The 48,405-nt window shown below is 70.2% G+C and carries 45 protein-coding genes and 1 tRNA gene; 32 read left to right on the forward strand and 14 right to left on the reverse strand.

What is annotated here, in order from left to right; all coding sequences use genetic code 11:
- Positions 1–160 precede the first annotated feature (160 nt).
- The 3 genes from ACFQ7Q_RS07145 to ACFQ7Q_RS07155 all read left to right on the forward strand — a co-directional run bounded on the left by ACFQ7Q_RS07145 (position 161) and on the right by ACFQ7Q_RS07155 (position 3,172).
- A complete protein-coding gene (locus tag ACFQ7Q_RS07145; protein WP_383550829.1) occupies positions 161–589 on the forward strand; it encodes a helix-turn-helix transcriptional regulator in 429 nt (142 codons plus the stop codon).
- 469 nt (positions 590–1,058) lie between these two features.
- On the forward strand, positions 1,059–2,366 hold the full coding sequence (locus tag ACFQ7Q_RS07150) for a M48 family metallopeptidase (protein WP_383550831.1): 1,308 nt from the start codon (positions 1,059–1,061) through the stop codon (positions 2,364–2,366).
- 212 nt (positions 2,367–2,578) lie between these two features.
- A complete protein-coding gene (locus tag ACFQ7Q_RS07155; protein WP_383550833.1) occupies positions 2,579–3,172 on the forward strand; it encodes an NAD(P)H-dependent oxidoreductase in 594 nt (197 codons plus the stop codon).
- A 296-nt stretch (positions 3,173–3,468) separates the two neighbouring features.
- On the opposite strand, the gene ACFQ7Q_RS07160 is transcribed toward ACFQ7Q_RS07155, so the two are convergent.
- Positions 3,469–4,335 carry a PhzF family phenazine biosynthesis protein gene (locus tag ACFQ7Q_RS07160; RefSeq protein WP_383550835.1) on the reverse strand — a complete coding sequence of 289 codons (867 nt, stop codon included), beginning with the start codon at positions 4,333–4,335 and terminating at the stop codon, positions 3,469–3,471.
- A 169-nt stretch (positions 4,336–4,504) separates the two neighbouring features.
- On the opposite strand from ACFQ7Q_RS07160, the gene ACFQ7Q_RS07165 reads away from it, so the two are divergent.
- From ACFQ7Q_RS07165 to ACFQ7Q_RS07190, 6 genes are all read left to right on the forward strand, one after another.
- The gene (locus ACFQ7Q_RS07165) at positions 4,505–5,338 is read left to right on the forward strand and encodes a class I SAM-dependent methyltransferase (protein WP_383550837.1); all 834 of its coding nucleotides are present in this window, start codon (positions 4,505–4,507) and stop codon (positions 5,336–5,338) included.
- A gap of 140 nt (positions 5,339–5,478) precedes the next feature.
- Positions 5,479–6,081, forward strand: coding sequence for a hypothetical protein (locus tag ACFQ7Q_RS07170; RefSeq protein WP_383550839.1), 603 nt, complete (start codon positions 5,479–5,481; stop codon positions 6,079–6,081).
- A gap of 182 nt (positions 6,082–6,263) precedes the next feature.
- Complete coding sequence (locus ACFQ7Q_RS07175; RefSeq protein WP_383550841.1) at positions 6,264–6,914, forward strand: hypothetical protein; 651 nt, start codon at positions 6,264–6,266, stop codon at positions 6,912–6,914.
- Complete coding sequence (locus ACFQ7Q_RS07180) at positions 6,907–8,412, forward strand: hypothetical protein (protein ID WP_383550843.1); 1,506 nt, start codon at positions 6,907–6,909, stop codon at positions 8,410–8,412. The genes ACFQ7Q_RS07175 and ACFQ7Q_RS07180 overlap by 8 nt, the downstream gene beginning before the upstream one ends.
- Before the next feature lie 78 nt (positions 8,413–8,490).
- A complete protein-coding gene (locus ACFQ7Q_RS07185) occupies positions 8,491–9,000 on the forward strand; it encodes a carboxymuconolactone decarboxylase family protein (RefSeq protein ID WP_383550845.1) in 510 nt (169 codons plus the stop codon).
- Positions 9,001–9,104: 104 nt separating this feature from the next.
- On the forward strand, positions 9,105–9,401 hold the full coding sequence (locus ACFQ7Q_RS07190) for an antibiotic biosynthesis monooxygenase family protein (RefSeq protein WP_383550847.1): 297 nt from the start codon (positions 9,105–9,107) through the stop codon (positions 9,399–9,401).
- Between the two features lie 76 nt (positions 9,402–9,477).
- Here ACFQ7Q_RS07190 and ACFQ7Q_RS07195 read toward each other — a convergent pair whose 3' ends face one another.
- The 7 genes from ACFQ7Q_RS07195 to ACFQ7Q_RS07225 form a co-directional block, all read right to left on the reverse strand.
- The gene (locus ACFQ7Q_RS07195; RefSeq protein WP_383550849.1) at positions 9,478–10,149 is read right to left on the reverse strand and encodes a DNA alkylation repair protein; all 672 of its coding nucleotides are present in this window, start codon (positions 10,147–10,149) and stop codon (positions 9,478–9,480) included.
- Between the two features lie 211 nt (positions 10,150–10,360).
- Complete coding sequence (locus tag ACFQ7Q_RS07200) at positions 10,361–10,843, reverse strand: DUF4231 domain-containing protein (protein WP_383550851.1); 483 nt, start codon at positions 10,841–10,843, stop codon at positions 10,361–10,363.
- 263 nt (positions 10,844–11,106) lie between these two features.
- Positions 11,107–11,700: a hypothetical protein gene (locus ACFQ7Q_RS07205; RefSeq protein WP_383550853.1), complete on the reverse strand. Its 594-nt coding sequence runs from the start codon at positions 11,698–11,700 to the stop codon at positions 11,107–11,109.
- 174 nt (positions 11,701–11,874) lie between these two features.
- Complete coding sequence (locus ACFQ7Q_RS07210) at positions 11,875–12,642, reverse strand: YqjF family protein (protein WP_383550855.1); 768 nt, start codon at positions 12,640–12,642, stop codon at positions 11,875–11,877.
- A 150-nt stretch (positions 12,643–12,792) separates the two neighbouring features.
- Entirely contained in the window at positions 12,793–13,023 is a 231-nt protein-coding gene (locus ACFQ7Q_RS07215; RefSeq protein ID WP_383550857.1) for a hypothetical protein, read from the reverse strand.
- Between the two features lie 115 nt (positions 13,024–13,138).
- Positions 13,139–14,563, reverse strand: a complete 1,425-nt coding sequence (locus tag ACFQ7Q_RS07220) for a S8 family serine peptidase (RefSeq protein ID WP_383550859.1) — start codon at positions 14,561–14,563, stop codon at positions 13,139–13,141.
- Positions 14,564–15,006: 443 nt separating this feature from the next.
- The gene (locus tag ACFQ7Q_RS07225) at positions 15,007–15,765 is read right to left on the reverse strand and encodes a DeoR/GlpR family DNA-binding transcription regulator (RefSeq protein WP_383550861.1); all 759 of its coding nucleotides are present in this window, start codon (positions 15,763–15,765) and stop codon (positions 15,007–15,009) included.
- A 150-nt stretch (positions 15,766–15,915) separates the two neighbouring features.
- Between ACFQ7Q_RS07225 and ACFQ7Q_RS07230 the strand changes: the two genes are divergently transcribed.
- The gene (locus tag ACFQ7Q_RS07230) at positions 15,916–16,602 is read left to right on the forward strand and encodes an NUDIX domain-containing protein (RefSeq protein ID WP_383550863.1); all 687 of its coding nucleotides are present in this window, start codon (positions 15,916–15,918) and stop codon (positions 16,600–16,602) included.
- On the opposite strand, the gene ACFQ7Q_RS07235 is transcribed toward ACFQ7Q_RS07230, so the two are convergent.
- Together ACFQ7Q_RS07235 and ACFQ7Q_RS07240 are read right to left on the reverse strand one after the other, a co-directional pair.
- The gene (locus tag ACFQ7Q_RS07235; RefSeq protein WP_383550865.1) at positions 16,583–20,359 is read right to left on the reverse strand and encodes a hypothetical protein; all 3,777 of its coding nucleotides are present in this window, start codon (positions 20,357–20,359) and stop codon (positions 16,583–16,585) included. The genes ACFQ7Q_RS07230 and ACFQ7Q_RS07235 overlap by 20 nt on opposite strands.
- Before the next feature lie 3 nt (positions 20,360–20,362).
- Entirely contained in the window at positions 20,363–21,691 is a 1,329-nt protein-coding gene (locus ACFQ7Q_RS07240) for a helix-turn-helix domain-containing protein (RefSeq protein ID WP_383550867.1), read from the reverse strand.
- Positions 21,692–21,797: 106 nt separating this feature from the next.
- Here ACFQ7Q_RS07240 and ACFQ7Q_RS07245 point away from each other — a divergent pair, with 106 nt between their 5' ends.
- From ACFQ7Q_RS07245 to ACFQ7Q_RS07280, 8 genes are all read left to right on the forward strand, one after another.
- Positions 21,798–22,022, forward strand: a complete 225-nt coding sequence (locus ACFQ7Q_RS07245; RefSeq protein WP_383550869.1) for a hypothetical protein — start codon at positions 21,798–21,800, stop codon at positions 22,020–22,022.
- Positions 22,023–22,177: 155 nt separating this feature from the next.
- Entirely contained in the window at positions 22,178–22,804 is a 627-nt protein-coding gene (locus ACFQ7Q_RS07250) for a hypothetical protein (RefSeq protein ID WP_383550871.1), read from the forward strand.
- 78 nt (positions 22,805–22,882) lie between these two features.
- Positions 22,883–22,958 (forward strand) — tRNA-Trp (locus tag ACFQ7Q_RS07255).
- Positions 22,959–23,025: 67 nt separating this feature from the next.
- The gene (locus tag ACFQ7Q_RS07260) at positions 23,026–23,835 is read left to right on the forward strand and encodes a DUF6461 domain-containing protein (protein ID WP_383550873.1); all 810 of its coding nucleotides are present in this window, start codon (positions 23,026–23,028) and stop codon (positions 23,833–23,835) included.
- Between the two features lie 75 nt (positions 23,836–23,910).
- Positions 23,911–25,086 carry an alpha/beta hydrolase family protein gene (locus ACFQ7Q_RS07265; RefSeq protein WP_383550875.1) on the forward strand — a complete coding sequence of 392 codons (1,176 nt, stop codon included), beginning with the start codon at positions 23,911–23,913 and terminating at the stop codon, positions 25,084–25,086.
- 381 nt (positions 25,087–25,467) lie between these two features.
- Positions 25,468–26,721 carry a PucR family transcriptional regulator gene (locus tag ACFQ7Q_RS07270; RefSeq protein WP_383550877.1) on the forward strand — a complete coding sequence of 418 codons (1,254 nt, stop codon included), beginning with the start codon at positions 25,468–25,470 and terminating at the stop codon, positions 26,719–26,721.
- A gap of 168 nt (positions 26,722–26,889) precedes the next feature.
- Complete coding sequence (locus tag ACFQ7Q_RS07275) at positions 26,890–27,198, forward strand: hypothetical protein (RefSeq protein WP_383550879.1); 309 nt, start codon at positions 26,890–26,892, stop codon at positions 27,196–27,198.
- Positions 27,198–28,838, forward strand: a complete 1,641-nt coding sequence (locus tag ACFQ7Q_RS07280) for a cation acetate symporter (protein WP_383550881.1) — start codon at positions 27,198–27,200, stop codon at positions 28,836–28,838. The genes ACFQ7Q_RS07275 and ACFQ7Q_RS07280 overlap by 1 nt, the downstream gene beginning before the upstream one ends.
- Positions 28,839–28,896: 58 nt before the next feature.
- Here ACFQ7Q_RS07280 and ACFQ7Q_RS07285 read toward each other — a convergent pair whose 3' ends face one another.
- A complete protein-coding gene (locus tag ACFQ7Q_RS07285; RefSeq protein WP_383550883.1) occupies positions 28,897–29,538 on the reverse strand; it encodes a lysophospholipid acyltransferase family protein in 642 nt (213 codons plus the stop codon).
- A 332-nt stretch (positions 29,539–29,870) separates the two neighbouring features.
- On the opposite strand from ACFQ7Q_RS07285, the gene ACFQ7Q_RS07290 reads away from it, so the two are divergent.
- On the forward strand, positions 29,871–30,506 hold the full coding sequence (locus ACFQ7Q_RS07290) for a GNAT family N-acetyltransferase (protein WP_383550885.1): 636 nt from the start codon (positions 29,871–29,873) through the stop codon (positions 30,504–30,506).
- 40 nt (positions 30,507–30,546) lie between these two features.
- Here the strand turns inward: ACFQ7Q_RS07290 and ACFQ7Q_RS07295 are convergent, their stop codons facing one another.
- The gene (locus ACFQ7Q_RS07295; protein ID WP_383550887.1) at positions 30,547–30,888 is read right to left on the reverse strand and encodes a hypothetical protein; all 342 of its coding nucleotides are present in this window, start codon (positions 30,886–30,888) and stop codon (positions 30,547–30,549) included.
- Between the two features lie 218 nt (positions 30,889–31,106).
- Positions 31,107–31,853 (reverse strand): hypothetical protein, encoded by a 747-nt coding sequence (locus ACFQ7Q_RS07300; protein ID WP_383550889.1) that lies wholly within the window; start codon positions 31,851–31,853, stop codon positions 31,107–31,109.
- A gap of 261 nt (positions 31,854–32,114) precedes the next feature.
- On the opposite strand from ACFQ7Q_RS07300, the gene ACFQ7Q_RS07305 reads away from it, so the two are divergent.
- Together ACFQ7Q_RS07305 and ACFQ7Q_RS07310 are read left to right on the forward strand one after the other, a co-directional pair.
- Complete coding sequence (locus ACFQ7Q_RS07305) at positions 32,115–33,302, forward strand: FAD-dependent monooxygenase (protein ID WP_383550891.1); 1,188 nt, start codon at positions 32,115–32,117, stop codon at positions 33,300–33,302.
- A complete protein-coding gene (locus ACFQ7Q_RS07310) occupies positions 33,302–34,822 on the forward strand; it encodes a hypothetical protein (RefSeq protein ID WP_383550893.1) in 1,521 nt (506 codons plus the stop codon). Before ACFQ7Q_RS07305 ends, ACFQ7Q_RS07310 begins: the two co-directional genes overlap by 1 nt.
- Positions 34,823–34,889: 67 nt before the next feature.
- Here ACFQ7Q_RS07310 and ACFQ7Q_RS07315 read toward each other — a convergent pair whose 3' ends face one another.
- Positions 34,890–36,356: a membrane-associated oxidoreductase gene (locus ACFQ7Q_RS07315; RefSeq protein ID WP_383550895.1), complete on the reverse strand. Its 1,467-nt coding sequence runs from the start codon at positions 36,354–36,356 to the stop codon at positions 34,890–34,892.
- 189 nt (positions 36,357–36,545) lie between these two features.
- Between ACFQ7Q_RS07315 and ACFQ7Q_RS07320 the strand changes: the two genes are divergently transcribed.
- From ACFQ7Q_RS07320 to ACFQ7Q_RS07370, 11 genes are all read left to right on the forward strand, one after another.
- Positions 36,546–37,658, forward strand: a complete 1,113-nt coding sequence (locus ACFQ7Q_RS07320; RefSeq protein WP_383550897.1) for an ABC transporter substrate-binding protein — start codon at positions 36,546–36,548, stop codon at positions 37,656–37,658.
- A 164-nt stretch (positions 37,659–37,822) separates the two neighbouring features.
- Positions 37,823–38,401: a GNAT family N-acetyltransferase gene (locus ACFQ7Q_RS07325; RefSeq protein ID WP_383550899.1), complete on the forward strand. Its 579-nt coding sequence runs from the start codon at positions 37,823–37,825 to the stop codon at positions 38,399–38,401.
- A gap of 187 nt (positions 38,402–38,588) precedes the next feature.
- A complete protein-coding gene (locus ACFQ7Q_RS07330) occupies positions 38,589–39,566 on the forward strand; it encodes a teichoic acid biosynthesis protein C (RefSeq protein ID WP_383550901.1) in 978 nt (325 codons plus the stop codon).
- A 221-nt stretch (positions 39,567–39,787) separates the two neighbouring features.
- Positions 39,788–40,330, forward strand: coding sequence for a sugar O-acetyltransferase (locus tag ACFQ7Q_RS07335; RefSeq protein ID WP_383550925.1), 543 nt, complete (start codon positions 39,788–39,790; stop codon positions 40,328–40,330).
- 842 nt (positions 40,331–41,172) lie between these two features.
- A complete protein-coding gene (locus ACFQ7Q_RS07340; protein ID WP_383550903.1) occupies positions 41,173–42,240 on the forward strand; it encodes an ABC transporter substrate-binding protein in 1,068 nt (355 codons plus the stop codon).
- Positions 42,241–42,244: 4 nt separating this feature from the next.
- Complete coding sequence (locus ACFQ7Q_RS07345; protein WP_383550905.1) at positions 42,245–43,096, forward strand: ABC transporter ATP-binding protein; 852 nt, start codon at positions 42,245–42,247, stop codon at positions 43,094–43,096.
- Positions 43,093–44,034 carry an ABC transporter permease gene (locus tag ACFQ7Q_RS07350; protein ID WP_383550907.1) on the forward strand — a complete coding sequence of 314 codons (942 nt, stop codon included), beginning with the start codon at positions 43,093–43,095 and terminating at the stop codon, positions 44,032–44,034. The genes ACFQ7Q_RS07345 and ACFQ7Q_RS07350 overlap by 4 nt, the downstream gene beginning before the upstream one ends.
- Before the next feature lie 92 nt (positions 44,035–44,126).
- Positions 44,127–45,482, forward strand: coding sequence for an LLM class flavin-dependent oxidoreductase (locus ACFQ7Q_RS07355; protein WP_383550909.1), 1,356 nt, complete (start codon positions 44,127–44,129; stop codon positions 45,480–45,482).
- Entirely contained in the window at positions 45,479–47,083 is a 1,605-nt protein-coding gene (locus tag ACFQ7Q_RS07360; RefSeq protein ID WP_383550911.1) for an FAD-binding protein, read from the forward strand. Before ACFQ7Q_RS07355 ends, ACFQ7Q_RS07360 begins: the two co-directional genes overlap by 4 nt.
- Positions 47,080–47,448, forward strand: a complete 369-nt coding sequence (locus ACFQ7Q_RS07365) for a 4Fe-4S dicluster domain-containing protein (RefSeq protein ID WP_383550913.1) — start codon at positions 47,080–47,082, stop codon at positions 47,446–47,448. Before ACFQ7Q_RS07360 ends, ACFQ7Q_RS07365 begins: the two co-directional genes overlap by 4 nt.
- A gap of 23 nt (positions 47,449–47,471) precedes the next feature.
- Positions 47,472–48,371 carry a TauD/TfdA dioxygenase family protein gene (locus tag ACFQ7Q_RS07370; protein ID WP_383550915.1) on the forward strand — a complete coding sequence of 300 codons (900 nt, stop codon included), beginning with the start codon at positions 47,472–47,474 and terminating at the stop codon, positions 48,369–48,371.
- The last annotated feature ends 34 nt before the right edge of the window (positions 48,372–48,405 follow it).

The following is a 48,405-nucleotide window of genomic DNA, read 5'->3' on the forward strand; positions in this document are numbered from 1 at the left end:
CCTCAGGATGGCGAGGCGGCGGGCGCCGCGGGGCCGGGTCGGATTCCGTCAGAGCGCCCCTACCCGACATGGTGCACGTACCGCTGACATACGTCAAGGAATACGTGAAAATCAGGACGTATTCTGAATGATCCACGGCAAGGTGGGGCACACGTATGACATGGCAGATGGTGCTCGCCACCACCCGAGCTGGACCTTTCTCACGAACCACGCCCGGGTCCTCCTCATGCTCGCCCGTGATCCCGGTGTCCGGCTGAGGGACGTCGCGGCCGACTGCGGGGTGACCGAGAGGACCGTTCAAGCGATCGTGGCCGATCTGGAGGCGGGCGGATACGTCACCCGCAGGCGCGGCTCGGACGGTCGGCGAAACCGCTACGAGATCAACGCCAAGGCCCAGTTCCGCCACCCTGCCGAGGCAGGACACGAGATCGCCGGCCTGCTGGAGCTGCTGTCCGCCCCCGCCCGGACGGGCGACGCCTCGCCGGGGCCACCGCCGGGTCCCGAGCGGCGTACTCCTGCATCGGCCGGGACGGCACCTGGCGGGCCGGACGCGAGGCGAGCGGCGAGACGGCCCGGCACCGAGGAGTGAACCGTCCCTGTTGCTGTTGAGCGCACGGTCCCGGTACCCGATGGACAACGCCGCCACGGCGACGGTCGCCACTCGCAACCGCCCTGCCGGCGCTGAGCACGCGCTCTCCGCCCGCGCAGGCGACGTGCTCGCTGCGGCGTGGCGCGAGTCGAAGGACACCTTTCACGTCGATGACGAAGGTGAAGGGCTCAGCAAGTTCGTCGAGCGTTCGCGCCGTCGCCCACCTCGCGAAGTCGGTTGCTGTGCGGATGACGGTCCCGCTGGCCGCCGAGTGGACGGCGGCCCGCACGTGCTCGGGCCCGACATACCGGTAACTCCGCCTTGGGGCGCTCATGCCGATCAACGTAGATCACGATGGTCCACTCCTCCGCATGAGATTCCGCCGGCTCGCGGTCCCGGACCGTGTCACCTGGCCGGATATCCTCCGAGCCGCAGGTCCTGGGGAGGGGCCCATGTGTGGGGAGGAAACATGCATACCAGCAGTGACGTGCAGACGAGGACGGCGACGACCGCAAGGGAATGCCCCGAGTGCTCGGCCCCCTTGCCCGCGGACGGACAGTACGTGCAGTGGTGTGCCTCCTGCGACTGGAACGTGGATCCAGGGGCTCCGGATCCGGAGCCAGGACGGATCGCCGCCGCGCGGCGCAGACTTGCGCACCGGTACGGGCAGGAGCTGGCCGGCGAGATGGAGGGAGCCGGGCTCGCACGGCCCGGGCGTGACGCTGCCTCGGTGCTCGCGCTGACCCTGTCGATGTTCGTCCACGGGCTCACCGTGTTCCTCGCGGTCGCCGGAATCCTGTTGGTCGTGCTCGGCTGGAACTCCGGTGCCCAGCCCATCATCGGGGCGCTGCTCCTCGCGATCGCCGCGGTGTTGCGACCACGATTCGGGCGACTTCCCAAGGACGCCCTGGTTCTGCACCGCGCCGACGCGCCGAAGCTCTTCGAGCTGATCGACGAGGTCGGCGTCGTGGCAGGAACGACCGGAGTGGACACGGTGGTCGTCGATGCCAAGGCCAACGCGGCTGTCACGACGTACGGCCTGCGCAGGAGGCGGGTGCTGTTCCTGGGGCTTGCCCTGTGGGAGATGCTCACCCCGCAGGAACGCATGGCTCTGCTCGGGCACGAGCTCGGGCACTTCGCCCATGGCGACCTCCGCCATGGAATGGTCACCAGCAGTGCGTTGCGCTCGCTGCACCTGTGGCTCTACTTCCTGGCACCGTCCGAAGCGGAGGGGATGATGGACCGATTCGTGAACGCCATCGTGTTCCTGCCCCGGTGCCTGGTTCTGGGGACGCTGACCGTACTGGACCACCTGACGCTGCGCGCGTCCCAGCGGGCCGAATACCTCGCCGATGCCAGTGCGGCCCGGGCGGGTTCCACCGAGGCCGCCGTCGCCCTGATGGACCGGCTGCTGGTGTGCGACTCGGCCGAATCGGCGCTGCAACGGGAGTCGGTGGCCGCCGGGATGAGAGGCGGAGCGGCCGGCCGGGAGGCCAAGGAGCTCGCCGAGCAGCACCTGTGGGAAAGGCTGGCCGAACGGATGCGAGCCGTACCGGCGCACGAGTACGAGCGTTTGCGGAGGGTTTCCGCCCGGCGGGGACACAGCGTGGACGACACTCATCCGCCGACGCACCTGCGGCGACGGTGCGCGGCCGCCGGCGGGCCTCACCCGGCCGGGGTCGTGTGGGACGACGAGCGCCTGGCGGCGGTGGCGGACGAACTGGCCCCCGCCCGGACCCAGCTGGCACGGATGGTCATCCGCGACTACGCCGGCTGAGGCGCCGACCCAAGGACGCCCCGCGGCGACCCGCGCCCCGATCACCCGTACGCCACGCCGGCAGGCCAACGGACTCGGCAACGCAACGCCGTTCAGGGCTGGTTGTGGTTGTCGGCCATGGCGATCGATCGAGTGGCGGTCGGCCGACCCGGATGCATAAGCTGCTCGCGAATCGCTGGCCAACGGCTACTGATGTCTCCGGGGGATGAGCAATGCGCGCAGGGGTCTATCTCGCACACCCACGGCCGGGCAGCTTCAACCACGCTGTGTTCGACGCTGTCGTGGAAGAGCTGCGCGGCCGCGGGTGCGAGGTGCTCGCGCACGACCTCTGTGCCGAAGGCTTCGCACCCGCCCTGGCCGCCGACGAGACGCGGACCGTTCAGGCGGCCTCGCACGCAACGGACCCACAGCTGGCGCTGCATCGCGCGGAAGTGGCAACACTCGACGCCATGGTGTTCGTGCACCCGAACTGGTGGGGAATGCCGCCCGCCGTACTGACGGGCTGGGTGCAGCGCGTGCTGGCACCCGGTGTCGCGTACAAACTGAGCACTGCGGACGGCGAGCCCGCCGGGCTGCTGAAGGCGGGCCGGGCCCTGGTCCTCAATACCTCGGACACTCCGGCGGACCGCGAAGAGAGCGAGTTCGGCGATCCGTTGGACAGGATCTGGTCGGCTTGTGTGCTGCCGTACGTGGGAGTCACCGACGTCCGCCGGGTCGTCTTCCGCACGGTCACCGATTCCACCGATGAGGCGCGCGCGTCCTGGCTCCGCCAGGCGCGCGAACAAGCCGCCGCGCTGCTGGTCTGACATCGTCGGAGGACGGCCTGCCGGCCGACTCGGTCGTCCGCGGCGACGAGCAGCATGATGTGCCCCGCCAACCGGTCGAAGACCTCGCGCTGGAGATCCGCTTCCAGCGCGGCGGGCACGCCCCCGAACCGGTTCAGCCACTCGTGCAGGATGAGCTCGCTCTTCCCCTGACCAACCTCTTCGGTCCCTTCGGGTAGGACTCCACCGCCTGCGTAGTCGTCGCGAAACTGTTCGCCGGTGCGGTGGGCTTCACCCGCACCGGCGCTCTCACCATGGCTGTACGAGGACGGGCACGCTCAGGCGATACGGGTCCCGGTTCCGCTGACCCGCACCCGGGCGTCGCCTTCGCGTAGCTCCACCGTCAGGACGCCGGGACGGCCCATGTCGACGCCCTGGTGGAGGGTGAGGACCGACGAGCCCGGGACCAGGCCGAGTTCGCGGGCGTAGGCCCCGAAGGCGCCGGCTGCCGCGCCGGTCGCCGGGTCCTCCACGACGCCGCCGACGGGGAAGGGGTCGCGCACGTGGAAGACGGGCGCGGACTCGCGCCACACCAGTTGGACGGTGGTCAGGTCGAGTCGGCGCATCAGCGCTTCGAGTCGCGAGAAGTCGTACGAGAGATCAGCGAGGCGCTCCCGGGTCGCGGCGCCGATGACGAGGTGGCGGGCGCCCGCGAAGGCGATGCGCGGCGGCAGGGCGGAGTCGAGGTCGTCGGCGGGCCAGTCGAGGGCGGCGAGCGCCTCCGCGAGGTCCGTGTCGCCGACCGCCTCGACGTGCGGCTCGACGGTGGTGAGCGTGGCCCGCAGGGCGCCTGACTCCTCGGTCACGCTCACCGGCACGGTCCCCGCGCGCGTGGCGAACACCAGGTCGCCGGGACCGATGCGCTCGCCGAGCGCGACCGCCGTCGCCACGGTGGCGTGGCCGCAGAACGGGACCTCCGCCTTGGGGCTGAAGTACCGAATGGTGAAGGCCCGCCCGCTCGCTTCGCCGAGTTCCTCGGGCGGGGCGGTCAGGAACGCCGACTCGCTGTAACCGAGCTCTGCGGCGATGGCGAGCATCGCGTCGTCGTCGAGTCCGGCCGCGTCCAGGACGACCCCGGCGGGGTTGCCGCCCTGAGGGTCGTCGGAGAACGCGGTGTAGTGCAGGACTGCGGGCTGTGTCGTCATGATCGGCGCAACTCCCGGGCCCCACGGATTGTTCCCGTCGGCGTCCTGAGGGCGTGGCAAGCCTTCCCGAGGGCGAGCCCCAACCGCACGGACAGGACCTCCCCGCCCGGCACCGTGCTGCTTCGCCAAGGTCCGCACGGCGGATCATGGGCACTACTAGGCTGCCACGATGGAACGCATCACCGACGTGCCGGAGAGCATCGACCAGCGTACGGATCCGGCCCGGGCGAATGACTACGACAGCTTCGCCGAGGCCTACGCGGCGGAGAACGAGAACAACCTCGTGAACGCGTACTACGAGCGGCCCGCGATGCTGGCGCTCGCCGGAGACGTGGCCGGCCGTCGGATCCTGGACGCGGGTTGCGGCTCGGGCCCCCTGTCCGCCGCACTGGTCGAACGCGGTGCGGTCGTCACCGGCATCGACGTCAGCGCCGGGATGCTGGCGTTGGCCAGGCGGCGGCTCGGTGACGACGTGGCCCTGCACGTGGTCGATCTGAACGACCGGCTGCCGTTCGACGACGGTGCGTTCGACGACGTGGTCGCGTCTCTGGTGCTGCACTACCCGGAGGACTGGGGGCCGACACTGGCCGAGTTGAGGCGAGTGCTCAGGCCCGGCGGCCGGCTGATCGCGTCGGTGGACCACCCGTTCGTGGCCTACACGATCCAGGATCCCCGGCCCGACTACTTCGCGACCACCAGCTATGCCTTCGACTGGACGTTCAACGGACAGTCCGCCCCGATGAAGTTCTGGCGCAAGCCGTTGCACGCGATGACCGACGCCTTCACCACCGCGGGATTCCGCCTTGCCGTCATCAGCGAGCCGCAGCCCGACCCGGCCGCTCGTGAGCTGTTCCCGGACGACTTCCAGGACCTCTCGACCAAGACCACCTTCCTGTTCTTCGTCGTCGAGGTGCCGCCCTCGGCCACCGGCTCGGACGGCCGGCCACTCGCGGATCACGAGCGGAGCCGGAGCCGGATCGAGCGGCGACGCATCTCCCACTGACCCTGGGCGACCAGCAATGCCCGGCAGGAGGCGGCCGCGAGATCGTGCCCCATGTGACACCCCCGAGGGTCGCGTGAATCGTGCCGCACCCGCCCTAACTCGGTCGCCCAGGGCCTGTCGTGCCTGGCAGGGTGGCTGTCATGAACCCCGAGCCCGCACACACCGAACCGGTCCGTCACCACGACGACGGCAGGTGGCTCGTCCAGTTCACCAACCGGATGCTCGTCGTCTGCCCCAGGTGCGGTGGCCGCGCGCTCGTCGTGCCGCTCCCGGGGCTCGCGGCGCCGAAGTACTTCAGCGAGCTGTTCTTCCAGCCCCGCCGCCTCAGTTGCGCCGGCTGCGGCGCGGTCGCCGAATGGAAGGCCGAGCAGCGGGGTACCGGCCTCGTCGGCGCGGTGCCGGGCGGCACCGAGGACCCCTTCTTCGGGCGGCCGCTGTGGCTGCAGACCCGCTGCGCGGGACACATCCTGTGGGCCTACGACGAGGAGCACGTCGACGCGCTCGCCGCCTACGCGGCCGCCCGGCTGCGCGAGCGTCACGCATCCCCGCCGAGGGGGATGCTCGCCCGGCTGCCGGTGTGGATGAAGTCGGCGGGACGCCGTGACGAGGTGCTGGCCGGTCTGGAGACCCTGCGGGCCCTCGCACGGCGCTCGGCCCCCGCCGACCGCTCCGACGCGGCCCACGAGCGTGGCGACCGCCCACGTCACCACGGCACCGTGTACTTCCGCGGCGGCCCGTACTAGGACCGCCTCTCGCCGAGCTCACCGCGGGGCCACATGACTGTGCTGCCCGGCGCGAGAGAGTGCGGCGAGGCCGGGCGATCCGCATGTACGCGACCCGCCCCGACAATGCCGATCGGCCCACCCGGCGCGCTGCGACACGAGCACAGGGCGATCGGACGGACCGTTTTGACCAGGGGGAGTTCATGGCACTGCATCCGGAAGGCATGTTCGCCGACGGACCGATCGCGCACCTCGTCGGGCTCGCCGCAGGTGGGCCCGACGCGCTGGAGTGGGAGGTGCTGCGCTTCGAGAGGGTCTCGCGGACCAACCATTGGGACGTGGCCTGGCGGCATGATCTGCAGGTGCTGGCCTCCCAGCTGGACTACCTGGCCACCGCGTTCACGGAGGAGTTCTTCGCGACCTGCCCGGCGGACACCCGACGGGCGTGGACGGCGGCCGCCGCACACAAGAGCGTGCCCGATTTCATGACCGAGTTGGCGATGCTGCTGCGGCTCGCGGACCGCGAGCGGAAGCCCTCGTACGAGGAGGTGCCGCTCGCCGCGTGGGAAGTGCGCGCGCAGTTCCCGCTGCTGCTCGCGCTGGACAACTGGGCGTACGACGGCGAGCACGCGACCTACGAGGAGAGCCTGAAGGCGTTCATCGAGGCCGAGCACCCCTTCTGCTTCTACGAGTTGATACCGCGCCTCACCCAGGCCCTGGAGGTGCAGGCCCTCCGCACACAGTCGTCCGCCTTCGCCGCGTCCTTCCGGACCCTCGTACCCGCGGCGACGCCGGAGGTGCTGAACACCCTGGCCCGCACCACGTTCGCCCATATGACGGAGCATCATGGCTGAGTCGACGACCTCGTACGTCCCCTTCCACGACGACGCCTTTCCCGAACTGCACGGGAACGCGACCCACGTGGTCGTCAGCGTCGACGAGCAGTGGATCGCGGTCAGTTCGGTGCTGCACCGCAGCAGCCGGGTCGCCCTCTTCCGTACCACCGACCTGTCCTGTGCCCACCTGCTGACCTTCACGATGGACGCCGAGTCGATCGCCTTCCACCCCACGCTCCCGCTCCTCGCCATCGGCCTGGACAACGGCGACGAGTGCGACCGCGAAGGCGGCCTCACCCTCCTCGAACCCGACACCGGCCACCGTGTCGACTTCGCCGACCCCGACTGGGGCATCGAGTCGGCCCGCTGGGCTGACGACAGGACCCTCGAACTCATCTCCTTCGCCGTGCACCCGGAGGACGAGTACGAGCACCTGACGTCCCGGACCACCGTCGTACGCGACAACTGGCTCGGCCTCGCTCCCGACGCCCTCGATCTGACCGCTCTCGACCGGACCTCGCTCGCCCCGGACACGCTGTCCCCGTACGACCTACCGCTCCCGCAGCCGCTGCTACGCGCGCTCGCCGAGCGGGCGGGACGGACCTACGACGCACGAGGCGGGGTCCGGTCCGTGGCGGGGCTCCGTGACGGCCGTGTGCTCGCCACCCGCGCGTACACGGCGGTGGAGTGCTGGGCCCCGGACGGATCGTTGCTGTGGAGTGTGCCCGCGTCCACGGCGAGGGGCGGCGCGCGCATCGAGGTCGCCGACGACGAGCGTACGGTGCGGGTCGCCGTCTCCGGCCCGGACGCCCGCACGTGGACCGACTTCCTGCTCGTCGCCACCTTCGACGGCACGGTCCTCGACCGCTGCTCCGTCCCCTTCTCGGCCGCGCTCTGTGCCCGTACGGACGGGGTCTGGGCCATCCGGGACACCTACGACCGCAGCTTCGGGACCGAGCCGCCCACCCCGCCGAACACGCGGATCTTCGCCGCCGACGGCACCCCGCTCGGCGCGGCCCACGAGCCGGACCGGTACGACCTCGTCCCGCTCGACGTCCGCCGCTGCCCCGAGCTGCTGTACGGGCGGCGGCGCCGGGATGTGATCGCCCTCGATCCGACCGGCACCGTCGAGACCGTGCTCTTCACCGTCGACGCGCCGCTCGGCAGGGCGGTGTACGCCGACGACACCGCAGGCCAAGCGCTGTTGCACGGACGGACGGAGCTGGTTCGCCGGGCGTTCCCGTCCGGCGAAGTCATCTGGAGCCGACCGCTGGACTCCGATGTCATCGACCTCGACACTCACGACGGCGTCCTGTACGCCCTGTGCGCCGACGACACCCTCGTCTCCTGCGACACGGCCGACGGTGCGGTCATCGGCCGGCGCGCGCTGCCCCGGTACGGCCCGCTCTCGCTGCATGCCGGCCCGGACGGCACGATCCTCGTCGGCACCGCCGCCGGCCAGATCATGCGCTTCCCGGCGGACACCCGCGCGTCGACCGGGAGGGCCGGCCGGTAGCAGAGAAATCTCCTCCCGGATTCCGGTCACATCCGCGTGAGCCGGTCCGTCAGTGGTGTGAAGACGCCGACCAGGCCGATGCGAAGGAGCACAGTCGTGACGAACAAGACCTCGATCTCCCGGATGCCCAACCCCGGCGAGTTCGTCCCCGAGCTGAGCGACATCAGCGCCGCGCTGTTCCGGGCGACGGGCAACCGCTCGGTGCCGCGCACCACCATGAACCTGATCCACCTGCGCGCCGGGCAGATCGTCCACAACACGTACCTGACGATCCTGAACACCGGTTTCCTGCGCAAGGCCGGGGAGTCCGAGGAGCGCATCACCGCCGTCTCCTCCTGGCAGGACGCCCCGTACTTCACCGACGCCGAGCGCGCCGCGCTCGCCCTGGTGGAGGCCACCCTCCAGCCCGCCCCGCACGGACGGGAGCGCGTCTCGGACGAGCTGTACGCAGAGGTGGCGAAGCACTACGACGAGAAGGCGCTGGCCACCCTCACGATCGCGATCGGCCAGATCAACTTCTTCATCGCCCTGGCCGTCATCGGCAAGCCGCAGCCCGTCACCTCCCTCGCGGACGAGCAGTGGGACTGACCCGAGCCGCTCACGAGCGCGGAGCCCTGGTGTGACGGAGGCCGACGGGGGCTGAAAGCTCGTCCGGGTGACGCGATGGCGGCTTGTGTGGCAGCGTGAGCGGCGTGATCACCAGGATTAGTGAGGCCCGTGTACGTCCTGATCGCTTTGAGGCGTTCCGCGACGTGATCGTCAACGCAGTGCGTGAATTCCCGCTTCTCCACCCCGGGTTGGTGGACCACGAGGTCCTGGTCGCTCCGCCGGACGGACTTCTCTACATCAGTCGCTGGCGGAGCGAGGAAGACCTGGTCGGTTACGCCGGGGAGAACTGGCGTGACCAGCCGGTGGTTCTTCCGGGCGAAGAGGAGTACTTGGTGGCGCCACTTCAGGTACGGCACTTCACGAGCACTCCGCTGACCTGACCTGACCTGGCTGAAGTCATCCGCAGGCCATGAGCCGGCATCTCGGCCCCCGTCAGCGGAACCGTGGCGGGGGCCTCTACTTCTCGTGCTGACGGCGGACCATCTCGGCGATCCAGGCGGGCGCGAACGGAGACGTGCAGTTCGGGGGAGTCGGATAGTCCTTGAGCACCTCCAGGCGTTCGCCGATCTCGATGGCGCGGGCGCGGTGCTCGGTGTGTTCGATCCCGATCTGAGCCAGACAGTGGTTCATCGCCCACTGCAGACGATCCGGGGCGTCCTTCATCTCCGCCTCGATGACGTCGAGCAGACCCGGGAGATCGAGGTCGTCGGGCTTCTTCGCCACCCGCTCGGTGGTCAGCGCCCAGCCGGCACTCGCGACCACGGGATCCCGGTCCGTGGTCCAGGCGAGGCGCAGTTCTTCGGAGGCCGGGTTCTTCTTCACCACGTAGTTCACGAGCCAGTCGTGCACCTTGGGCGCGCGGGCGTCCCGCAGCATGGTGTCCAGCTCGTCGCGCTCGAATGCCTTCGGACGGCAGATGAGCATCGCCAGGAGCCTCGCCGCGGTGTCGTCGGTCTCCCAGAGTTCGCGCGCGAGGTCCTGCTGCGTCTTGAGCTGCTTCGCGAGCGCGCGAAGTTTGCCGAGGTTCACGCCGTGATCGTCACCGCGCTTCTCGTTCGCCGCGCGCATCTTCGGGTCCTCGAGCACGGCGAGATCAGCCATGACCTGCGCCACCGTCGTCTGGGCCATGTCAGCCTCCTGTCCGTCGAGCAGGAATCCAGCCTAAGGCTGACGGTGACCGCGAAGCCGTGGCGCCCCCGAGGCCGCGGCACGCGCCGGACCGCACTGCGGCAGACTCCGAACCGAGGTTGCCGACCCTGCCGCAGGGCGATGTGATGTCGATCACCATGCCGAATCGATGCGTCAGGTCAGCGGTCGGACGAACAGCCAGCCGCGTGCCCTAGGCATTGCTTGATGCGGAGGGTTCCCGGCGATGCTCCAACCAGGTGCGGCTAAGGTCATCCCATATCGCTTGATACCGACCGAAGAACTCGCCAAGCTGATCGAAGGTGAGATCGTCGGCGGCCGTCGTCGCCAGCAGGTACTCGAGCTCATCGGCAAGCCGCCGGAACCGATACTGCGCTTCCTCCATCAGAACCCACCGGGAACGCCAGTTGAAGAACGGTTCGACAGCTCCCAACAACGTCACCAGCGCCATGCAGGCCAAGGCCAGTCCCGCCCACGCGTTGAGATTCTGCAGGCCCAGGATGACGGTGGACGCCGCGGACAGAACGAGCGTCGCCACCTTGGTGAGGGAGGCGCTCCGGCCGAACCGCCTCTTCCGGCTGTGGGCGTAGCCGTTGCCCTGATGAATCCTTTCCAGCAGGAAGGCCGCCGCCTCCCTCGGGCTGGGACCGACACCTGGTCCACTGTCCGGCTGCACTGCGCCCCCAAAGTCCTCTCGCCACTTGCAGCTTGCTCCCCAGCAGACGCTGCCTTGGCATCACACCGTTCCCTGGCGTCGCCCACGATAGCCCGCCGCCAAGGAGAGGTGATCAAGGTTCGGGGCCGTAGGCCCCGAACCTCCCGCGAACTCAGCGCCGCATTTCTCGACGATCACGGCCGAGTCGGTGCACCGCCCCCAAGCCGGGCGGCAAGTCCTGCACCATCCCGGCGGTGGGATCAGGGCGCGGACAGCCCGAGTCGCTACTTGCTCGCGTTGGTGGCCGAGGGGCTGCCGATGGTGCCGTTGGTGATGTTGTTGAGCAGCGGGATGATGCCGCCGAGGTTGACGGACAGGAGCGAGTTGTCGGCGTCACAGCTGCCGCCGGTGACCGGCGTCGTGTCGCTCGACGAGGAGCCGGAGTCGTTCGGACCGCCGGAGACGGTGGCCGTGTTGGTGATACTGCAGGGCGCGTCATCGGCGACCTGGACGTTCAGCTGGAGTGGCGGGAAGCTCTGCCCGATATCGACTGCCGTCTCGTTGGTGCAGGTCAGCGTCTGGTTGCTGCTCTGGCAGGTCCACGAAGGGTGGCCCGCGGTGCCGAGGATGGTGAGCCCCGTGGGAACGGTGTCGGTGAGCGTCACCGTGCTGCTGGTCGCATCGGGGCCGGAGTTGGTCACCTGGAAGTGGTAGGTGCCGGTTCCACCTCTGACGAAGCTCCCGGAGTGGAGCTTCCTGACCTCGATGACCGAATCGGCGTACGCCGACGTCGCGCTCACGGAGACCACCATCACGACGCTGGTTCCGATGGTCGTCGCGATGGCTGCCAGTCGTCGCTTCATCCGGTGTGTTCCCATGGGCTCCTCCTTGCTGTACGGGTGAACGGCATAACGGAGAACGCGCAGGTCCACGGCTTGATCACGGGGGTCCGTCGCATCTCACCCGATCGCCGCGCCGGGCGGGTGATGTCCGGGGGTTCCGTGCTCTGCGCGGAGGTCTGGGAACACACCAGCGGCGGTGACGCGGCAGCGCTAGAGAGGCCGGCGCGGGTGCGGGACGGTGGGGGCGTTGCGGGACGGCCGGCCCAGTCGTACGGGGACTCCGGGGGAGTACAGGACGCTGACCGGGGCCTCGCGTGGTGTGGGGAGGCCCGCTGCGACGAGCAGGTTCTCCTCGTGAGCGAGCAGTTCCGCGCGGTACAGCGGCCAGCGCGGATGATCGTTGGGCAGATACGCCGCGCCGCCGAAGAAGGGGTTGTGCATGCCCCATCGGGCGGTGAGGAAGTGCTCCAGTTCGCTGGGCTCCTCGATCCGCTCGCCCCTGGCCACCTTGATGCGGCTGTGTGCCCCGCGCGGGCCGGGCCAGCGGCGGGAACTGGCGTAGTCGACGGTGTCACCCTCCGTGCTGACGCTCATGCGGGACCACAGGTACGGCAGCCGGAAGCCGACGCGCCCCATCACCACCGGGATGAGACGTGACGCGTCCATCGACCGGAACACGACGCCGCGCCGCCCGTGAGCGTCGACCGAGTACAGGCGCACGTTGGTCTCGGGGAACGAGCCGAGGTACGGCACTCCGGGCAGCCGCAGCCAGCCGACCCGATGCATCCGGAAGGCCACGAGCCCGACGTAGGTGACCCCGTCGTGCGTGTCGGGCATCGTCCCGCTCGGCAGGAGCGGGGCTACGACGCCCGGGTCGACGGCCCAGTGGATGAAGGTGAGGTCGAGCCACTCCTGGGTGAGGAGCGGGTCGCGTATGTGGGCGGGGGCGTCGGGCGTCACGGATGAGGGCGGCTGCACGGAGCAAGAATGACAGAGCGCCCGCGCGGTGCCGCGCTCCACGGCCCGTCCAGTAGTCCGAAATGTCGGATCTGCTCCAGTAGGGCGTGCCGGTCACCCGCTACGGCACGATCGCCACCGCCCACCGGGCCTCACTCCGCCCTAGCCGCCCTAGCCGTCCAAGCCGCCCAGGTCGAACTCGGAGCTCGGGTTCACCTTGATGGGGAGGCCGAGGCCGGCCACCCGCGTGGGCAGGTCGTGCGGCCCTTCGGCCTGCACCACCATCTCGTCGTCACCGATCGGCACCGGCTCGACATCCAGCAAGGTGCCACCGACGGTGGACAGCCTGGTCGCCAGGTCGCCGAGGGCGGTGCCGATCGGCACCGTCAGGAGCCACTTCATCCAAGGGCCACTTCATCAACACCCTCTCGGGTCACGCGATCCACGAGTTCTCGTTCTCGGCCATATCGAGGTCTCCCTCCGCCGAGAGCTTCCCCGCCGCTCAGGAATCCGCAGCTCAGGGCTTACGCAGCAGGAACGAATACGATGCCGCCGCGTTCACGATCCCACGTCCATAGCCCGGATCCCATGCCTTGCCCGTCGTGTTGACCAGCCCGGCCAGCAGGGCCTCGCGCAGCTCCTCCGGGTTGAGCCCCGGGAACGCGGACAGCAGCAGCGCCGCGACTCCCGCCGCGACCGGCGTGGCCGCGGACGTCCCGCTGTCGAACGGCGACCTCGGGGGCGCCGGCACTCCGGCGGGGCGGCCCGGGCCGAAGTTCCCGAAGAGGTGCGTGTACGACGCGAAGTCCGGCTTCTGCGACTCGAACATGCCGGGCCCTTGTGAGGAGTAACCGACACGTTCCTGGTGGCTGTTGACCGCGGCGACCGAAATGACCTCCAGAAGGCTGTTGGAGGCGTGGACGGAGCGGCCGGGGCCGATGCCGGAGCGGTCGCAGTTACCGCTCGGGCACTGGGCGCCGCAGTTGCCGGCCGCGAAGAACGCCGCCGCGCCGGACGCTACGACCTCGCGCACCTTGCGATGGAGCGGGTGGTCGAGATCCCAGATCTCGTGCCCGGGGGCCAGCTCGCGGCGAGGGACGCCGGTGAACCCGTAACTGTTGTTCGTCAGGTGCGGCGTGCCGTCGAGCCTGCGGTGCTCCAGTACCGCCTGGAACATGGTCAGAGCCCCGCCGGAGTCGGGCTGCCCGAGGAAGGGGTAGTCGTACAGCCTGGCCGCCGGGGCCGCGACGAGGATGTCGGCGGCGCACATCGAGCCGTGGCTGGTGATCGGGGCGGCCCCGGGCTGGAGGGTCGCTCCTGGACGGGCGAAACCGCCGGAGACGGGGTAGACGTGCCCGTTCACGCCTTCGTCGATGATGCCGACGACGACGTTCTGCCCTCGGAAGCCCTCCTGCCACGGCCGGGCGACGCCCAGCAGTGCGCGGATGGTCTCAAGGGTGGCGCCGGGGCGGAACGGCCGGCAGTCGAGGCCGGCGCGCGAGCGAGCGAGGTCGAACGCGTTCGCCTCGACGACCGCGCCCGGCTCGTCCGGGCTGCCCTCGTCCTCGTAGAGGTGCAGTGGGGAGCTCGCCCATACGCGCACGCCTTCGCGCTCGCGCAGCTCCGCCAGCTTGGTGGGGTCGACTTCCACCGGCAGCACGACCGAAGTCGGTGCGATGTCGGGGTTGGTTTCCGGAACCGCGAACTCCCGCAGGGAGCGCAGCGGCTCGGGAGTCTCGCCTCCTTCAGGGGGTGTGCTGAACATGGGGACGGGCACGAAGTTCTCGCCCGGCTCGACACCGAGCCCGGCTACCAGGTCGAGGTCGGGAAGTACCTGGTCGAGGGCCGAGGTCTCGGAGGCCACGGCTTCCCGGAAGGCACCGAAACCATCGGACTGGGTTTGTGACGCTTCGGTTTCGAGCAGCACCTTGATCTTGGCCATGGTTCGGCTCTTCTCTCCGTCCGCTGGGAGCCAGGCTGCCGCGTGGCTCTCTTGCGCGGTCGGAGCAGGGAAGCGGCATCGCGACCGCGCGTCGGACAGTCGTACTGGCACCTGCGAATCCGCGGTCGTGTCGGACCGGGACCGCTCAGCGTCGTGACCCTCGGTCGGACGTCGGTCCGGTCGGACGTCGCGTCGGCCGGGTCACGACAGGACAGGTGAATGCGCACCGGAGAATCGGCACCTACCACAAATCTATTGATATCGCTCATCGTGCGCAACTCTGATGAAGTAGTTGACAGTTGCACGGCGACTGTCCGTGAACGGTGTCGGTCGGCACGCTGATCGGGTACGTCCCGCGACGCCGCCCGCGGACCGCCGCGCCCCCTCGATCCCCAGCTCACCGCACCGGAGCGCTTGACGGCCGGTCAGGTCGCCGGCTTCTCTCAGTCGGCCGCGAGAACCTCGATGCCACGCACCGTGAGCTGCTCGATCACCGGGTCGTGGAGGGCGGCGTCGGTGATCAGTCCGTCGATCTCCTCCCAGGGGAGGACGCGGAACCGTGACGCGGTGCCGAGCTTCTCGGAGGAGGCGAGGACGTAGGTGTCCGCGGCCCGTGCGGCCAGGGCGCGCTTCATCGCGGCCTCCTCGGCGTCGCCGGTGGTCAGTCCCGCTTCCGGGTGTACGCCGGTGACGCCGAGGAAGCAGAGGTCGGCGGAGACGTTCTGTGCGGCCTCGACCGCGGCCGCACCGCAGGCGACCGCGGAGTGCTTGAAGATGCGGCCGCCGAGCAGGAAGACCTCCGCCTGCGGATGGTCGAGCAGAGCCGAGGCGATCGTCGGGCTGTGAGTGATCACGGTGCAGGTCAGATCCCGGGGGAGCGCGTCGACGACGGCGAGGGCGGTCGTGCCGCCGTCGAGGATCAGGGCGCCGCCCGGTCGCACCAGCCCGGCGGCTACCGACGCGACCTTCCGCTTGCCGTCCGGGGCGACGGTCTGTCTGGCGTGGTAGTCGGCCACGGCAGGCGAAGCGGGCAGCGCCCCACCGTAGACCCGCTGGCACAGGCCCTCGCTCGCGAGATCACGCAGGTCGCGTCGCACGCTGTCCTCGGAGATCCCCAATGCGGTAGCGACGTCCTTGGCGACGATCTTGCCCTCGCGGGCGAGCAGGTCCAGCAGATGGTCACGCCGTTCGGCAGCCAGCATCCGTACTCTCTCCTGTTCTTGCACGTTTCTGCATGTATCGTAGCGCGCCATGACCGACAAGCCCTTGCTCGTCGCCACCGCCCGCCGCCGCGGCCTGCCCGTCTATCACGACGTCGCGCAGATCCCGCCCCGTACCCCGCAGGAGGACGCATGAGCCCCCGCCCCGGCATCGACGCCCCCGACCACCGCGGTCGCACCGGCCTCGACCGCGCGGGACGCGATCTGGACCGCAACCCCGACGTGGTGATCCGCGACGTCGAACTCACCTCCCAGGGCTGGCACGTCCTGCGACGCACCACCTTCGACTACCGCCGCCGCGACGGACGCTGGGTCACCGAGCAGCGCGAGACCTACGACCGCGGGAACGGAGCGGTCGTCCTGCCTTACGACACCGAGCGCCGCCGCGTTCTGCTCACCCGTCAGTTCCGCTATCCGGCCTACGTCAACGACCACCCCGACGGCATGCTGATCGAAGCCGCCGCCGGGCTGCTCGACGCGGACGACCCGCCGGCCGCCGTACGGCGCGAGAGCGCCGAGGAACTCGGGGTCACCCTCGGCCCGCTCACCCACGTCCTCGACGCCTTCATGAGCCCGGGCTCCGTCACCGAACGCCTCCACTTCTTCGCCGCCCCGTACACCCCGGCCGACCGGACCGGGACCGGCGGCGGACTCGAAGAGGACGGCGAGGACATCGAGGTGCTCGAACTGCCCTTTGCCGAAGCCCTCGCCATGACCGGGGACGGACGGATCACCGACGGCAAGACCATCCTGCTCTTGCAATGGGCAGCCCTGCACGGCCCCTTCGCCCCGGCGGATCTCAAAGCCCTTGTGAGGTGAGCCAGTCCGGGTCGCACAGGAGGAGACCGTCGTCGGGGGCGATGGGCAGTGACCCACCGGTCAGAGCCGTGTCGGCGAGGCGGGTGGGCAGGTCCGCGCAGGGCAGGTCGAAGAAGGAGTTCGGCGTGCTCGGCAGGGGAGCGCGGGAGGCCGGGGCGGTGCGCAGGGCGTCGAGCGTCAGCAGGTCGGTCGCTTCCTCGAGCGCCTCGTCGGTGAGCACGCTGAAGATGCGTACCGGTTCCCCGAGGTTCTCCCAGCCGACGAGGTCCAGGAGTCCGGGTGCGACCTGGAGCGCGGGTGTCTCATCGGCCCGCGGCCGCAGGGCGATCAGCCTCCGGGGCCCGTACGGGAACGCGACCAGGACCAGGGATCGCTCGCACACCTCGTCGAGCATCCGCAGCGCTTCCTCGGAGCGGTCCTTGATCATGGAGCGCACGCGCCAGGGCGGGTCGGCGACGCCGCCGGCGACGAGGGCGTGCACGAGGAGTGGTTCGAGGAGGCACAGGGCCAGATCGCGGCCGAGGGCGACGGTGCCCGGGTCGGCCCCGTCGTCGTCCTCGGGCCGGTCCGGCAGGCGGCCGATCACGAGCCGGGCCCGGGCGCTGTAGTCCACGGAGCGGCGCAGGAAGTCGTCGCGCAATGGCCCGGTCGTGGCCGGTCGGGCCAAGAGCGCGTCCGAGAGGCCGAGCAGCGCCCTGCCGTCCTCCCGGAGGGGTTCGGTCCGACGGGCGTTGTCGAGGAGCGAGTCGACCTTGGACTGGAGCACGCGGTACGCGCCGAGCCACACGTCCAGGGGCCAGTGGTCGTCCTTGCGGTGGAACATCTCGATGCCCGAGAACACGCCGCGGTAGAGGGTGTTGAGGTCGCTGGTCCATGTCCGGCCGTCCTCCGCGTGGATGTGGGGACGCAGAGCGGGCGGCAGTACGGGCAGTCGTTGCAGGAGGACAGGGCCGGGGCAGGGCACGGCAGGGTCGAGGGAGGAGGTGGCGGGGTCGGGGGAGGTGGCGGGGTCGGCCGCCGCCCGGTCCAGGAGGAAGCGCACCGCCGCGCCGCCCGTCACGCCTGTGGCGTCGCCCTGGCGGAACCTGGAGCGCCAGTCCTCGGGATCGACCAGTTGTCCCGTACGCAGCGTCGTGCGCCCGGAATCGGTGACCAGCAGGAGGTCGCAGCGGACGAGCTGCCGCAGTTCCTCCTCGGTGACGCGCAGCGAGCGGGCGAGCCGGGTGCCGGCCTCGCCGGTGAGGTACCAGGAGTGGATCACCGGCGCGGGGAGCTCGATGTGGCCGCAGCGGCGCCACCGCTCCCGGGGCGTGACCAACGTGCGCCCGCAGCGACCGCACGCCCGGCCCGCGTCCCGGGGCCGGTGGCGTTCACCGCATGCGCACTCGTCGTCGCGATCCGGGCCGAAGATCTCGGGGCACAGGAGTCCGCCGGGCACCGGACGCCCGGTCCACGCGCCGAGGAGGGAAGGGTTCACCACTTCGCCGTGCGAGAGGGCCAGTACGTCGGCGTCGGTCATCACGCGCAAGTGGACCCGGCCGGTGTCGAGGCGCGGCTCGATCCGGGCGCCCCGCAGTGTCATATCGAGCCGGCGGACGGCATACGGCGGCGCTTCGCGAAGGTCCCTCGCCCTGCCCCCGGGCGGGCGCAGTGGTCCGCTGCCCGACTCCAGCCTGGCCCGCAACTTCCCCCGCCAGTCCGTGCAGTCGCTGCGCGGCCCGTACAGCTCCATCGCCAGATGGCGCGCTCCCCGCCCGACAAGCCACCGGAACTCCTCGGGCTCGACCAGCTGCGCGCCGTTCCCGTCGGTGCTCTGCGAGGGCTGCTCGATGACGGGGGAGTAGCCGCCCACGGAACGGGCTCCGGTCTCAGGGCCCGCCAGACCGTGGGCGGAGAGGCGGACGCGGACGGTGCGAGTGGTCTTGCCCGGAGGCGGGGCCCAGGGGTGATCGGGCGCCACGACCAGGTCCGGTTCGTCCGTGCTCCCGGCGAACCGTCGGAGCGCGGGCCCGCCGAGGAGACCGCACACGACCGCGCGGGCACCGGACTCGTCTTCCAGGGCGTCCCCGTGCTGCAGTGGCTGGTCCACGGCGACCGTGACGCTGACGTGGGTCCGGGGGTTGTCGACGTGGGCGAGGTGCCGGCCCGGTGCGGCGGGGATGGCATCAGTCACCAGAGAACCGGTGATCCGCTGCTGGAGGATGCGCCCGGGGAGTCGCCCGGGCATCTCCAGCGAGGCGTTGACCAGTGCCACGTCCCCGAGGACGGCCGCCGCCAGACGTTCCTCGTCCGTACGCCGGGGTCTGTCGCCCAGCGGTGAGGCGGCACCCACGAGGAGCTGCCCGGGCAGCACCGGCCGGCCCGGGGTGGCCAGGCCGCACGGTTCCAGACTCGACGTGCGCTCGTCGGCCACGAGCGCTGGTCTCGTGGTGAGGACGGCACCCTCGCTCAACGTCGAGCCCAGCTGGTGCAGTGTCGGGACGGTGAGCGCGTCGGGGCCCGCAAGCCGCTCGTCGACCAGGGCGGCGGTGCCCTGCAGCCGGGGCGAGGCGACGACGGTGACCTGCGCGGACACGCCACCGTGGCCCACGAGATCGCCGATGTCGAGGTCGCGTACGCCTACTCCGCGCAGCCGCAGCCAGAAGCCGCGCGAGTAGCGGCGACCGGGCCACCACACTCCGCTCGGCAACTCCTTTACGTTCCGCAGAAGTTCGCGTGGGAATCGGGCGTACGCGCCCCGGTTGCCCAACAGAGTGCGGCGCAGAGCCGCTTCGAGGAGGGGACGCAACCGCGTCCGTCCGTCGTAGCGCAGCGTGTCCTTGAGACCGAGGAAGCGGTCCCCCTCGCGGTGGTCGGACCCCTCGTCGTCCCAGAAGACGGCGGGCGCGTCGAAGACGATCTCGCCCTCCCGTTCCCGCACACCGAGGGGGAGGGGCACATCCATCAACCGCAGACGTCTGTGCCGGGTCGTTCCCTGGTCCTCGACCATGAGGTCGAGCGTCAGCGGCACTTTGAAGTGGGAGGCGTGCGCCCCGTCGCGCCGCAGCCGCCACAGGTTCGCCAGGGTGACCCGGGTCCCGCAATCGGGACAGACGGCATAGCCGGCGGGCCCTTCGCAGCGGGGCCGGGGGCAGCCTCCGGTCATGCCGGTGATCCTGCCGTGCGCCGACAGCGCCCCGCACGGGCAGGCGTGGTCGTAGCGCCGGTCGATACCGGTCGACCGGCCGCAGGAGCAGCTCCATTCCCCGAGCTCGTATCCGGTCAGGCGCAGGCGGATCCCGTTGGTGGCCGGGGCGTCGTCGGGGAAGAAGCGACGCAGCACGGCGGGCAGTCCGGTGCCGGTCCGCTCGTGCGGGAGCCGGTCCAGCTGGAGGAAGTCGGCGTACTCGCGGCAGTGCTCCTGGGCGAGTGCGCTCTCGGGAGTGCCGAAGGGGTGCTGCTCCAGGAGCAGGACTTGGACGTACCTCAGGAAGTCGGGCCGCCGGGTCAGGAAGTAGCTCCGCGCCACGTGCAGATCGCCGCGCAACGCGTTGATCCCGAACAAGTCGCTGCGAAGCTGCCGGAAGCGCTCGTCGAGGACCGTGGCGTGCAGGTCGTCGGACCGATCCTCGTCCGCTGCCAGCCGGACGGCGTTCTCGATGGTGTACGGCGTGGAGCACTGGCGCCAGTTCCGCGCATGGGCCGCGAGCGCTATGCGGATCCGCCGGCTGGACACCAGCGCGTTGACGTCGTCGCGCAAGGAGCGGTCGGCCCCCATCGGCTATCCGATCCCGGCGCGGCCCCGGAAGTACTCCCGGAAACGCGCGTGGCAGAAGCTGTACTCCTCATGGCCGCGGTGGGGCGCGAGGCCGGGCGAGTGCCGGCGGTGGACGAGCAGGAAACGGTGGATCTCCCGCAGGATGGAGTCGAAGTTCAACCAGGTGAGCCCTTCGACGAGGGTGCACAGGTCCATCCCCGAGAGCGTGCCCGCCTCCAGGAGGAATCCGAGGATCTCGACGTGCTCGGCCCGGTGTGCGCTGCGGTTGAGCTGTTCCAACTGCTGGTCCAGATAGCCCTCCAGACCGGTGGGGACGCGCTCGACGTTGTCTCGGGTGAGGACACCCGTGGCCGCGTCCTCCACGAGGAAGCGCACATAGAACGGGTCGCCGGCCGAGACACGGTGCATCTGCGCGACGAAGCCCTCGTCCCGCGCCAGGCCGGCCGCTTGGCCACCGGCCATCCGAAGCAGCTCGACGAGCGCCTGCTCGCCCAGACCGGCCAGGTGCACATGCAGACCCAGGTCGGCCGGGGACAGCGCGATGTCGTCGAGACACGACCGGTCACCCTGCGCCCGCCCCGAGAGCACGACCACAAGCCCCTCCGGCAGCCGCCGCGGCAGCAGGGTCCGCAGCTGGTCCGGCGGCTCCAGCTCGTCGACGGCGTCCAGCACGACCACCGTCGGCTCCCGCGGAGGACGCTTCATGAGGGCGTGGAACTGCCGCTCCAGGTTCTTGAGTCCGCCACCGCGCACATGGGCGGGATCCAACTGCTCGCACAGGCACTCCAGTACGTCCTCGGGGCTGGTGGGGTCGAACCCGCCGCCCCTGCGCCGGTACGCCTGGCTGATGAAGTGGTAGCGGAACTCGGGGTTTCGGCGGACCAGGTCGGCGAGGAGAGAGGTCTTGCCGTATCCCGACAGCGCCTCCACGAAGACGTACCCGGTGGCGCGGTCCCGGATGAACTCCATGACCTGGGCGCTCTCGCCGCTCCGCCCCGCGAACAGTCGCGTGTGCTGTTCGACGAGATCGCTGAAGAAGTCCCGTGTCATCGGCTCGACAGGTGCTCGCGCCTCCTGCTGCTCACCGTCCACCGTCTGCTCGTGCAGGCGCAGCAGCGGCTCCGGATCCGTGCGCAGGGCCTTCGCCAGGGCGATCACGGTTGCTCTGGTCGGGATCCCCGGTCCGTTGAGTGCCTTGCTGACGGTCGTGTGCCCCAGACCCGCCGACCTTTCGACGGCATGCATCGTGACACCGAGCTGGGCCCGCCGGTCACGAAGCAGCAGCTTGAGCTCCTCCAGGGGCCGCTCCGCCCCGCCTCGCCCGTCCGTCATCGCAGTGAGTGACCTCGTACAGATTCGTTCGCGCGAACGCCGGTGTACGACGCCTCCGGCATCGTCGTGCTCGGACGACTTCCCCACGAGAAAAGGAGCTTGACCCGTGTCCGTCGCGCCGGTCTCCCCACCCGTGTACGCCCTCACTCTACTTGTCGCGGTCCTCGCCGCAGCGCTTCTCTCACTTCTGATCGCGGTGGGCGCGGGGCTCCTCGCGCGCTGGGACGGTGCCTCCCTGCCGGGCTCCCTGCTCCGCGCGGGCGCGGTCTTCGGCGCCGCGATGCCCCTGCTCTGCGGCCTCCTCGCGCTGGCCGTGGCCGCGACGCGATGAACCCCGCCCTGTCTGAACGCTCCAGGCCCGTGCGGTCGCCGATGACCGCACCGCTGCCGGCGGGCGCCGCCGGCCCTGGACACCTCTTCTTGGGCAGGAGGTTCGGTGAGTACGCATGCGAACGGGTTGTCGTCGAACGGCAGTAGTCTTCGATCATGGCCCTGCGACCCGAAGAGTTCTACGCCCACGCACGTACCGCTGCGGATGGTGAGCGACGGCTCCCACTGGCCCGTATGACGGGGTGGGACATCAGCCCGTTCGAGCCGGACGGCCTGCGCGTCGCGCCGCTGCGTCCGCCGGTTCTGCCCGAACCCGCGCGGCACGGCGAAGATCCGGCGGACTGCGACGCATGCCGCAGTCGGGACGAAGGGATCTGGCTCGACGATCGCTGGCGGCTCACCCGGATCACGGGAGTCGGCGTCCCGCTGGTACTGATGCTGCATCCGCGCGATCACTTCGACCTGGCGGACCTGTCCGACGAACTGGCAGCCGAACTGGGGGTGCTCACCACTCACATCGCCCGCCATGTGCAAGCACTGCCGAACATCGCGCGGGCCCACGTCTATCGCATCGGCGACGGCGGCGCCCATCTGCACATCTGGTTCTTCGCCCGTCCCGAGGGGCAGGCCCAGCTGTACGGTTCGTGGATGCCCATCTGGGACGACTTGCTGCCGGAGTACCCGGCGGACGTGTCCGAGGCGGACGCGGCGATCGTGGCAGACGCGTTGGTCGCCTCCTACGGAGGTCGTCGCTCGGTCGTCAGCGAACTGCCGCAGGTCTGATGGATCGGTGGCCGGCGGAAGGCCCCCGAAACCTGGTGGCGACCCAGGCGCAGACGGTGCCATGCTGACGTCCATCGAAGGGGTGTAGCTCAGAGGCCAGAGCGCCGGTCTCCAAAACCGGATGCCGCAGGTTCGACTCCTGTCACCCCTGCCAATGTTGCCGAACAGCGCCGCGACCACGGCCTGTTCGGATTGTCAGCGGTGTTGGGCACACTTGGCCCATGACTTCGGTGACCGCACACGACCACGCCTGGATACGTACCTCCTCGCTGTTCCGCAACGCGATGGAGAGCGGGTACGGCCTGACCCTGGTACGGGGTGTCGCCCCCGGCGACGTGCTGCGAGTGATGCAGGCGGAGCCGCAGGGCGCGGGCATGGGTGTGGACGAGCTGATCGAGCGGCAAGGGGACCTGCGCGACGCGACGGACTACTGGGACGACTCCTTCATCGTGGGCGCATTCACCGTGCCGGGTGCGGGTGGCGACTGGGCGCTCGTCCTGCACCTCGACGGTGGCGTGGGGATGCGGCCGCGGTTCCTGGAGGCCCTCTCCGCGGGAGGGCGTGCCGTCTCGCACTCCACCAATGGGGGCGCACCCATCGACCTGTTCCACTGGTACGAGAACGGCGAGCTGCGCACCTCCTTCGAATGGCCCACGCACAGGTACGGCAGCACCCCTGACGATCTGCTTCCCCTGATGCGAGAGGTCGGCTTCGACCTCTCCGAGGACGAGGACGAGGACGGCACCGGCCCGAGCACCGACACCAAGGCGGCGGTTCTTGCCCTCGCCGAGAGGCTGACAGGCGTACAGGTCACCGAAGCGTTGCTCAAGGACGCCCAGTACCTGTTGGGTCAGGTGCCGGAGGAGCCCGCCGAGGAATGGACCAAGGTCGTCATCGACATCACGGACGCCCACGGAGAACGCTTCTACAAGGAAGTCACCCGTGAGGAGGTCGAGGCAGCCTCGGCGCGCGCCCGTGAGGAGGCCGAGGCGCCGATCGTCATCCTTGGGCCCTCGTCACCGGCCCCCTGACCCTCACGATGGCCAAGCCCCACCGGGTTCACAGGCGTCCCCCTGCCCGCCCTGAGTAGAGAACGGACATCCCGAATGAACCACGCGCATTTCCTTCGTGGCCTGACCGTGTCCACTGCATTGCTCACGCTCGCCGTTGGAATCGGTGGACGTCCTGCGGCGGCCGGCAAGCCCGGCGACACACCGTCCCTGCCCAGCCCGACCGGCCCCCATCCGGTCGGCACCACGTCCCTCCACCTCACGGACGACTCCCGACCCGATCCCTGGGCTTCCGGGGCGAGCGCGCGCGAACTCATGGTGTCCCTGTGGTACCCGACGGCCTCGGCGAACGGACGACGGGCGCAGTACATGACTCCGACGGAGTCGGAGCTGCTCCTCAAGGAAGGGGGCATCACCGGCGTTCCGTCGGACGTGCTGAGCACGACACGGACCAACGCCTTCGCCGACGCCCGACCGGCGGGGCCGGAACGCGGTCTGCCTCTGGTCGTGCTCTCTCCCGGCTTCACCAAGCCGCGCACCACTCTGACCGCCCTCGCCGAGGACCTGGCGAGCCACGGCTACATAGTGGCCGCGATCGACCACACCTACGAGAACGTCGCCACCACCTTCCCGGACGGGCGGGTCACGACGTGCACGGCAGGCGAGGGTACGCATGACGAGGCGTTCTGGAAACGGCTGGTCACGGGCCGGGCCGCCGACGTCTCGTTCGTCCTGGACGAACTGACCCGGGCACACGCGACATGGGACGGCGCCCGGCTCATCGACCCGTCGCGGATCGCGATGGCGGGCCACTCCGTCGGCGGCGCGAGCTCGGTCACCTCCATGCTGGCCGACTCCCGGGTCCGCGCGGGAATCGACATCGACGGCACGACCCACGTCCCGATCCCGGACAGCGGCCTGTCCCGGCCGTTCCTGTTCCTCGGCAGGCACTCCCAGTACAGCCCGGGCAGCGGCGGCGCGGTCGCCACCTGGGAACGAGACTGGCAACGGCTGACCGGGTGGAAGAGGTGGCTCGTGGTGACCGGCGCCGAACACGCCTCCTTCACCGACGTCGGACTGCTGGCCGAGCAGTTCGGAGTGGACATGGGTGCCGACCTGCCGGCGGCCCGTGCCTCGGAGATCATCCGCAGCCATACCCGCGCGTTCCTCGAACTGCACCTGGGCCACCGGGCCCAGCGCCTCCTGGACAAGCCCTCCAAGCGATATCCGCAGGTGGCGTTCTGCGGCCCGGAGGCGAGCCCCCGCGTCTAGGTTCCGTCCGGCGGTTCATATGCCGAGCCGGACCGGGGGGCCCTGTGCCTGCCGTAACGAAATGACCTGCCCCACCTTCGTGGAACCGCCGAGCCGCCCCCCGGCCACAAGACGACAAGTGATTCGGATCCGGAAACATCACGATCCGGCTGAGACTCCGCCACTCGCTGACCGACCGCTTAGCATGATGCCCGCCGGGGAGGCCGCTGCCGGTTTTCGTCCATGGCGACCGGCCAGGCGACGGACTCCCCGCGCTCCGCGCAGCTCACGGTGTCGGCCGCGTCGGAAGCCCTCGTTGCCGGCCATGCGTCGGCAGCCACGGCGCCGCCGCACGCCGTCGCCTCGCGTGGTGTTCTCGCACCCCGTCCGTCAGGAGCGTCCATGTACCGTAGTTCCGCCCCCGGCACTGCCACGGACCCGGCCTCCGCCGAGCTCTTCGACCGCGCATGCCGACGGCTTCTCGGGTACGGCACGGATTTCACGGACGCTGTCCTGGAGACCATCCGCGCCGAGGTGCCGTACTACGCCGACCCGGTGCTCGCACCGCCCGACGTGCGCGAGACCGTGGGGACCGGCATCCGCCACGGGTTGGAGACCGGGGTGGATCCGAGCCGGATCGTGGACGTCGAGCGCTTCACCCGCGAGCTGGGTATGCGGCGCGCGGAACAGGGCCGCCCCCTCGACGAAGTCCTGCACGCCTTCCGCGTCGCCGGATCCGAAGTCTGGAGCGGGATGGTCGGCGTCGTGGAGCGGGAGGGCCTGGGCGACATGCGCCGGCTCGTTCACGTCGCCGAGCTGGTGTGGAAGAGCAACGACCGCGACGCCGTCCTGGTCGCCGACGCCTACCGGCAGGTCATCGACGGGGTCGCCGGCCGGCACGCCGAGCGTGTCCGTCTGATCCTCGCCGCCCTGCTGGAGGAACGCCCCGAACCCGAGTTCACCCGGAGCGCGGCCGGCATCCTCGACCTGCCACTCGCCGGCCGGTACGCGGTGGCGGTGGCTGAGGCGACGCCACCCTACGGCCGCGTGCCCGGGGCAACTCCCGAGCTGAGGGGCATACGCGTCCTCCGGCATGCCTGGGGGCAACGGGCCGTCTACGTCGCCCACTTGGACGACCGCCCCCTGGAGACGTTCGCGTCCGGCCTGGTCGGCGGCCCGGGCCTCCGCATCGGGATCAGCTTGGTGGTCCCCGGCCTGGAGAGCCTTGCCCGCGCGCGCGACATGGCCGGGCTCGCGCTTCGCACCTGCCGGGGCGACGGGGAGGTCGCCCGTCTCGACTCCCGCCTGCCCGACGGACTCCTGGTCTCGCGGCCCGACCTGTCCAACGAACTCGTCCGCCAGGTGCTGCGGCCCCTGTACGACCTGGAACCCGCCGACCGCGACCTGCTGTTCGACAGCATCGGCGTCTGGATCGAATGCGGCGGATCCACCGTCCAGGCCGCTCGACGCATGTTCTGCCATCGCAACACCGTCCTGAACCGCCTGCGCCGGGTCGAGCAGATCACCGGCCTCGCGCTGTCCCGCCCCCGCGACCTGGTGCAACTCACCCTCGCGCTCGACGCCCACCGCCTGCTGGGGCCGACCGCGGCAATCGGCCCCGCCGACGCTGCCCAACTGCGCCGCCCACCGGCCTGACCCTCCCTTCCCCGGCCCTCTCTGGGCCTCGGCACAGTCACACCTGCCGGGCGTTGGGAACGGACACCGGTGCGCGCCGAGCGCATGGACCGGCGGAGGGGCCGGTGCTGTGGTGAGCCTCGTTCAGAGGCGATCCACCCGCACCCAGGCCCGCCAGGAGAGACCGCGATGACCTACCCGCCCGTCCCCAGCTCCCCCCAGCGATCCATCCACCAGTCCCCCCATCCGTCCCGGCCTCGTCGTCCGGCTCTGTCCTTCGCCGTCGTCAACTCAGGCGTCCTCGCCGCGCATCTGGTGTTGGTCTGCTCTGCGGCCGACTTCATGTCAGCCCCTGTCGAAGGCGGAATCGGCATCGGTGTGCTCGCCCTGATCCTCCAGGCCGCGCTGCTGGTGTGGACGGCGGCGCGCTACGACCGCCGCGCGAACGAGCCCCGGACGGGCGGCCCGCGCACCGCGCACGAACTGGGGGAGTACTGATGAGACCCGAGGTCCCGCTCGCCGCACCCGGAACCCTCGACACGGACACCCAGGCACTGATCCTCGGCTGCTTCGTGGCGTTCATCGTCCCCATCCTGTTCCTGTGCGTCCTCAGCGGTCCCCCGAGGGACCGCGTCAACGACTTCTACACGGCGGGGCGCACACTGAGGCCCCTGCGAGGAGCCCTCGTCCTCTCCGGTGTGTACCTCTCCTCGGCCACGGTGCTCGGGACCACCGGAAGCGTCGCCGTCTTCGGGTACGACGGTCTGTTCATCGCCCTCTGCACCGTGCTCTCCCTCGGCGTACTGCTCCTGCTCGCCACGCCTCTGCGCGAGCGCGCCGGCTACACCCTGGGCGACACGTTCGGCCCGCGGGCTCCGGGACGTGCGGCGAGGATCGCGGTCGCCGTCGTCACCCTGTGCATCTGCGTCCCCTATCTGGTCGTGCAGCTCTCCGGAGCGGGAGTGACCACGGCGGCGCTGCTGGGGCTGTCCGGCCCGGGCATCGAGAAGACGGCCGTCGTCATGATCGGCGCTCTCGTCGTCTGCACCACGGCTTTCGGTGGCATGCGCGGTACGGTCGTGATCCAGGTGATCAAGACGGTGGTGCTGCTCTGCGTGGCCCTGGCGGTGTCCGCCGTACTGCTGCACCGCTTCCACTGGAGCGCCGACTCCCTGATCGCCGCGGCCGGACAAGGAAGCGGGCGTCCCGCCGACTACCTGCGCCCCGGCCTCCGCTTCGCCGGCAGCGCCGAGCCCGCGGCCACCCTGGACTTCATCGGTCTCATGATCACCATCGTCCTCGGCGTGGCCTGCCTGCCTCACGTCGCCCTGCAACTCGGCACGGCTCCCGACGCCGCCACCGCCCGCCGTACCGTGCGCCACACCGTCACGATCGTCGGCGCGTTCTGCTTCACCACGGCTCTCATGGGCTTCGCCGCCGCGGCGCTGATCGGCGCACCGGCGATCCTGGCCGCCGATCCGGGCGGAAGCAGTGCACTGGTGATGCTCGCCGGTGAACTGGCAGGGGGCTCGGATACCGACGCCGGCGGGGCGCTGCTCGTCGTCCTGGTCGCCTCCGGCGTCTTTCTCACGACACTGGCCGTCGTCGCGAGCGTCATCCTGGCGGCAGCGGGGACGATCGCCCACGACCTGTACACCCATGTACTGCGCCGCGGGCGTACCACCGAAGGCCGGGAAGTGGCGGCCGCACGCCTGGCGTCCGCAGGTGTCGGCGTGCTGAGCATCGCCCTGGCGGTCTGGGTCCAGGGGTGGAACGTCCAGTTCCTCACGGCGCTGTCCCTGGCGGTGGCCGCCTCATCCCTGCTACCGGCACTGGTGTACTCCCTCTTCTGGAAGGGCTACACCCGCACCGGCCTGCTCTGGACGTTGTACGGAGGTCTGGGCAGCGCCGTCGGGCTGCAGCTGTCGGGCCCGGTCTTCTCCGGCAACCCCTTGGCGCTCTTCCCCGACTGGCACGTCGACTGGTTCCCCCTCCAGACGGTCGTGCTCGTGTCGATACCCGTCGCCTTCCTCCTGGGCCGGCTGGGCAGTGCCGGCCCATGGCGACGCGCCGTCACTCCTCCAAGTCGGCGACCGGGTACTGACTCCGGCGAACGAACGCGGGCGCAGGCGTCCTAGCGGAACGAGCCGGCCCGCCGCACGGCCCTCTCGACGACCCTCTGCCGGAGCGAGAACATCACCTCAGGCGCTCGGCCGCGGTTCTCCACGCCGCGGTCACCGCTGTGTGGGCCTGTGCGGTGCGCGCCGTGCTGTCCCCGGTCAACGTGAGCGGTGCGCCTACGTGGACGTGTAGTCCCGGTCGGCGCAGCGGTGCGGTGGCCACTCCCGCGAGCTGTTTCGCCGTGTTGCCCGAGGTGACACGGCGGGCACCGGCCTGACCCACCGGAACGACGGGCGCGCCGGTGCGGTGCGCGAGGCGCGCGAGGCCGCTGCGGAAGGCGCGGGGAGGTGCTTCGCCGGCGTCCGCACGTTGGGGGATGCCGCCCTCGGCGTAGATGAGGACGAGGCGTCCCTGTTCAAGGGCGCGCGCGGCGAGTTCGAGGGCGTCCGAGGCGCGGCGGTCGTTACGGATCACGGGGATGTGGCCCTCGCGGGCCAGTGCCTGACCGAGCAGAGGGATCCGCCACAGACCCGCGGCGGCCATGACCACGGGCGAGACGCCGAGCCGGCGGAGTGCGGCGAGCACGATGGCGGGGTCGGCGAGCGAGGTGTGGTTCGCGGCGATGATGCTGCCCGGCGCCAGTTCGGCTCGGTCGTTCACAGTCACGCCGAGGCGCCCTACTGCGGGTACCAGGACATCGGCAATGCGGCTGAGCATCCGGCGCCTCCTTCGTGTCGCGATGTCTCCCATCGTGGACGTCGGGGGGAACGCCGGGTTGAGCGCTCGTACTCAACTCCGCGCGGTCGCCGTACCCAGAACGCGCCCGGGTGCGCCCGCACCCGCACTCTGAGGACGCTGCGCTGCCGCCTCCTGCCCAGTCCCGGCGGCGGGCAGGAAGCGGCCGCGGTCCGGCCACTGCGAGGTGCTCCGCGACAGATCGGCCTCCTCGGCGGCGCCCTGTCGCGGCCTTGGTGCCGACGGCATCCATCGGGCTGTCCTGGAACGGAAATGCATGGCTCACCTGTACCGGCGGCGCGTAACATCCGCCCATGATCGAGGATGCGGCAGCGGCTGTGACGGGACATGTCGACAAGGAGAGCGGCGAGGCCGGGTCGCTCCGCGAGGTCTGCTGGCGGGGCCGGGGCGTCGCTTTCTCACCGCTCGATGTCGACGACGCGGAGCTGATCAACTTCTGGCGTGCCGACCCCGTGGCCGCCCATGAGATCGGCATGTGGCCGCGCTCCCTGTCCGCCGTGCGCGAGCGCATCGAGCGCGACCGCGACGACAACGACCGCGACGACTTTCTCGTCCTGCTTCCCGACGGCACGCCGATCGGCCACATCGCCTTGATCGACCAGGACCTGGTCGACGGAACGGCCGAGATCATGCTGATGCTGGACCCCGGCCACCGGGGACAGGGGTACGCCGTGGACGCCGTGGACGCGCTCGTCGACCTGGCCTTCGGCGAACTGCCCATGCACCGAGTCCAAGCCGTCACCCACGCCACCAACAGCGCGGCCCTCGGCGTCCTGACCAGGGCGGGGTTCGTCCGGGAGGGGGTACGCCGCTCCGCGTGCCTGCACCGAGGCCGACGCTACGACGTCGAGGTGCTGGCCCTCCTCCGGGACGAGTGGCAGGCGCTCACCCGACCCCGATCCTGGGACATGCCTGTGCCCGGTCAGTGAATCGGTTCGTCGGATCCCGCCGGGGCCCGCCCCTTCGGGGCTACCTGCCGAACAGGAAGAAGCGGGCCGGGACGAAGGTCTCATGCCCGGTGCGGAAGCGGACACGTACCCCGGACTCCGTCCAGGTGGTGGACTCGATCCCCTTCGTGGCGAGAGCGGCGTCGACGTCCAGCCAGTGCCCGTAGGACGCACCGGGACTCCTCCCGATCACCATCCTGTAGGAGTGGTCACCGGACAGCGTGTATCTGTGGACCAACTCCAGGAAGTGCGGTGACTGGTCGTCGTAGACCAGTGACGAGGGAGCACTGCTGCTGTACGTCACTTCTGTCCGAGGCCACCACAGAACCGTCATGACGACGACGGTCAGCAGGACACCGGCCACGCCGCCCAGGAGTGCGCAACCGATTCCGGCTCTCCGGCGAGGTCGTGCGGTCTCGGCAGGATGGTCAGGGGTGAACGTGGCGATGATGCCCCTCCAAGGGACGGCGATGCTCCGCACCGGCCGGCCGGAGATGACTCGGCGAGAAGGACGCGGAACGGGGCCGATCGGTTCTTGTCGGTGTGCCGAGGCGGGGCCCGGTGGCACAGACCCCCTGCCGCTCATGTGCCCGGCGGCTGGACCGGCGGCCATGGGTAGCCGAGTCGCTCGGCGTCGTGGGAGCCTCCCCAGACCTCGGCGGTGGCACGCGGATCGCCTGCGGTCAGACGTGCCTCGAGACGCTTCGCCTGTTCGGTCGCGTCGACCTCCGCGGAGACGGGCAGGGTCATTCCGAACTGGATCCAGGGTCGGTCCGCCTCGGCCCGGATGCGGGGATGGAACAGGACGACGTGGATCCGATCGGGTTCGGCGGGGGAGGCCCACACGCCCTCCAACTCGCACTCCCACCTGGACAGCCAGGCTCCGTGCCCCCGCAGTCTCTCCTCCAGCAGCCGTGCGACCGCTCCGGCGGGCCATTCCCAACGTCGGTCCTCTTCGGCCCGACGGACCTCGGCCTCGTACTGATCGGCTGCGAACCGGAGCTCCGGCAGCTCGACATTCCTCTCGGCCGGGTCGTGCCAGCCCGCCCAGACCACATGCTCCCCCTCGCACCTGACAGTCGCGTAGAGAGCGCCACAGCACCCCTCCTCGCCACAACCGCCCCGGGCGAGCCGAATCTCGTGCGGTGTCGCGGTGGCATGCAGCGGCCCGTCCGGTGCCAACAGATACCGAGGGCTCACCCCCACTCCACGAGGGAAGGCGTCGGCCAGCAGATCCCGGCCACTGACGATCGGGCGGACCTCCAATGCGCCCTGGTCCGGCCGTGGGTCGACGATGCTCAGGGTGAGGAGGTGAGGTTCTGTGGCCATCGGCTCATGATCACGGAGCCGGCCCGCGGCAGTCACCTCAATTTGCGACCTGGGCCCACCGCGGTGGGCCGAGCCACCGCCCGGTGCCTCCCCGCCTCCCGCGATCTCCGGTCCACGAAAGCCGCGCGTTGACAGGTATCTGTCGGCATGTTGCTATGAGGCGCTGCTCAGCCGGACCTGCGCCCTCGTCGCATGCCGCCCGGGCACCGGATCGATGGCCGCCTGACCGGGGGCGGCGCCCCCGAACCCGAGCGAGGACTCATGCCGCAGCGCGCCGCGACCATCGTCGGCGGCGGGATCGGCGGCCTCGCGGCGGCCGTCGCCCTGCACCGCCGGGGCTGGCGCGTCGAGGTGCTGGAACGGGCCCCGGAGTTCACCGAGATCGGCGCCGGCATCTCCCTGTGGCCGAACGCGCTGCACGCGCTCGACGTGCTCGGCCTGGCCGAGCACGTCCGGGCGCTGGGCGCGGTCGAGGCCGGCGGCGGCGTACGGGACCGGCAGGGCCGTTGGCTGTCGCGTACGGACAATGCGGAGCTGACACGCCGTTTCGGCCACCCCCTGGTGGTCCTGCATCGCGCGGATCTGCTGCGGGCGCTCACCGAGGCGCTGCCCGCCGACAGCCTGCGGTCGGGCAGCGAGGTGTACGCGGTCCGCGAGGACGGACAGGACCTGGTCGTGGATCACCGTGGGGGTGAGTCGCGACCCGATCTCGTCGTCGGCGCGGACGGGCTGCGCAGTGTGGTGCGCCGCACTCTGTGGCCCGAGGCGGCCGGTCCTCGGTATGCCGGATACACCGCCTGGCGCATGATCACCGAGCCCCTGGCCGAGCCGCCCGCGGAGGGCGCGGCAATCTGGGGCCGCGGGGAGCGGTTCGGCTACACGGCGCTGCCGGGCGGGCGGATGTACTGCTTCGCGACCGCGTCGCTGCCCGCGGGCGGCGCCACAGGCTCGTCCGATTCCGAGTACGCCGAGCTGGGGCGCCGGTTCGGGTCGTGGCCGGACCCCGTACCGGCTCTGCTGGCCGCCGTGCCCGCGGACGCGGTGCTACGGCACGACCTCTACGACCTGCCGCCGCTGCCCTCCTTCGCCTCTGGCCGGGTCGCGCTCCTGGGCGATGCGGCCCACGCCATGACCCCGAATCTGGGCCAGGGCGCGTGCCAGGCGCTGGAGGACGCGGTCACCCTCGCCCACTGCCTTGACGGCGCGCCGGACGTGTCGGCCGCGCTCCGTTCGTACGACCGGCTGCGCCGCCCACGGACCCGGGCCATCACGCGCCGTTCCGCCCGGCTCGGCGCCGTCGGTCAACTGTCGTGGGCGCCCGCGGTGCTGCTGCGTGACACGGCCGCCCGGTTGATGCCGACCCGGGCGACGCTGCGTTCCATGAAGCCGGTGCTCGGCTGGACCGCACCCGGTACCCCGTCGGCGATGACGAAGAGCGAGAGCCGCTGATGCCGGACTGGACGTATCACCCGCTGCGCGGCGCGGCCGCCGCCGTCCTCGGCCGGCGCCGTTCGCAGCGATCGGCACTGCGTCTGCTGGCCTGGGTCGGCTCGCGTCCCGCCGGCGCGCGGCTGATCGCCCGCGGGTTCGGCCACCGCCATCCGCCCGAGAGCCTTGCCGGTGAGATCGCGGGCGTGCCGGTGCGCGTGCGTGTCGGCATATCCGTCCCGCCCTCGCTCGCCCGTGAGGCGGTCCGTGCCATGGCCCCGCTGGGTGCCGGTGTCGTCGAGGTGTCGCCCGTCTCGGCGGCCGACGCGGAGACCGTACGCGAGGCCGCAGCCGGCCGTTCGATCCCTCTGGTCGTCCGCGCCTGCGATCCGCAGGCCGAGGAGGCCCTCAAGACTCATGTCGACGGGTTCACCAGCAGCGACGACCCGCGTGTGGTCCATGTGACCGACCCGTCGGTCACCGCCGCGGCCGCCGTGGTCGTGGAGGCGGACGCTGTCGTGCTCGCCCGGCCCGCGGTGCTCGTCGAGGCCGGACCGGGCTGGTTCGCACGCGTCACCGAGGCCGCCACGCCCACCGCGCCCGCTCCCGTGCTACGGGATGTCGGCCGCGATCCCCGCCGCTGGCCCGCCTGGTGGTGGGCGCTGCTCGTCGGACTCGGTATGACGGGCGCCGGCCTCGGCGCCGCGGCGATCACGCTGGGACCGGTGCTCCTCTGGTACGACCGCGACTACCTCGGCATGACGCTGCATGAGCTGCATGCGGCCAATCACCACCTCGTGCACTTCCTCCAGCACGACCGGATCACCATGGCCGGCACGATGGTGGCGATCGGGGCCCTCTACACGGGCCTCGCCGTGGGCGGGATCAGACGCGGCTGGCCCTGGGCCCGTGAGGTGTATCTGCTTTCGGGGGCGATCGGCTTCCCCACCCTGTTCTACTTCCTGGTCACCGGCTTCGTGGAGCCGCTGCACACGGCCACCACCGTGGTGCTGTTCCCGATGTTCGTGGCAGCGGTCCGTCGGACCGGGCACGCACCGCGCTGGCGTCCGGCCCCCGAGGGGCCGGAGCACGAGCGCCGACGTGCGCTGGTGGGCCAGTTGCTGCTGATCGTCACGGGAGCGGGGCTGTTCGTCGGCGGGGCGGTGATCTCGCTGGTCGGTCTGACCGGTGTCTTCGTGCCGACCGACCTGACCTTCCTGGGCACCAGCCCGCAGCTGCTGGAATCCGTCAATCCCCGGCTCGTGCCGTTCGTGGCGCACGACCGCGCGGGGTTCGGCGGCGCCCTGATGTCCGCCGCGGTGGCGATCCTGCTGCTGAGCGCGTGGGGCTGGCGGCGGGGTGAGGCCTGGGTGTTCCGGACCCTGGCGGTCGCGGCGGCGGCCGGCTTCCTGCCCGCTGTCGTGGTGCACGGCGCGATCCACTACACGGACTTCATCCACCTCGCGCCGGTCTACCTCGGCATCGCCTCGACAGGCACGGGGCTGCTGCTCGCGCGTCCGTACCTGTGCGCCAAGGCGTAGCCGAGGCCGAAACGACCGACGAGTCACCCGAGCGAGCGCCCCGCGCGTCGCCCGGCTCCGGAGGGGGCTACTGGCGGTTGACCGTGCGGGTCACACCGGCGACGATCGTGGTCGCCAGGATCCAGCCGGTGATGATCAGGGCGTACGACAACCACTGGTGCCAGCCGTCGGGGGCGAACGCCGACTCCTGGCCGAAGTTGATGACCGGCAGGAGCAGGTCGAGGGTGTAGAAGACGGGGTTGAAGTCAGGTGTCTCGTCGGGCTTGATCGGGCGTGGGTGGTCCAGACCGTACGCGATCGACCCGATGGTCATGAGGGACAGCAGCCACACGGCGGCTCGCAGCGGACGGAAGCCGTAGCCGACGGTGGCGTCCTGGACGTACCCCCACAGCCGTCCGTACCAGGTGAGCGTGGCGCGTCGGCGGCGCTGCTTGGCGAGTTGGACGAGCCGGGCCGCGTCGTCGTCGCCGACGTGACGATAGGCCGCCGTCAACTGCTCGTAGCCGTGCGGCTCGTATCGCTCGCCGTCGCGCTCCAGCATCGGCAGACGGTTCTCGGCGGGCTCGTGCGGGGCGAGTACGGTGTAGGTGAGGTTGCCGAGGTACACCTGGTCCGGCAACATCTCCGGTTCAAGGGTCAGGATCTCTATCTGGGAACGCCGTAGATTCAAGGCGCCCTCGATGCGGTCGCCACCGCGCAGCCAGAGCTCACCGATGACACAACTGCTCGCCCGCAGTGCCGTGTCACCCGGATGCGACAGACGGGCGTGGAGCAGGTCGAGACGGCCCGTGATGCGCGAGCCTCGAAGCTCGACCCGGCCCCGCGTACGAATGCACCGCGCGCGGACATGGGCTCCCACATTGAGGTTCTGCGCGTCCACCGCGGTGCCATCGGGCTTGTCGAACTCGGCGTCCTGAACATTGATCCGCCCGGCGATGGAAGCGCCGGTGAGTCGTACCTGCCCGTGCGCCCGCATCTCCGGCGCCCACAAGTCGGCACCGACCACAGCCTGGTTGAGCTGCAGCACCGGTTCGGAGTCGTCCGGTGCCGTGAACTCCGCCTGCTCCATGAACAGCGCCCCGGAGATCTGCGCCCCGCCGAGCCGCACCGGCCCCCGCATCCGGCAGCCCGTCATCCGCAACACGCCCTCGACCCGCGTGGTGGCCCCGCTCAGGCCCGGCAGGGCGGACTTGCTCAGATTGAGCTGACGCAGTTGGGCACCGTACAGGTCGGGGACGTCGTCGAAGTGGCAGTGACTCAGCCGGATCGCGGCGTCGATCGATGCGTACTTCAGATTCAGCACGCCGGTGATCCGCGCCCCCGAGATCTTGAGCGCGGCGACTTCCCCCTCCTCCTGCGGAGCCTTGATCAGCAGCGCGCGCAGCACACTCGCCCGTACGGTCCGCTCTGCGCCCCAGGTTCCGCCGAGTCCAGGATCCTCGTCCTCGGCAGCGCGAAAGTCCACGGACTCGCCTCGCGGAAAGGCCTGCCATATACGCACCTCGGCCGGCGTCAGATCGTTCGTCTCACTCACCCCGGGACTCTGACGTGCCGCCTTCGAGCTGTCAATTGACTTACGGAGCAGGCCATACCGTCCGGATCCCTCGCACTGCACCACCCAGCCCGGCTCACGACGCACGTCAACTACGCTCGGCACCACTGACGTTCATTCCATGATCCGGGGAACCTGCGCCTGGATCGCCCACCTGGGAGACACCGAGGCATGACCACGCCATCATCGAAGCCCGGAGCGGAGCGGGCCGACGCATCGGCCATCCGGATCGGCGCGCTCGTTCCGCTGACCCGGCCCGGCTGGGCCGAGGCAGGTCGACACCTGCTCGCCGGACTCGAGGTGGCCGTTCACGAAGTCAACAATGTGGGCGGGATCGACGGACGACCACTCGAGCTGGTGGTCCGAGACACCGCGGCTGATCCGCAGCGGGCCGCTGCGGCCGTGGACGAGCTGGCGCGCCTGGGCGCGGCCGCCTTGGCGGGGGAGTACCACAGCGTCGTCGGTCGCGCCGCCGCTGCCAGGGCCGATGCCCTAGGCCTGCCGTTCCTCTGCTCGTCAGCGGTTCTCGACGCGCTCACCGAACAGCCGACGCAATGGGTCGCGCGCCTCGCCCCGGCGCAGTCCCACGGCTGGCGGATCTACGCGGACTTCCTCCTCGGCGCAGGTCACAGCCGAATCGCCGTGGCCACCGAACCGAGCGTCTACTGGGCCTCCGGGGCCCGCATTCTGCGGGACCACCTCGCTCCACGCGGCGGCACCGTCATCGAACTCGACACGCGCGCGCTCACCCCCGACGCCGTGTGCGACGAACTCGTCGACAACCGCGCGACAGCCCTCCTGCTTCTGGTCGGCCACCCGGAGCCGGCGGTGTCGATCGTCAACTCCGTCCGCCGCGACCGGCGCCTCGCCGAGATCGTGATCGGTGCACCGGCAGGGCAGCCGGAGTTCGCAGAATGGGCGACGTTGCTGGGCGAGGAGGGCGCCGCGATCCCGTTCCTGCGCTACCTGCCCGAGCACCTCGGTTCACACGGCGCACGAGTCGGGGCGGCCCTGCGTGAGCGGCTGGCCGAAACACCCTCCTTCGTCGCCTTCGAGGGCTACGACACGATCACCGTGCTCGCCGAAGTGCTGCGCTCTCACGGCACGGACCGGGCGCGCACTGCCGAACCCTGGTCACGCGTCGATGTCGAGGGCACGCGCGGGCGGATCCGGTTCTCCCGCACGCCAGGCATCGACGTGTGGCAATGGGCGTGGCCGCCGGTCCAGGTCGTCGATCGCGACCCGGCGCAGCCCGATCGCTTCCGGATCCTGCACACCGGCTGAGAGGGCACGGAAGGGTTTGCTCGGCGGCTTGCGACCGCGCCGTCCCGGCCCACCGGGACGCGCGGCTCGTGACCGCGTCGTCTCTCGCCGCTTCCTGGGTGTGAATCAGTCCACTGTGCTGGTTGGCAGGACTTCGGTGTGCCCGGCAGGGCAGGATCGGGCGCATGACCGACCAACGCGAGATCGTTCTGCCGTCGAGTATCCGGATTGCGGGAGACGGGATACACCTGAGGGAATGGACCGAGTCCGACCTGCCGGCGCTGGTCGAGCTCTATGACGACCCGGAGATCGACCGATGGACTCCGGTGCCCTCTCCGTTCGACTCCACGGCGGCGCGTGAGTACCTCGCCAAGGCTCGTGAAGGCCGTGGGGAAGGCCGCGACAAGGCCCAACTGGCGATCACTACCGATGGTGAGCAGCCTCGTGGCGAGGTCCTGGTCTTTCGCTGCCGGATCGACCCGCGAGATGTCGAACTCGCCTATGGCGTCGGCAGCCGACATCGACGGCTGGGCCTGGCCTCACGGTCCGTCAAGTTGCTGGCCGACTACGCCTGTCGCCGGCTGGGCGCGAGGCGAGTGCTGCTGCGCATTGAAACGGAGAACGCCCCGAGCACGGCCGTCGCCCGCGCCACCGGCTTCCGGCTCACCGAGGACGAGCCCATTACACGCGAGGCCAAGGGCCGCCAGGTGACTCTGCTCACCTGGTGCTATGAGGACGGTGAAGCAAGTTCGCTTCCGGTTTGAGCGGTTGGGACACCTCGTCTCCAGCCCGCATCACGTCTTCAGCGCGGGCCGGCTGGGGCGATCCCTGACGGGCGAGGTCGGCAACCGCGGCTGCCGGTCGTCGGCTGGGCTTGGCCGTTGGACTCCAACTCGGCTGTGGATAGGATCACCTGTCCCTGCAACACACATATGCAAACGGAGTCCCATCTTGAACCGCACCCCGGGTTCCCCTCTCTCCCGCCGCAGCCTCATACGCACCGGTGCCGGCGCCTCGCTCGCCGCGCTGGGGCTCGGCATCGGCGCACAGTCCGCCTCGGCCGACGTGGCCGTGACCAAGCGATTCGATCTCACGCAGCCGTCGCACGATCTGTTCCGGTCCGCGAACACGCACGGCGCACGGGTCCAGCAGAGCTTCGCCTTCGACTGGGAGAACAAGTTCCTGTACGTGGCGACCAAGCGGACCGGAAGCACCGAGTCCGCCGGTGACCTGTGCATCAACAAGATGGACTTCGACGGGAACTACATCTCGTACATGCACCTCAACGGCTTCGGCCACGGCGTCGCCTTCGCCGCGCTGCCGAACGGTTCCGACACCGAGCTGTGGATCGAGTGCGCCGCGAACACCAGTGGGTACGGCACCGCGCTCGCCCCCATCCGTTACACCGCCAACACCACCCTCGGCTCGCCGGCCGCCTCGGCCGCCTACCAGCCGATCTCCGGGGCCACCGAGTACACCTGCTCCGTCGACCCGGTCTACCGGCGCATGATCGTGCGCTACCACACCAGCGCCGGCAAGCGCATCGCCGTGTACCCGCTCTCCGCCTTCGAGACGCGTGACTTCGGCACGCCGCTGGTCGACTTCAAGCAGCCGACGATCTCGGGCACGCCGCAGGGCTACACCCTCTACGGCTCGTACATGTACTTCCTGACGGGTGACGCCTACCCGGGCGACGGCACCCCCACCGGTGACGGGAACTCCTACGTCACCAGCATCGACATCAACACGGGCACCGTGAAGCAGGGCCCCGTCCTCACCAAGGCCGGCTCGACCCTCCACCACCGCGAGCCCGAGGGCCTGGCGATCTACCGCACCGACGCCGGCGAGGCCCGCCTGTTCATCGGCTTCGCCACCGGCGTGGAGGGCGACCGGCGCTCCAGCATCTTCTACAAGAACGTGCTGATCTGATCCGAGCCGCAGCTGCCGCCCGGGCCGTGCCCGGGCGGCGCCGTCGGCGTGATCCGGGGCCGAGCCCGCCCGGCACCAAGGCGCAGAAGCGTCGGCTGCGTGGGACGGGCTGTCCGGTGTGGTCGTGGTGCCGGATCGCGGCGATCAGCGCGAGAATGCGCTGCATGACACGGTCGATCACGCCACCTGGTGTGCGCGGCCTCCACAGAAAGGATCGTGGCATGTCCAGCGACCGTCTCATGCGCATCCACAGCCCCGAGTTCCAGGCCATGGCCGAGCGAGTCCTGCGGGTCACCGAGCTCACCTCCCGGCTGAACGTCCTGCCTTTCGAAGACGAAGAGGGCAAGGCGGAACTGTTCGAGCAGATCCTTGGCAAGCCACTGCCGCCGAGAGTCACGATCTATCCGCCCTTCTACACGGATCACGGCCTGAACCTCGACCTCGCCGAGCGCGTCTTCATCAACCAGAACTGCACGTTCCTGGACTACGCCGGTATCCGGATCGGCGAGCGGGTGATGATCGGACCTAAGGTCACGTTCATCACCAGCGGCCACCCGGTTGACCCCGAGGAGCGTCGGCACTACCTCACCGGCGCACCCATCGACGTGGCGGAGAACGTGTGGATCGGTGCCGGTGCCACGATCCTGCCCGGCGTCAGCATCGGCCGTGACGCCGTGGTCGCCGCCGGCGCGGTCGTGGCCGATAACGTTCCGCCGGCAAGCCTGGTGACCGGTACCAAGGCCACCGTGCACCGAACGTGGTGACGGTCGTCGCCAGATCCGACCTGGGCCGCTCTCACAGGTCGATCGTGGGGCCGTCGAGGATGGCGAAGCCGACGATCCGGCCGTCCTGGCAGAGGCAGTTCACGCCGCCCCGTTCCAGATGACCCTTCACGTGCGCGTCCGAAGCACCACTGTCGATGAACCAGTCGGTGCCGCACCAGGCGACGTTCGCGCTGCCGCCAGGAAGCGGGTGCGGATCAGCGACAACCGTGGCCGCGTCAACGGCTGGACCACTCTCCTCCCGAACACGACGCTCCGGCGGCCGTCGGCACCGGTCCGCAGCGAGGGCCTGCGACCGCTCAGCGTATGAAGCGCTTTCTCGGCCTCGCATCGGGGCAATTGTGAACGCTGCACTTCACGCGTATGTCACGGGATTCAATATGCGAGACGCAGCGGGACGAGACATTGACGTGTCCGGATTTCGCTGCAAGCCTCTTGGGCATGAGCACGTACGAGAACCTCGCCGCGCGGCTCCACGTCGAACTTCGACGTCAAGCCGGCGCCATCTGTTCCGTCTGTCGATAGGCCGGCCGAAAGGCGCCTTCCTGCTGCTCTCTTCGTCGTGGGCTGCTGTGCCGCACCACGGCGGTAACTGACCGGACTCCCCGATGGGGATTCAGGTGAGGTCTCTCTCGCCGTTCGGTTCCTTTGATTCCCCGCCTTATTCCGGCGCGCTATTTCCGGACAGGCATTCCCAAGGGGCAGCCCTGCTTGGTGACGGTTTCTCTCGACTTACGCAGAAGAACTCGGCGAAGAAACTCGGCAGAAGAAATCCGTAGAAGACACACACTCCAGCCGCTCCATCGAACGCGAACAGGACTCCCATGACTACGACGGCGTCGACCCGACGACAGTTCCTCACTCTGCTCGGTCTCTCCGCGGTCGCGGTCGGCTGCGGCGCGACCGCGACAGGCGTCGCAGGCAAGGGCCAGACCCGGACGCTGCGGTACCAGGGCTGGGCAGGACAGGTCACGTTGCCGGAGCTGGCCGCGGATCTCGGCTATCTGGAGGACGTGAAGCTGGAGTGGGTCGGCAACACGATCAGCGGGCCGCAGGACATCCAGTCCGCGGCCACCGGACAGACGGACTTCGGTGGTGCCTTCAACGGCGCGGTCGTCAAACTGGCCGCCAACAATGCCCCCATCAAGGCTGTCATCAGCTACTACGGCTCCGACAAGCACGCCTACAGCGGCTATTACGTCCTTGAGGACAGCCCGATCCGCTCCGCCCGCGATCTGGCCGGCAAGAAGGTCGGAATGAACACCCTCGGAGCGCACGCGGAGGCCATGCTCGGCATCTATCTCCAGCGAGGCGGTCTGTCCAAGGCGGAGATCGACAAGGTCGAGCCTCTGGTGGTGCCTCCGGTGAACACCGAACAGTCGCTGCGCCAGAAGCAGATCGACGTTGCCGTACTCGGCGGCATTCTGCGCGACAAGGCCCTCGAGACCGGAGGAATCCGGCCGCTCTTCACGGACTTCGAACTGCTCGGTGCCTTCAGCGCCGGCACCTTCGTGATGACGGACCGCTTCCTCAAGCAGAACCCCGACACGGCCCGGACGTTCGTCACCGGAGTGGGGCGGGCCATCGAGTGGTCACGCAGCACTCCGCACGAGGAGGTCATCGCCCGGATGACGGCGATCGTGAAGAAGCGCGGACGCAACGAGGACACCGCACCCCTGAAGTACTGGCGGTCCTACGGCGTCGCCGAGACGGCGGGTCGGATCAACGGCAAGGAACTCCAGCTCTGGATCGACTGGTTGGGCGAGCGCGGCGACATCCGGAAGGGCCAGGTCACGTTGGGCGACCTCTACACCAATGAGTTCAACAAGGCCGGTTCGGGCGGCGCAGCGTCCGTCTCACCGTCATCCGCGGCCTCGAAGAGCGGGAGCTGATCCCATGCCTGCATCCACCACGCCCAAGATCGTTTTCGAAGGCGTACGGAAGGTCTTCAAGGTCAAGGACACGACGGCGAAGGGAGGTTCGGGAGCACGGAAGTCCAGGGAGTTCACGGCCGTCGACGGCATCGATCTGGAGATAGCGGCGGGCGAGTTCGTCGTCCTGGTCGGCCCCAGCGGCTGCGGCAAATCGACACTGCTGGATCTCCTCGGCGGCCTTGCCAGGCCCACCGGCGGACGGATCCTGCTGGACGGCGAACCCGTCACCGGCCCCGGCCTGAACCGCGGCATCGTCTTCCAGCAGTACGCCCTGCTGCCCTGGCGCACAGCGCAGGGAAATGTCGAGTTCGGCCTGGAGGCCATCGGCGTTCCACGCCGCGAACGGGCGGGACGGGCCCGGGAGTTCCTGGACCTGGTCGGCCTGTCCGGTTTCGAGAACCGGCATCCGCACGAGCTGTCGGGCGGGATGCGGCAGCGAGTGGCGATCGCCCGCAGCCTCGCCTACGACCCGGACGTGCTGCTGATGGACGAGCCGTTCGCCGCTCTGGACGCCCAGACCCGTGAGTCGTTGCAGGACGAACTGCTCCGCATCTGGCAGCGCACCGGAAAGACCGTCGTCTTCATCACCCACGGCATCGACGAAGCCGTCTACCTGGGACAGCGCGTCGCCGTCATGACGTCCAGGCCGGGCCGCATCAAGGAGATCGTGCCGGTCGCCCTCGGCTCCCGTACCAGCACCGACGACATCCGTTCCAGCCCCGAGTTCGCACACCACCGGCACGAGATCTGGTCGCTGCTCCACGACGAAGTGGCCAGAGCTCAGCAGTTGGAGAAGGAGGAGGCTTCCGTATGAGCCTCACGACCGGCACGTCCACCGAAGCGACTCACTCGCCGGGGCAGGCGAGCCTCGCCGAGGGCATTCGCACCCCCACCCCCTCCTCGGCTGTGCCGCCTTCGGCACCCTTGACGAAGCCGCGCCCAGTCCCCGACCGGGAGGCCCGTGCCCACCGGGCTGCCCACCGTCTGCTGTCCCTCCTGTCGGCAGGGGCCACCAAGTCCGCGGCGATCGTGGCTCTGCTGGTGCTGTGGGAGACCGCGCCACGGCTCGGACTGGTCGACCGGACCTTCCTGCCGCCGTTCAGTGAGGTCGCCGCCGCCTGGTGGGCGCTGGCGGCCGACGGTCAGCTCGCGGACAACACCTACGCCAGCCTGGTCCGCTCCTTCAGCGGATTCGGTCTGGCCCTGGCCGTCGCCGTACCCCTCGGTCTGCTGATCGGCTGGTACCGGCCTGTCGCCGCTCTGCTCGGTCCGCTGCTGGAGGTGTTCCGCAACACCGCGGCGCTGGCCCTGCTCCCGGTCTTCGTCCTGCTGCTGGGCATCGGGGAGACCTCGAAGATCTCCATCGTGGTGTACGCCTGCACCTGGCCGATCCTGCTCAACACGATCAGCGCCGTACGCCATGTCGACCCCACGCTGCTGAAGCTCGCGAAGTCGATGGACCTGTCCACGCCTCGACTGTTCCAGAAGGTCATCCTGCCGTCCGCCGTGCCGGTGATGTTCACCGGCGTCAGGCTGGCCGGGGCTGTGTCGATCCTGGTGCTGGTCGCCGCCGAGATGATCGGGGCGAAGGCGGGGCTCGGCTATCTGATCAACGCCTCGCAGTTCAACTTCGCGATCCCGCAGATGTACGCCGGGATCATCACGATCTCCGCCATCGGCGTGACCTTCAACCAGCTCCTGGTGGCCGTGGAACGCCGGCTCAGCTCCTGGCGCGTCTCCGCCGACGACTGATCCCGCCACGACTGATCCCGCCACGACCGATCCCGCCGCCCTCCGGCCTCGCCGCCCCCGATCGTCTCACCGCCCCGGATCCGAGGAAGCCCATGACCGCGACCAGCCCACGCCGACTCCATCTCAACGCCTTTCTGATGAACGCCGGCCATCATGACGCCGCCTGGCGCCACCCTCGGACGCAGCCCGAGCGGGTCACCGATCTGCGTTACTTCCAACAGCTCGCCCAGACCGCCGAACGCGGACTGCTCGACTCGGTCTTCCTCGCCGACGGTCTGGCCCTGTGGGGGAACGCCCGGTACAACACCGTCGGAGGCTTCGAACCGCTCACCCTTCTTTCCGCGCTGGCGGCGGTCACCGAGCACGTCGGACTGATCGCCACCGTCTCCACCACCTTCAACGAGCCCTTCCACACCGCCCGCAAGTTCGCCTCTCTGGACCACATCAGCGGCGGCCGGGCCGGCTGGAACATCGTCACCTCCGGCACCGTGAACGAGGCCCGCAACTTCGGCCAGGACGAGCACCTGGAGCACCGGCTGCGCTACGAGCGGGCTCGGGAGTTCGTCGAGGTCGCCACCAAACTGTGGGACAGCTGGGAGGACGACGCGATCCTGCTCGACCGGGAGCGCGGTGTCTACGCGGACACCGACCGGGTGCGGGAGATCAATCACCGCGGAGAGTACTTCGGGGTGCAGGGTCCGCTGAACGTTCCGCGCAGTCCGCAGGGCCACCCGCTGCTGGTCCAGGCCGGTTCGTCGGAGGACGGCAAGGAGTTCGCCGCCCAGTACGCCGAGGCCGTGTTCACCGCCCAGCAGACCCTGGCCGACGGGCAGGCCTTCTACAAGGACCTCAAGTCCCGGCTCGCGCGCCACGGCCGCGCCGAGGACCAGCTGCTCGTACTTCCCGGTATCGCCCCCGTCATCGGCTCGACCGAGGCCGAGGCGCGCGAGCTGGAGCGGGAGCTCACGGAGCTGCAGATCCCCGAGTACGGCCTCGCCCAGCTGTCCGGGATGCTCGGCACCGATCTGACGGGGCTGCCGCTGGACGGGCCACTGCCCGAGCTGCCCGAGGAGCGGGACATCAACGGCAACAAGAGCCGCTTCACGCTGGTCGCCGAACTCGGCCGCCGCGACGGCCTCACCTTGCGCGAGCTCATCGCCCGCCTCGGCGCCGGCCGCGGCCACCGGGTGCTCGCCGGCCCCCCCGAGCAGATAGCCGACCAGATCCAGGAGTGGTTCACCCAAGGCGCCGCCGACGGTTTCAACATCATGCCGCCCCATCTGCCGGGCGGCCTGGACGACTTCGTCGACCACGTCGTCCCGATCCTGCAGCGCCGCGGCCTGTTCCGCACCGAGTACACCGGCCGCACCCTGCGCGACCACTACGGCCTGACGCGCCCCGCCAACCGGCTGGCCGCGGCGGCCGCGGCCGAGGGACGGCCCGCATGACAGGGCTCGAACTCACCACGGACGTCCTGGTGGTCGGCGGCGGCCCGGCGGCGACGTGGGCCGCGCTCAAGGCTGCCCGGGCCGGGGCGGACGTGGTCCTCGCCGACAAGGGCTACTGCGGCACGAGCGGTGCCACCGCCTCCAGCGGCACCGGCGTCTGGTACGTCCCACCGGAGCCCGCCGCGCGCGAGGCCGCCATGGCGAGCCGGGAGGCACTGGGCGGCTTTCTCGCCGACCGGCGCTGGATGGCTCGGGTGCTGGACCAGACGTACTCCGGCGTGAACGAGCTGGCGGCGGCCGGGCGCTATCCCTTCCCGACAGGGCCGGACGGAAAGCAGCTCAGGAACGGCCTGCAGGGACCGGAGTACATGCGCAGGATGCGGATCCGCGTCCAGCGGGCCGGGGTGCGCATCCTCGACCACAGCCCGGTCACCGAGCTGCTCACCGACCCTTCAGGGGCCGTGGCGGGAGCCCGCGGCCACCAGCGACAGGCCGGGCGGCCGTACCGGGTGCGCGCCGGAGCGGTCGTTCTGGCCACCGGCGGCTGCGCGTTCCTCAGCGGTGCGCTGGGATGCAACGTCAACACCGGCGACGGTGCGCTGTTCGCCGCCGAAGCGGGCGCGGAGCTGTCCGGCATGGAGTTCTCCAACGCCTACGGCATCGCGCCCGAGGGCACCTCCGTCACCAAGACCGCGTTCTACTCCTTCGCGACCTTCTACCGCGAGGACGACACGGTCCTGGAGGGCGCGGCCAGCCAGGGCGGCCGGTCCGTGATCGCGAGGACGCTGCTCAGCGAGAAGGTGTACTGCCGCCTGGACCGGGCGGACCCGGCCGCCCGCCAGGCGATGCGGCTGGCGCAGCCGAACTTCTTCCTCACCTTCGACCGGCTCGGCATCGACCCCTTCACGCAGCGTTTCGCCGTCACCCTGCTCGCCGAGGGCACCGTGCGCGGCACCGGCGGCATCCGCATCGCCGACGACGACTGCTCCACCACCGTCCCGGGGCTGTACGCGGCCGGGGACGCCGCCACCCGTGAGCTGATCTGTGGTGGCTTCACCGGTGGTGGCAGCCACAACGCCGCGTGGGCCATCTCCTCCGGTACGTGGGCAGGCCGAGGCGCGGCCCGCCACGCCCTCTCGCTCGGCGACCGCGCCGGCACGAGGCGCCTCGCCGCCGCGGGCGGAGCCGGGCTCAGGCCGACCGGCACCCCCGGCCCCGCGAACGGATTCCGGGACGTCGTCACCGCGGTCCAGGCCCAAGTGCTGCCGTACGAGAAGAACTACCTGCGCCACGGCGAGCAGCTCACCGCCTCACTGCGGGCGCTCGACAGCGTCTGGCAGGAGCTGCGCGCCACGCTGCATGCCGACGGCGGGGATGTCGTCCGGGCCCGGCAGGCGTCGGCGATGGCGGCGCACGCCCGCTGGATGTACGCCGCGGCGCTCGCCCGCACCGAGACCCGCGGCATGGCCAAGCGACTCGACTTCCCGACGCAGGATCCCCGGCAGCACCACCGCATCGTCACGGGCGGCCTGGATCGGGTGTGGACCCGGCCCGAGCCCCTGACAACCACACCGGACGCACCCATGGAGGTGGCTTCGTGATCGAACTGGTCTCGGCGGAACGCTGTATCACCTGCGACAAGTGCATCAAGGTCTGCCCCACCGACGTGTTCGACCGGGGTGCGGACGGCATCCCGGTGCTCGCCCGCCGCGACGACTGCCAGACCTGCTTCCAGTGCGAGGCGAACTGCCCGGCCGACGCGCTGTACGTCGCGCCCCAGACCCGCCCGCTGCCCGACGAGCCCACCGCCCGCGACGAGGGGCACCTGGCCCGTACCGGCCTGCTCGGCAGCTATCGCCGGCACATCGGCTGGGGCCGCGGCCGCACGCCCGGCGCGCTGCGAGCCGTCGGCCCTTCCCTCGGCCCGCCCGGGGCCAAGGGCACCTCACTGCCCATCACCTCCTGATCACCTCCCGAAGGGACCCGCACATGGCCACCAGCACCGGCTTCGACATCCGCAGGATCGGCGGCCGTATCGGCGCGGAGATCCTCGGAGTGGACCTCGGCGCCGAACTCGACCCCGCCGTCGTCACCGAGATCAACTCCGCGCTCCTGGAACACAAGGCGCTCGTCTTCCGCGACCAGCAGCTCGACGACGCGGGCCAGATCCGCTTCGCCTCCCTCTTCGGCGAGCTCACCACCGCGCACCCCACCGTGCCGTCCGTCGACGACCAGCCCCAGATCCTTCCCGTCGACGGTGACGAGGGCATCCGCGCCAACCACTGGCACACGGACGTCACTTTCGTCCGTACGCCGCCGAAGGCGTCCACGCTGCGCAGCATCGTGGTCCCGCCCTACGGCGGCAACACCCTCATCGCCAACGCGGGCGCCGCGTACAGGGATCTGCCCGAGCCGCTGCGCGAGCTGGCCGACAAGCTGTGGGCGGTGCACACCAACGACTACGACTACGCGGCCCCGAGGAGCGAGAAGGCCGCCGAACACCGCAAGCGGTTCGTCTCCCGGAAGTACCGCACCGCCCACCCGGTCGTCCGGGTCCACCCCGAGACCGGGGAGCGCGGGCTGTTCATCGGTGGCTTCGCCCAGAGCATCATCGGACTCGGTCCCTCCGACTCCCGCGATCTGCTGCGCATCTTCCAGTCGTACGTCACCCGCCCCGAGAACATCGTGCGCGTCGCGTGGCGGCCGGGCGACCTCGTTCTGTTCGACAACCGCATCACCCAGCACTACGCCCCCGACGACTACGGCGACCTGCCGCGTCTGCTGCACCGGGTGACCGTCGCGGGAGACGTCCCGGCGGGTGTCGACGGCATACTCAGCTACGTCATCGAGGGCGACGACGCCGCCCACTACACGCCGGCGGCGGGCTGAACTTCCCCTCGGCCGCCGGGCAGGTGTCCCTGCC

It is taken from the genome of Streptomyces sp. NPDC056527 (assembly GCF_042794475.1).
Taxonomy (GTDB): Bacteria; Actinomycetota; Actinomycetes; order Streptomycetales; family Streptomycetaceae; genus Streptomyces.

Coding starts and splice junctions, on each gene's coding strand:
- ACFQ7Q_RS07240 (WP_383550867.1), bottom strand. CDS start 21,691: ATGACGGACGGGCGAGGCGGGGCGGAGCGGCCCCTGGAGGAGCTCAAG.
- ACFQ7Q_RS07170 (WP_383550839.1), top strand. CDS start 5,479: ATGAACCCCGAGCCCGCACACACCGAACCGGTCCGTCACCACGACGAC.
- ACFQ7Q_RS07310 (WP_383550893.1), top strand. CDS start 33,302: ATGCCGGACTGGACGTATCACCCGCTGCGCGGCGCGGCCGCCGCCGTC.
- ACFQ7Q_RS07165 (WP_383550837.1), top strand. CDS start 4,505: ATGGAACGCATCACCGACGTGCCGGAGAGCATCGACCAGCGTACGGAT.
- ACFQ7Q_RS07270 (WP_383550877.1), top strand. CDS start 25,468: ATGTACCGTAGTTCCGCCCCCGGCACTGCCACGGACCCGGCCTCCGCC.
- ACFQ7Q_RS07355 (WP_383550909.1), top strand. CDS start 44,127: ATGACCGCGACCAGCCCACGCCGACTCCATCTCAACGCCTTTCTGATG.
- ACFQ7Q_RS07280 (WP_383550881.1), top strand. CDS start 27,198: ATGAGACCCGAGGTCCCGCTCGCCGCACCCGGAACCCTCGACACGGAC.
- ACFQ7Q_RS07305 (WP_383550891.1), top strand. CDS start 32,115: ATGCCGCAGCGCGCCGCGACCATCGTCGGCGGCGGGATCGGCGGCCTC.
- ACFQ7Q_RS07265 (WP_383550875.1), top strand. CDS start 23,911: ATGAACCACGCGCATTTCCTTCGTGGCCTGACCGTGTCCACTGCATTG.
- ACFQ7Q_RS07215 (WP_383550857.1), bottom strand. CDS start 13,023: ATGAAGTGGCTCCTGACGGTGCCGATCGGCACCGCCCTCGGCGACCTG.
- ACFQ7Q_RS07345 (WP_383550905.1), top strand. CDS start 42,245: ATGCCTGCATCCACCACGCCCAAGATCGTTTTCGAAGGCGTACGGAAG.
- ACFQ7Q_RS07230 (WP_383550863.1), top strand. CDS start 15,916: ATGAGCCCCCGCCCCGGCATCGACGCCCCCGACCACCGCGGTCGCACC.
- ACFQ7Q_RS07250 (WP_383550871.1), top strand. CDS start 22,178: ATGGCCCTGCGACCCGAAGAGTTCTACGCCCACGCACGTACCGCTGCG.
- ACFQ7Q_RS07155 (WP_383550833.1), top strand. CDS start 2,579: ATGCGCGCAGGGGTCTATCTCGCACACCCACGGCCGGGCAGCTTCAAC.
- ACFQ7Q_RS07360 (WP_383550911.1), top strand. CDS start 45,479: ATGACAGGGCTCGAACTCACCACGGACGTCCTGGTGGTCGGCGGCGGC.
- ACFQ7Q_RS07150 (WP_383550831.1), top strand. CDS start 1,059: ATGCATACCAGCAGTGACGTGCAGACGAGGACGGCGACGACCGCAAGG.
- ACFQ7Q_RS07145 (WP_383550829.1), top strand. CDS start 161: ATGGCAGATGGTGCTCGCCACCACCCGAGCTGGACCTTTCTCACGAAC.
- ACFQ7Q_RS07335 (WP_383550925.1), top strand. CDS start 39,788: ATGTCCAGCGACCGTCTCATGCGCATCCACAGCCCCGAGTTCCAGGCC.
- ACFQ7Q_RS07225 (WP_383550861.1), bottom strand. CDS start 15,765: ATGCTGGCTGCCGAACGGCGTGACCATCTGCTGGACCTGCTCGCCCGC.
- ACFQ7Q_RS07195 (WP_383550849.1), bottom strand. CDS start 10,149: ATGGCCCAGACGACGGTGGCGCAGGTCATGGCTGATCTCGCCGTGCTC.
- ACFQ7Q_RS07350 (WP_383550907.1), top strand. CDS start 43,093: ATGAGCCTCACGACCGGCACGTCCACCGAAGCGACTCACTCGCCGGGG.
- ACFQ7Q_RS07260 (WP_383550873.1), top strand. CDS start 23,026: ATGACTTCGGTGACCGCACACGACCACGCCTGGATACGTACCTCCTCG.
- ACFQ7Q_RS07160 (WP_383550835.1), bottom strand. CDS start 4,335: ATGACGACACAGCCCGCAGTCCTGCACTACACCGCGTTCTCCGACGAC.
- ACFQ7Q_RS07185 (WP_383550845.1), top strand. CDS start 8,491: ATGCGAAGGAGCACAGTCGTGACGAACAAGACCTCGATCTCCCGGATG.
- ACFQ7Q_RS07300 (WP_383550889.1), bottom strand. CDS start 31,853: ATGGCCACAGAACCTCACCTCCTCACCCTGAGCATCGTCGACCCACGG.
- ACFQ7Q_RS07235 (WP_383550865.1), bottom strand. CDS start 20,359: ATGGGGGCCGACCGCTCCTTGCGCGACGACGTCAACGCGCTGGTGTCC.
- ACFQ7Q_RS07180 (WP_383550843.1), top strand. CDS start 6,907: ATGGCTGAGTCGACGACCTCGTACGTCCCCTTCCACGACGACGCCTTT.
- ACFQ7Q_RS07325 (WP_383550899.1), top strand. CDS start 37,823: ATGACCGACCAACGCGAGATCGTTCTGCCGTCGAGTATCCGGATTGCG.
- ACFQ7Q_RS07220 (WP_383550859.1), bottom strand. CDS start 14,563: ATGGCCAAGATCAAGGTGCTGCTCGAAACCGAAGCGTCACAAACCCAG.
- ACFQ7Q_RS07370 (WP_383550915.1), top strand. CDS start 47,472: ATGGCCACCAGCACCGGCTTCGACATCCGCAGGATCGGCGGCCGTATC.
- ACFQ7Q_RS07320 (WP_383550897.1), top strand. CDS start 36,546: ATGACCACGCCATCATCGAAGCCCGGAGCGGAGCGGGCCGACGCATCG.
- ACFQ7Q_RS07340 (WP_383550903.1), top strand. CDS start 41,173: ATGACTACGACGGCGTCGACCCGACGACAGTTCCTCACTCTGCTCGGT.
- ACFQ7Q_RS07290 (WP_383550885.1), top strand. CDS start 29,871: ATGATCGAGGATGCGGCAGCGGCTGTGACGGGACATGTCGACAAGGAG.
- ACFQ7Q_RS07205 (WP_383550853.1), bottom strand. CDS start 11,700: ATGGGAACACACCGGATGAAGCGACGACTGGCAGCCATCGCGACGACC.
- ACFQ7Q_RS07175 (WP_383550841.1), top strand. CDS start 6,264: ATGGCACTGCATCCGGAAGGCATGTTCGCCGACGGACCGATCGCGCAC.
- ACFQ7Q_RS07285 (WP_383550883.1), bottom strand. CDS start 29,538: ATGCTCAGCCGCATTGCCGATGTCCTGGTACCCGCAGTAGGGCGCCTC.
- ACFQ7Q_RS07275 (WP_383550879.1), top strand. CDS start 26,890: ATGACCTACCCGCCCGTCCCCAGCTCCCCCCAGCGATCCATCCACCAG.